At 44.6% G+C, this 57671-nt stretch carries 56 protein-coding genes (2 of these 56 running past the window's edge); 53 read left to right on the forward strand and 3 right to left on the reverse strand.

Going from position 1 to position 57671, the window contains the following annotated elements; all coding sequences use genetic code 11:
- Nucleotides 1-446, forward strand: the 3' portion of a protein-coding gene (locus BVG16_RS14065) for an AEC family transporter (protein ID WP_078499593.1). It extends 481 nt beyond the left edge of the window; the window shows 446 of its 927 coding nt (coding positions 482-927); its start codon lies off the left edge, out of view; its stop codon occupies nt 444-446.
- A 110-nt stretch (nt 447-556) separates the two neighbouring features.
- On the opposite strand, the gene BVG16_RS14070 is transcribed toward BVG16_RS14065, so the two are convergent.
- Both BVG16_RS14070 and BVG16_RS14075 read right to left on the reverse strand, forming a co-directional pair.
- A complete protein-coding gene (locus BVG16_RS14070) occupies nt 557-2341 on the reverse strand; it encodes an ABC transporter ATP-binding protein (protein ID WP_078499307.1) in 1785 nt (594 codons plus the stop codon).
- On the reverse strand, nt 2338-4083 hold the full coding sequence (locus BVG16_RS14075) for an ABC transporter ATP-binding protein (protein WP_078499308.1): 1746 nt from the start codon (nt 4081-4083) through the stop codon (nt 2338-2340). The genes BVG16_RS14070 and BVG16_RS14075 overlap by 4 nt, the downstream gene beginning before the upstream one ends.
- Nucleotides 4084-4647: 564 nt before the next feature.
- Between BVG16_RS14075 and BVG16_RS14080 the strand changes: the two genes are divergently transcribed.
- The 14 genes from BVG16_RS14080 (at nt 4648) to BVG16_RS14135 (ending at nt 18909) form a co-directional block, all read left to right on the forward strand.
- Complete coding sequence (locus BVG16_RS14080; protein ID WP_078499309.1) at nt 4648-5274, forward strand: ribonuclease HII; 627 nt, start codon at nt 4648-4650, stop codon at nt 5272-5274.
- 144 nt (nt 5275-5418) lie between these two features.
- Nucleotides 5419-7449 carry a hypothetical protein gene (locus tag BVG16_RS14085; protein WP_078499310.1) on the forward strand — a complete coding sequence of 677 codons (2031 nt, stop codon included), beginning with the start codon at nt 5419-5421 and terminating at the stop codon, nt 7447-7449.
- Nucleotides 7446-7763, forward strand: coding sequence for an EscU/YscU/HrcU family type III secretion system export apparatus switch protein (locus BVG16_RS14090; protein WP_078499311.1), 318 nt, complete (start codon nt 7446-7448; stop codon nt 7761-7763). The genes BVG16_RS14085 and BVG16_RS14090 overlap by 4 nt, the downstream gene beginning before the upstream one ends.
- Entirely contained in the window at nt 7757-8125 is a 369-nt protein-coding gene (locus BVG16_RS14095; protein WP_078499312.1) for a YraN family protein, read from the forward strand. The genes BVG16_RS14090 and BVG16_RS14095 overlap by 7 nt, the downstream gene beginning before the upstream one ends.
- A 31-nt stretch (nt 8126-8156) precedes the next feature.
- Nucleotides 8157-8819, forward strand: coding sequence for a carboxylesterase family protein (locus BVG16_RS14100; RefSeq protein WP_078499313.1), 663 nt, complete (start codon nt 8157-8159; stop codon nt 8817-8819).
- 358 nt (nt 8820-9177) lie between these two features.
- Nucleotides 9178-12201 carry a discoidin domain-containing protein gene (locus tag BVG16_RS14105; RefSeq protein ID WP_078499314.1) on the forward strand — a complete coding sequence of 1008 codons (3024 nt, stop codon included), beginning with the start codon at nt 9178-9180 and terminating at the stop codon, nt 12199-12201.
- 403 nt (nt 12202-12604) lie between these two features.
- Entirely contained in the window at nt 12605-12760 is a 156-nt protein-coding gene (locus BVG16_RS33120) for a hypothetical protein (protein WP_198957468.1), read from the forward strand.
- Between the two features lie 35 nt (nt 12761-12795).
- Nucleotides 12796-13344 carry an RNA 2'-phosphotransferase gene (locus BVG16_RS14110; protein ID WP_078499315.1) on the forward strand — a complete coding sequence of 183 codons (549 nt, stop codon included), beginning with the start codon at nt 12796-12798 and terminating at the stop codon, nt 13342-13344.
- Between the two features lie 540 nt (nt 13345-13884).
- Entirely contained in the window at nt 13885-14082 is a 198-nt protein-coding gene (locus BVG16_RS14115; protein ID WP_078499316.1) for a DUF4177 domain-containing protein, read from the forward strand.
- An 81-nt stretch (nt 14083-14163) separates the two neighbouring features.
- Entirely contained in the window at nt 14164-14325 is a 162-nt protein-coding gene (locus BVG16_RS33125) for a hypothetical protein (RefSeq protein WP_198957469.1), read from the forward strand.
- Between the two features lie 529 nt (nt 14326-14854).
- Nucleotides 14855-15214 carry a BlaI/MecI/CopY family transcriptional regulator gene (locus tag BVG16_RS14120; protein ID WP_078499317.1) on the forward strand — a complete coding sequence of 120 codons (360 nt, stop codon included), beginning with the start codon at nt 14855-14857 and terminating at the stop codon, nt 15212-15214.
- 10 nt (nt 15215-15224) lie between these two features.
- On the forward strand, nt 15225-16892 hold the full coding sequence (locus tag BVG16_RS14125; RefSeq protein ID WP_078499318.1) for a M56 family metallopeptidase: 1668 nt from the start codon (nt 15225-15227) through the stop codon (nt 16890-16892).
- A 160-nt stretch (nt 16893-17052) separates the two neighbouring features.
- A complete protein-coding gene (locus tag BVG16_RS14130; protein ID WP_078499319.1) occupies nt 17053-18465 on the forward strand; it encodes an extracellular solute-binding protein in 1413 nt (470 codons plus the stop codon).
- A 90-nt stretch (nt 18466-18555) separates the two neighbouring features.
- Nucleotides 18556-18909: a P-loop domain-containing protein gene (locus BVG16_RS14135; RefSeq protein ID WP_078499320.1), complete on the forward strand. Its 354-nt coding sequence runs from the start codon at nt 18556-18558 to the stop codon at nt 18907-18909.
- 304 nt (nt 18910-19213) lie between these two features.
- On the opposite strand, the gene BVG16_RS14140 is transcribed toward BVG16_RS14135, so the two are convergent.
- Nucleotides 19214-20779: a YifB family Mg chelatase-like AAA ATPase gene (locus BVG16_RS14140; RefSeq protein ID WP_078499321.1), complete on the reverse strand. Its 1566-nt coding sequence runs from the start codon at nt 20777-20779 to the stop codon at nt 19214-19216.
- A 338-nt stretch (nt 20780-21117) separates the two neighbouring features.
- On the opposite strand from BVG16_RS14140, the gene sucC reads away from it, so the two are divergent.
- The 38 genes from sucC to BVG16_RS14330 all read left to right on the forward strand — a co-directional run.
- The gene (gene sucC / locus BVG16_RS14145; protein ID WP_078499322.1) at nt 21118-22284 is read left to right on the forward strand and encodes an ADP-forming succinate--CoA ligase subunit beta; all 1167 of its coding nucleotides are present in this window, start codon (nt 21118-21120) and stop codon (nt 22282-22284) included.
- Nucleotides 22285-22308: 24 nt separating this feature from the next.
- Nucleotides 22309-23256, forward strand: coding sequence for a succinate--CoA ligase subunit alpha (gene sucD, locus BVG16_RS14150; RefSeq protein WP_078499323.1), 948 nt, complete (start codon nt 22309-22311; stop codon nt 23254-23256).
- A 133-nt stretch (nt 23257-23389) separates the two neighbouring features.
- Nucleotides 23390-24481, forward strand: a complete 1092-nt coding sequence (gene dprA / locus BVG16_RS14155; protein WP_078499324.1) for a DNA-processing protein DprA — start codon at nt 23390-23392, stop codon at nt 24479-24481.
- Nucleotides 24482-24534: 53 nt separating this feature from the next.
- Entirely contained in the window at nt 24535-26625 is a 2091-nt protein-coding gene (topA, locus tag BVG16_RS14160) for a type I DNA topoisomerase (protein WP_078499325.1), read from the forward strand.
- A 166-nt stretch (nt 26626-26791) separates the two neighbouring features.
- Complete coding sequence (gene trmFO, locus BVG16_RS14165) at nt 26792-28129, forward strand: FADH(2)-oxidizing methylenetetrahydrofolate--tRNA-(uracil(54)-C(5))-methyltransferase TrmFO (RefSeq protein ID WP_078499326.1); 1338 nt, start codon at nt 26792-26794, stop codon at nt 28127-28129.
- 100 nt (nt 28130-28229) lie between these two features.
- Nucleotides 28230-28772, forward strand: a complete 543-nt coding sequence (gene hslV / locus BVG16_RS14170) for an ATP-dependent protease subunit HslV (RefSeq protein ID WP_078499327.1) — start codon at nt 28230-28232, stop codon at nt 28770-28772.
- A 32-nt stretch (nt 28773-28804) separates the two neighbouring features.
- On the forward strand, nt 28805-30208 hold the full coding sequence (hslU, locus tag BVG16_RS14175) for an ATP-dependent protease ATPase subunit HslU (RefSeq protein ID WP_078499328.1): 1404 nt from the start codon (nt 28805-28807) through the stop codon (nt 30206-30208).
- 112 nt (nt 30209-30320) lie between these two features.
- A complete protein-coding gene (codY, locus tag BVG16_RS14180; protein ID WP_078499329.1) occupies nt 30321-31091 on the forward strand; it encodes a GTP-sensing pleiotropic transcriptional regulator CodY in 771 nt (256 codons plus the stop codon).
- A gap of 247 nt (nt 31092-31338) precedes the next feature.
- Entirely contained in the window at nt 31339-31749 is a 411-nt protein-coding gene (flgB, locus tag BVG16_RS14185; RefSeq protein ID WP_078499330.1) for a flagellar basal body rod protein FlgB, read from the forward strand.
- 5 nt (nt 31750-31754) lie between these two features.
- Nucleotides 31755-32207, forward strand: coding sequence for a flagellar basal body rod protein FlgC (gene flgC / locus BVG16_RS14190; protein ID WP_078499331.1), 453 nt, complete (start codon nt 31755-31757; stop codon nt 32205-32207).
- Nucleotides 32208-32254: 47 nt separating this feature from the next.
- The gene (fliE, locus tag BVG16_RS14195; protein WP_078499332.1) at nt 32255-32557 is read left to right on the forward strand and encodes a flagellar hook-basal body complex protein FliE; all 303 of its coding nucleotides are present in this window, start codon (nt 32255-32257) and stop codon (nt 32555-32557) included.
- A gap of 40 nt (nt 32558-32597) precedes the next feature.
- Nucleotides 32598-34184: a flagellar basal-body MS-ring/collar protein FliF gene (gene fliF / locus BVG16_RS14200; protein WP_078499333.1), complete on the forward strand. Its 1587-nt coding sequence runs from the start codon at nt 32598-32600 to the stop codon at nt 34182-34184.
- 5 nt (nt 34185-34189) lie between these two features.
- On the forward strand, nt 34190-35215 hold the full coding sequence (gene fliG, locus BVG16_RS14205) for a flagellar motor switch protein FliG (protein WP_078499334.1): 1026 nt from the start codon (nt 34190-34192) through the stop codon (nt 35213-35215).
- Entirely contained in the window at nt 35208-36050 is an 843-nt protein-coding gene (locus tag BVG16_RS14210; RefSeq protein ID WP_078499335.1) for a FliH/SctL family protein, read from the forward strand. Before fliG ends, BVG16_RS14210 begins: the two co-directional genes overlap by 8 nt.
- Nucleotides 36043-37356 (forward strand): flagellar protein export ATPase FliI, encoded by a 1314-nt coding sequence (gene fliI / locus BVG16_RS14215; RefSeq protein WP_078499336.1) that lies wholly within the window; start codon nt 36043-36045, stop codon nt 37354-37356. Before BVG16_RS14210 ends, fliI begins: the two co-directional genes overlap by 8 nt.
- A 41-nt stretch (nt 37357-37397) precedes the next feature.
- Nucleotides 37398-37844 carry a flagellar export protein FliJ gene (gene fliJ / locus BVG16_RS14220; protein ID WP_078499337.1) on the forward strand — a complete coding sequence of 149 codons (447 nt, stop codon included), beginning with the start codon at nt 37398-37400 and terminating at the stop codon, nt 37842-37844.
- 56 nt (nt 37845-37900) lie between these two features.
- The gene (locus BVG16_RS14225; protein ID WP_233147038.1) at nt 37901-38818 is read left to right on the forward strand and encodes a MotE family protein; all 918 of its coding nucleotides are present in this window, start codon (nt 37901-37903) and stop codon (nt 38816-38818) included.
- 36 nt (nt 38819-38854) lie between these two features.
- On the forward strand, nt 38855-40309 hold the full coding sequence (locus BVG16_RS14230) for a flagellar hook-length control protein FliK (RefSeq protein WP_158081699.1): 1455 nt from the start codon (nt 38855-38857) through the stop codon (nt 40307-40309).
- A gap of 20 nt (nt 40310-40329) precedes the next feature.
- Nucleotides 40330-40911: a flagellar hook capping FlgD N-terminal domain-containing protein gene (locus BVG16_RS14235; protein ID WP_078499339.1), complete on the forward strand. Its 582-nt coding sequence runs from the start codon at nt 40330-40332 to the stop codon at nt 40909-40911.
- Nucleotides 40908-41294 carry a TIGR02530 family flagellar biosynthesis protein gene (locus BVG16_RS14240; RefSeq protein WP_078499340.1) on the forward strand — a complete coding sequence of 129 codons (387 nt, stop codon included), beginning with the start codon at nt 40908-40910 and terminating at the stop codon, nt 41292-41294. Before BVG16_RS14235 ends, BVG16_RS14240 begins: the two co-directional genes overlap by 4 nt.
- Before the next feature lie 96 nt (nt 41295-41390).
- Nucleotides 41391-42209: a flagellar basal body rod protein FlgG gene (gene flgG / locus BVG16_RS14245; protein WP_078499341.1), complete on the forward strand. Its 819-nt coding sequence runs from the start codon at nt 41391-41393 to the stop codon at nt 42207-42209.
- Between the two features lie 70 nt (nt 42210-42279).
- Nucleotides 42280-42504 carry a flagellar FlbD family protein gene (locus tag BVG16_RS14250; protein WP_078499342.1) on the forward strand — a complete coding sequence of 75 codons (225 nt, stop codon included), beginning with the start codon at nt 42280-42282 and terminating at the stop codon, nt 42502-42504.
- Nucleotides 42501-42971: a flagellar basal body-associated FliL family protein gene (locus BVG16_RS14255; RefSeq protein WP_078499343.1), complete on the forward strand. Its 471-nt coding sequence runs from the start codon at nt 42501-42503 to the stop codon at nt 42969-42971. The genes BVG16_RS14250 and BVG16_RS14255 overlap by 4 nt, the downstream gene beginning before the upstream one ends.
- A 46-nt stretch (nt 42972-43017) precedes the next feature.
- Nucleotides 43018-44016: a flagellar motor switch protein FliM gene (gene fliM, locus BVG16_RS14260; protein WP_078499344.1), complete on the forward strand. Its 999-nt coding sequence runs from the start codon at nt 43018-43020 to the stop codon at nt 44014-44016.
- A complete protein-coding gene (gene fliY, locus BVG16_RS14265; RefSeq protein WP_078499345.1) occupies nt 44006-45334 on the forward strand; it encodes a flagellar motor switch phosphatase FliY in 1329 nt (442 codons plus the stop codon). The genes fliM and fliY overlap by 11 nt, the downstream gene beginning before the upstream one ends.
- 22 nt (nt 45335-45356) lie before the next feature.
- The gene (locus BVG16_RS14270; RefSeq protein ID WP_078499346.1) at nt 45357-45722 is read left to right on the forward strand and encodes a response regulator; all 366 of its coding nucleotides are present in this window, start codon (nt 45357-45359) and stop codon (nt 45720-45722) included.
- A gap of 3 nt (nt 45723-45725) precedes the next feature.
- Nucleotides 45726-46283 carry a flagellar biosynthetic protein FliO gene (locus tag BVG16_RS14275; protein WP_078499347.1) on the forward strand — a complete coding sequence of 186 codons (558 nt, stop codon included), beginning with the start codon at nt 45726-45728 and terminating at the stop codon, nt 46281-46283.
- The gene (gene fliP / locus BVG16_RS14280) at nt 46280-47035 is read left to right on the forward strand and encodes a flagellar type III secretion system pore protein FliP (RefSeq protein ID WP_078499348.1); all 756 of its coding nucleotides are present in this window, start codon (nt 46280-46282) and stop codon (nt 47033-47035) included. The genes BVG16_RS14275 and fliP overlap by 4 nt, the downstream gene beginning before the upstream one ends.
- 30 nt (nt 47036-47065) lie before the next feature.
- Nucleotides 47066-47335 (forward strand): flagellar biosynthesis protein FliQ, encoded by a 270-nt coding sequence (gene fliQ / locus BVG16_RS14285; protein WP_078499349.1) that lies wholly within the window; start codon nt 47066-47068, stop codon nt 47333-47335.
- A gap of 10 nt (nt 47336-47345) precedes the next feature.
- On the forward strand, nt 47346-48140 hold the full coding sequence (gene fliR / locus BVG16_RS14290) for a flagellar biosynthetic protein FliR (protein WP_078499350.1): 795 nt from the start codon (nt 47346-47348) through the stop codon (nt 48138-48140).
- A 17-nt stretch (nt 48141-48157) separates the two neighbouring features.
- Nucleotides 48158-49252, forward strand: a complete 1095-nt coding sequence (flhB, locus tag BVG16_RS14295) for a flagellar biosynthesis protein FlhB (protein ID WP_078499351.1) — start codon at nt 48158-48160, stop codon at nt 49250-49252.
- Nucleotides 49253-49270: 18 nt separating this feature from the next.
- Entirely contained in the window at nt 49271-51304 is a 2034-nt protein-coding gene (gene flhA / locus BVG16_RS14300) for a flagellar biosynthesis protein FlhA (RefSeq protein ID WP_078499352.1), read from the forward strand.
- Nucleotides 51301-52650, forward strand: coding sequence for a flagellar biosynthesis protein FlhF (flhF, locus tag BVG16_RS14305; protein WP_078499353.1), 1350 nt, complete (start codon nt 51301-51303; stop codon nt 52648-52650). The genes flhA and flhF overlap by 4 nt, the downstream gene beginning before the upstream one ends.
- Complete coding sequence (locus tag BVG16_RS14310) at nt 52643-53527, forward strand: MinD/ParA family protein (RefSeq protein ID WP_078499354.1); 885 nt, start codon at nt 52643-52645, stop codon at nt 53525-53527. The genes flhF and BVG16_RS14310 overlap by 8 nt, the downstream gene beginning before the upstream one ends.
- Nucleotides 53528-53552: 25 nt before the next feature.
- Complete coding sequence (locus BVG16_RS14315; protein WP_078499355.1) at nt 53553-54776, forward strand: protein-glutamate methylesterase/protein-glutamine glutaminase; 1224 nt, start codon at nt 53553-53555, stop codon at nt 54774-54776.
- Nucleotides 54777-54810: 34 nt separating this feature from the next.
- A complete protein-coding gene (locus BVG16_RS14320) occupies nt 54811-56901 on the forward strand; it encodes a chemotaxis protein CheA (protein WP_078499356.1) in 2091 nt (696 codons plus the stop codon).
- Nucleotides 56902-56932: 31 nt separating this feature from the next.
- Nucleotides 56933-57394, forward strand: a complete 462-nt coding sequence (locus BVG16_RS14325; protein ID WP_078499357.1) for a chemotaxis protein CheW — start codon at nt 56933-56935, stop codon at nt 57392-57394.
- 3 nt (nt 57395-57397) lie between these two features.
- Nucleotides 57398-57671, forward strand: partial view of a chemotaxis protein CheC gene (locus BVG16_RS14330; protein ID WP_078499358.1) — the beginning only. 347 nt of this gene lie beyond the right edge of the window; the window shows 274 of its 621 coding nt (coding positions 1-274); its start codon is at nt 57398-57400; its stop codon lies beyond the right edge, outside the window.

Here is a 57671-nt window from a genome sequence, read left to right on the forward strand (position 1 = left end):
CCATTGCTTCGATGCCGATTCTGTACGTGATTCCGGTTGCCTTTCTCATGAGGGGATTTCAGGTTCCGATTCCACAGTTCATCGATACGCCGATTGTGTATTTGTCGAATGCATTTATCGGAACGGCACTGACGACACTAGGGGTACAACTAGGCAACATGGAGTGGCGCGTAGATCGCATATTGATGGCGGATGTGAGTATCTCAGCCGTATTGCGTCTTGTACTTGGTCCCGTGCTAGCTGCACTAATTGTATGGGCAATGGACCTAGATGCGCTGATGGCTTCCGCGCTGATCGTATCTTCAGCAGTACCTACGTCACTAAGCAGTGCCCTACTTGCCGTGGAATTTGATAATGAACAGCAATTTGCTTCCCAATCGGTGTTCGTATCGACGATTTTAAGTATTATTACGGTGACGGTCGTTATTTTCATGTTACATTTATGAGTAAAACCTCAACTACCTCTAACCTTGGCCACTCGAAGATGAGCGTCCGCGTTAGAGGTAGTTTTCATTCACTTGAAGATCATCACTATCAGCCATGAAGAGGAAGCAAGTTAGTCCGTACAATTGGCATAGACCTTCACAGGGGATTGCTCTCCTTGCCACAGCAGTTGCATCTCTTCACTAGTCGCGAGCAGCTCAGATAAGCTGCCTTCCGCTTCGATCCGGCCGTCCTTCATCACGATGATATGATCTGCCTTTGCAAGAGCTGCCCTGCGGTGAGATACCGCAATACAAGTAACGTCACGTTCTTTGAATATTCCATCCCAAATCTGCTGCTCCGTCTCCACATCCAGCGCACTGGATAGATCGTCGAAGATGAACAAATCAGCCCCCGTTATCAACATCCGTGCAGTGGCTGCGCGCTGAATCTGTCCTCCAGACAGCATGACGCCTCTAGGTCCTACGAACGTTTCCAGCCCTTGCTCCAGATCCTCAATGTCCTTTTCCATGACGGCCAAACGAATGGCTCGTTCCAAGACTTCTTCAGCACGGTCTTTTTTCCCTTGCACGATATTCTCTCGCAAAGTATCGCTGAACAAACGAGGAACCTGCGGCGTGTATGCAGCGCGAGGAGGCATTAGGAAGGTAGCCGGATCAACCACTTCTCCGTTCCAGCGAATCGCCCCCTCTTGTTTGGGCAGCAGTCCAAGCAGTGTCCGAACAAGCGTCGATTTACCAGAACCGATACGCCCAGTGATAACAAGGAATTTGCCGCGTTCCAGCCGGAAATTGATATCCGATATGCCATTTTCTGAATTTGGATATTGATACGATAAGTTGCTGACTTCAAGCTCGCTGAGCTTCTCTTTCGGATCTCTGTTGATCGCAGTTAGCTCTGGAGGGTCCTCATTGAGATAAGTTTCCCGTGCCTCAATGATCCTGTCCTCCTCACCCGGGCGGAACAATGTCCGCATCCGATCAAAGGATACCTTCAGCCGTTTGTGCTGAAATACCATATAACCAAATAGTGAAATACTGTAGCCGATGTTTGCCAGATATGCCGTAAAGAGTGCAAAATCTCCAACTGTAAAATGCCCAGCCTGCATCTCAGCAGCACACATCAGAAGGATCAGCCCTGTACAGATACTAAGCACATGCTGGTTAAGTGATTTCATCCACTGCTTGAACAGATTATCCTTTAGCGCTGCCTGGCGGCGTTCTTCGTTCAGCTTCGTAAAACGCTCATGAACATGATCCTCAGCCTGCCCCAGCTTCAAAGCTTGAACCGCCCCAAAGGTTTCCGCGATAAAGCTGGTAATGCGTCCGGTTGCCTCACGGTTTTTCTGCCCGTAACGACGAGCTCTGTTGCCAGATAGATTGTTAAGCAGCGTTACAACCACAAATGGCAAAACAGCGACCAGCATGATCTTCCAGTTAATGCTCGCCATAATGACAACGGAAACTAGTGTAAAAACGACCTTTCCCCAGAAATCCACCCAGGATTCCACATACTCAACAACCTCATCCACATCATCGCGGAAGCGGCTCATCGCCTCGCCTGGTGAAGCCGGCAGATTCCGTCCTGGCCAGCGCATAATGCCTGCCAGCATATTCGTTCGTAGAATAGCCTGAATGTGATAGATATACGTTATCCACTGGTAAAATGCCGCAAAAAATGTCCCAACTCTTATAACCCTTACGGCAGCGATGAAGATCAACGGTACAGCCAGCCACAAATAATCAGTGGAATTCGCTGTGGCACGGTCAAAGAACCACTGCATCCCGAGTCCAATCAATAGCGGTAGGGAGTGAAATATACACCATAACAAGCCGTTAACTAAAAACAATGAAGGTCTAAAGCGGAATAAGCGCCCTATAAAACCAGTGATCGTCATGCCAATTCCTCCTCACTGCCCATCATCAGCAGTCTGGCATAATGCGAATCCGGATCTTGAGCCAGTTCTTCCCGTGCTCCAAATTCCAATATTCGGCCATCACCCAGCACCATAATCTTATCCACTTGCTCCAGCGTGGCCAGCCGGTGCGCAATAATGATCCCTGTACAACGACTCATCAGCTGATCGACCGCCACCTGCAGCATCGTTTCTGTTGCCGCATCCAGGCGTGAAGATGGCTCATCTAGAATCACCAAACTTGGCTGTGTCAAAAATACTCGAGTTAACGCAAACAGCTGTGCTTCCCCTGCGGACAAGGACGCCCCGCCTGTAGACAGATGGGTATCTAGTCCTTCCGGCTGCGCATCGATCCACTGCCGCAGTCCCAGCCGCTCCGTTGTTTCCAACACAAATTCATCGGACACACAGCTATCAAACAATGTCAGATTGTCACGTAGTGAACCATCAAACAGCTGTACATCCTGCGTAACCATGCCAACCCGGCGATAAAGCGCCGGAAGCTTCAACTTCGTGATATCCGTACCGCCCACGCGGATAACCCCACTGTCGATATTGTACAGGCGAAGCAGGGCCCGGCTAAGACTTGACTTCCCGCTGCCGGTGCGTCCGATAATGCCAAGACGTTCCCCTGGTTTAACTGTAAAATTAATGTCTTTTAACACCGGTTTATCCTCGTTGTAGCTGAAGTTGACTCCCTTGAACTCCAGATCCAGCGCTCCCGCAGGAAGATGATCCTGCTCTCCGTCCACAATCTCGCTGCGGTTCGATAGCAGCTCTCTGGAACGAAGCATGCCAGATTTCGCTTTTTGAAACTCCTGCACCTGGTCACCCAGCCTCTCAATCGGGTCATTCAGCATCTGTGTATATTGATAAATGAGGAAAAGTGTTCCAAGGCTAATCTCACCGCGCAAATAATAACGAACCCCTAATAACAGCGCGGCGGTAACCGCAAGGGCAAACAGGATAACCGTGGTGTTCCATGGAACGACCCGGAGCATCCAAGCTTTTCTTCCTTTCAGGAACACGGCGCGCATCATGCGATGAAACCGATTCATCACATAAGGCACATTACCGTTGGCCTGCACATCCTCGATCCCTGCAATACGCTCTTCAATCAATCCGAACAGGGAAGCGCTGGCTTCACGTTCTTTTTTGGATGAATTGACACCCAGATTGCGGATGAACACCATGAACATGATCGACACCAGCGTAAATACCGTCATCACGATGGCGATCGGCAAGTTTACGGTAAACATAAACCCTAAAATTCCAGCCAGCAGCACAAAACTCCCGATGACCTGCACGATAAACATCGCGAAAAAGTTCGAAATGCTTGTGACATCACCATCTACCCGCTCGATCATCTCGCCAGGCATTTTCAGATTATGAAACCGCATATCCAGCCGCAAGCAATGCTTCAGGAGATCCCCGCGAAGCCGGTTCGTTGCACGCCACGAAATGTCGTTTCCGAGATAACTGACAGCCACTGTAATCAGTTGGTTTACTACAGCAACAATCAGGAATAACCCCGCGAGCTGAATCAGACTAGCTAATACCCCGCCACCAGCTGCCGTATCAATGAAGCGTTTGACAATCTGCGGATTCAGGAGCTGTATCCCTGTCGACACGAACAGCATGATGAGCAAAATCATCAGCCGACCTTTGACCGGGCTCAAATATCGCAGCAACCATGACATGGATACTTTCTCATTTTTGGGCACTGTGCCCACCCCCATATGTAAGAAAATATATATAGAAAGAACGCCACTTTATGACCGGCGGAAAGATTATTGCTCAAATCATGTATAATTCTCTCAAATATAATGATAAATAATATGACTATTGTATAATAACTTTACACAATAATGATGGTAATAAATGATTTAGAAACAAATTTTATACAAAAATATAAAGGGGTTTCTAAGAAAGCATTTTCCCGCAGAATGAAAGAAGACCATATGCGAAATGGGCAACTTAAAATCTGGCTTCAATGTGCAAATCGCATGAGAGTAAGTAGAAGACGGAGAGAGTAATGATAAAATTTTTCTCCGACTATCGAAGTCAGAATCGCACGGATTGTCCTCGCAAAGCAGTCTGTAAAAAGGCAAAAGGAAATTGAGAAATCCGGGTAAGCTCTCTTTTTAATAAGCGCCAACATGGCTTCAATTGGAGAAATTCACCGATAAGTCGTCCGGGAGATTCAGTTCCTAGGGCGTTTTTTTGTGTTAAAATGAGAGAAATGGATTGATAGAGTTAGAGTTGATGGAAGATATGAGGTGTTCTTGATGGAAGATATGTTAGCATTCGAACGGCAATATGCAGCAGAGCAGTATCGCGCAATTGCCGGAATTGATGAGGTGGGGCGCGGGTGTATGTTTGGCGATGTTGTCGCAGCCGCGGTGATCTTACCCCAAGGACTTGAAATTGATGGGATCAATGATTCCAAGAAATTATCTGAGAAAAAACGCGATGCGTTATATGACGTCATTATCGCGCAAGCGGTAGCTTATGCTGTCGTGCGAATTGACGCAGAGATCATTGATCGGATTAATATTAAACAGGCGGCACGTCTGGCGATGAAGCAAGCGGTGGAACAACTCCAGGTTCATCCTGATTTTCTATTGGTAGACGCAGAAAAAATAGATTGCGATTTGCCGCAGCTGGCACTCATCAAAGGGGATGCGCGAAGTCAATCGATTGCAGCCGCTTCGATCTTAGCGAAGGTAACGAGAGACCGACTGTGCGTGGAAGAATGGGACGCGATGTATCCAACGTACGGCATTGCGATACATAAAGGGTACGGGACGAAGCTGCATCGAGAAAAGATTGCAGAGCTAGGCCCAACGCCTATGCATCGGAAAACATTTATTCGTAATATCATGCTAGATTTGGAACAACCGGTATTATTCTAGTACAGAACGAACTGAGCGTTATACAATAGAAGTATAGCGCTGCTGCAATGGATGATCGTTATGTTTTACGGGGATCCGACCGATAAATAGGGTAGAGATTGCTCTCGAATGCCGTCTCGCATGGAGAGACGAGGAGGGATTGTTATGAATATCGGACAAATGGTTCGTGGGCTTATGGGCGATGTAAAAGCCGGTGACGCGAAACAGTTAGAATTGAAATCAGGACAAGTGGTCCGCGGGGTCGTGAGCCAAGTATCAGATGATGGCCAGGAAGCGGTCATGAATATTAATGGTGTACAGGTCAAAGCAAAGCTAGAATCTCCTTTGGCGCCGGGACAGACCACGATGCTGCAGGTACAGCCCGAGACATCGAATGGGATGGTCGTTCTGAAGCCGCTGCAAGCTTCGCCGAATGTTCCGATTCCAGAGCAGTCGATGGGGGATGTGTTAAAATCTGTTGGACTGCCGGATCAGAAATGGTCGCGCGAGTTGGTGCAGCTTATGCAGCAGAATGGTGTGCCATTAACGAAGGAAAATGCGGAGACCCTGCGAAATCTCATGGGGAATTTACCGCAGGGAGTATCGCAGGAGCAGTGGATGCAAGCTTCTGCACTTGCCTTTAAGCGGGGTCTCCCGTTGACGCAGGAGACGGTGAAGGCGTTACATCAAGTGCTGTTCGGCAAATCTTTGCCGCAGCTTTTAGTGACGTTGCAGGGTCAGCTGGCGGATGCGCTGGACCTGGTAGATCGCGCGAGCTCTGCGACGCGCGAGGGTAGTGCGGCCCCGCAGCAAGCTGCAGGCGGGGCGGGCTCGGCGCAAGCGCCGGCCGCAGCCGGCGGCGCGCGCGCGGGCAGCACACCGCTGCTGCTGACGCAGGCAGCAGCGGTGCTGCGCGAACTGGCCGCGGCGGCACAGCCCGCGGCCCCAGCGCCAAGCGGCACGGCCGGCACAGCCGCCGGGCCGCAGGCGGGCGCGCAAGCTGCGCCAGGGGCGAACGCCCCGAGCGCAGCAGCGCCTATGGGTGCGCCGGCTCCGCAAGGCGCACCGGCGGCATCCGCAGCCAGCACAGCTGCTGCGGCAACGGCCCAGGCAGCAGCGACGACCGCAGCGCAAGGTGCTGCTCCCGCTGCCTCTTCGGCGCCCGTACCTGCGGCGCGCCCGGCAGCATCAGGCCCGATGACAATGCCTATGAATGGCATGACGGCTGAACAACCAAGCACGAGAACAATAGCGGCGTCGGTTCAATCATCAAGTGGCACTGCGCAATCTTCGGCACCAGCGACGGCTGCAAGCATTCCGTTAGCACAGGCATCGGCGGAGATGCTTGCATCGGATGCGCAAGCACCTAAGCCGACTTCAGAGCCATGGATCGGCCGTGTCTTGAAGCTCCTCGGCGTGGAGCATGAACAATTGACGTGGAAGTCGTTAGACGGGGCCCCGAAAGGAAGCCCAGCAACAGCTACCACCTCGCTTGATCCTGCACCACCGAATGCTGCAATACTTGCTTCTGGTCAAGAAGGTATCAAATCCGGTAAATTCATGGCTGATGCCCTTATACGGCAAGATATCCAATTGGGGAATGGAACACCCCCTCATCCTTCCGCAGCGGGAACAACGTCAGCCCCAGAGAATCTCAAGAGTGTACTCATGCAATTACTTCAAGCGGATGATATCCCGTCTGCCATGAAGGATACCGCTCAGCAGTTAGTGCAGCAGATTACGGGGCAACAGTTGATGCTCTCGAATGATCGTTCGTCTACATTTGCGCATGTGAGTCTGTTTATCCCGTTGACGACCAAGGACGGCAAGGAAACCGCAACCGTACATATTCAGACCCGCAAAGGTAAACGCGGGGAGCTTGACGCAGGAAACTGCCATTTGTGGTTCGATTTGCAATTGCAAGCGCTGGGTCGCACGATCGCAGATGTGCAGGTGGTCGACAATATCGTTTCTTTGAAATTTCATAATGATCAAGCATGGCTTGGAGAGTGGATGCAAGAACGTCGTTCGGATATGGAGCAGGCTTTAGATCGTATTGGATACCAATTAATCTCTTTGCAGACGGCTCCGCTACCGGAGAAACCGGATGTTTCGGTTCCAATCGATATGCCAAGCGACAATCCGGCGCGTCCTTTTACGCCATCTTCATATAAAGGGGTAGATCTGCGCGTATGAGTACGTCCCATTCGAAGCAAGAAACGCCCCCAGAAGGGTTTCGTCTGAAGAAAGCCGTTGCGCTCAAATATGAGCCAGGCTCATTGGAAGCACCTACCTTGATTGCCAAGGGAAGAGGTCAGCTCGCGCAGGCGATTCTGGATAAAGCCATAGAAAACGGCGTCCCGGTTCAGGAAGATCCTTCTCTTGTAGAAGTACTGTCGAAGTTGGACTTGGATCAACAGATTCCTGCGGAGCTGTATCAGCTCGTAGCAGAAGTTCTTAGCTTTGTGTACCGCTCCGACCAACAAGCAAGAGGCGTGGACAAATGGTGAATCGAAGAGCCATTGGGTCGGAAGCGGAGAAGCAGGCCGAAATCTATCTCTTGGCCAAGGGATATACCATCGTGGCTAGGAATTGGCGATGTCGCAGCGGGGAAATCGATCTCATCATGCGCGACAAGGATGTGCTCGTGTTCGTTGAGGTACGTAGTCGAACGGGCACGACTCGGTACGGTATGGCCGTGGAATCCGTCAACTATCGCAAGCAGAGACAAGTTCGTGCGACTGCGGAAGTATATCTGTACCAACAAGGGAATGCGCCAACACAGGTTCGTTTTGATGTGGTTACCGTGCTGTTCCAACCCGATGTCAGCGGCAAGCAGATGGAGATATCCCATTGGATGAATGCATTTTAGGCAGAACCATGGAATGTGAAGGAGGATAACGATGCAACAAATGGTATCACGATTGCAACAAACCGTAACCAAGACGCTTGAATTGAACTATGTTGTTTATTTGCCATCAGGCTATGATCCGTCAGCGGATGTGAAATGGCCGATGATTTATTTTTTACATGGAATGAATCAACGGGGCGATGATATCGAATTAATTAAAAAATATGGTATCCCTCAGAATTTGGATGCTGGCGAAGAACTTCCATTCATTGTCGTCTGCCCACAATGTGCAACCAACTCATTCTGGCCGTTCGAGAACGAGTCGCTCATTACATTACTAGATAACATTGTGAATGACTATCATGTAGACGAGAATCGGATTTATTTAACGGGTCTAAGCATGGGCGGCTTTGGGACATGGGATCTCGCAATGATGCATCCCGAACGTTTCGCTGCGATCGCTCCGATCTGTGGCGGATCTATTCCTGGTCGTGATTTATCTCCTTTGCGAGAGATGCCAATCTGGACGTTCCATGGGGATCAAGATCCAGTGGTGCCGATCCAATTCACACAAATGATCGTATCCGGTTTAGAAGCTATGGATGCCAAAGTGAAATTTACGGTATATCCAGGCGTAGAACATGATTCTTGGACAGAGACATACCGGAACCCTGCATTATATGACTGGTTCTTGGAACATACAAGAGAACAATGAACGGTATAATACGAAAGATCCTGACTTGAATTCAAGCAGGATCTTTTTTTTATATTCTTGATAAATATGCTTATTGTAGAAAATAGTTTCGATGCGATTATGATCATTTATTCGCGATATATATTATTTTCAAGCTGGGCGATAATTGTTGCAGCATAGAATTTTGTTTATTGCATTAACGCGTTCATTTACTTAAGATGAGACCCGAAAGCTGGCTAACCCTGGAATAGATGCTTTCGTAATTTCAACATCGAGATGAAAGGAGGATCGTCGAAGAACGTTGAGGTGTTATTTAATTGTTCACTCCAATGGATCTACTTACAACTGTAATAATACATGTCTGAGAGGTGGGAAATAAATGATTAAGGAAATCGTCCGTCAGAGAAGAACAATAAAGACCGCTGCATGCATCGCATTGCTATCTTTTACTTGGATGTCTTCTTCACCTGCTGTCATGAGTGCAAATGAATCCGGCAAAACGGTTAAACCATGGGTCAACACAGAAGAACTCGGAAATTTGGTCTATGATAAACCTGCTACGGTTAGCAATTTCTTCACAGATGGGGATATGGCATACCAGAAGCCTGTAACCGCAAGCAATTATTATGGGAATAGCGCTTCTTTCGACGGATCCAAGGCGGTAGACGGGGATCCAAGCACGCGTTGGGCAACGGACGATGGCGGTCTTACATCGGTTACGATGGATATCGATTTCGGAACGGAAGTTACTTTTAATAAAATTGATTTTATGCAGTTCGCCAAAAGGATCGGAAGCTATAAAATCCAAGCGTGGAATGGTTCTGAATGGGTTGACGCCTATACAGGTGGCGAAGCAAAAGCAGGTTATACCAATGTGAACGATAAGGACAAATTTGCGCCGGAGAGCGTGACCTTCTCGCCGGTGACGGGGAGCAAGGTTCGATTTCACATTACATCTATCTTAGGAACAGCTGGACCGAGTATTTGGGATTTTAAGGTATTTAATACAAATGAGCCGCCACAAAAGTACGGAAATACGGCCTATGACGGGAACAAAGCGGTCGATGCCAATCCGGAATCACGTTGGGCAACGACCGATGATGTGACTTCGGCAACGCTTGAGGTGAGTTTAGGCGCGAATATGACGTTTAATCAAGTGGAATTCTCGCAGCTGCAGCAAAGAATCGGAAGCTACAAGATTCAATATTGGAATGGAGGCGAATGGCGAGATGCCTTTGTTGGAGGAAAAGCATCCACCAAGGAAAAGGCTGTTTTTAAACCTGTAACCGGCAGTAAAGTCAGATTGAATATTACGGAAAAAGTACCAGGTGCGCTTGGACCGAGCATTTCGGAGTTTGAAGTCTATAACACGGAAGCGAACCGTGGTCTATCCCGAGGAAGCAAAGCTTTGATCGACAAAGGTCTTCAAATTCAAGCATGGGTGCCGACTGACGTAAGCACTGGCGTGTTGAACGGGACCTTAGATGAGGTTAAAGTGTTTAACCGTGCATTGAGCAGCGAAGAGATTGGGCAGCTCGCAGGAAAGGGTACAGGCGATCCCTCGCAAATCACGGAGGGTGGCGTAGCGTATTGGAATTTTGATATAGATGACGGTCTTGTTCACGATTCATGGGGAGAGTATGAAGGAACTTTGAAAGGCGAAGTGAAAGCAGTCTCAGGGAAAATAGGCGGCGCCCTTGAATTTAACGGCAAGAATACTTCCGTTAAAATAGGTAAACCGGATATTTCGAACAACTGGACAGCTTCCATGTGGGTCAAACGGCTTCAAAGTCCTACGACGAGCGCAGCATTGATGAGTTCGAAGAACGCAGCGCTGAAATTGGAACAAGAAACCAGAACGAAAAAAGTGGGGTTCACGAAATACGGCGTTGCGGATGTAACCTTCAATTATGAGGCTCCGATCGATGAATGGGTGCACTTAACATTTGTCGGTACCTCCTTGGGTACTTCATTGTATGTGAACGGCGAATTCAAAGACAAAAGCAATATCATGATGAATGCTCCGATGGATACGATAGGCGCAAGCGTTATGGATAGCGACCGAGAATATCCGACGGCCAAAGAATGGAGCGATATTCACTTTACGGCTCCGACATACTATGATCCGCCACTATATAACGAGAGCATGCACAAAGTCCTTCCCGACATGCAGTGGGCAATTGCCAAAGCGCCTTACGCCGATCAGATGAAAGAGGCGCCAACGACGGAAGAACATTTCCTCAATGACACCCAAAGAGCAAATTTGGACCATCTCGTAAGCATGCAATTTGGCGATGAGGAAGGTTATAGTCCGGATTTGATCAAGAAAATGAAAGGTTGGTATGATCTAAGCCATAAATTGTATCCGGATGTCATCGTTCACAACAATCAATGGGGTGAACAGTGGACTCAGGATCAAATGAGATCCTATGTCAGGGCAGCTAAGCCGGATATGATTACTTTCGACGCCTATTACTTTGGAATGCGGGATAAGCCTCTTGCAGGTAGCGTTAAACAATTATATGAACAAGTGAATCATGTTCGAACGGTAGCACAAGAGGGTTACGATGGTACAGGACAGTCTCCGATTCCATGGGGGCAATATCTTCTAGGTTATAAAACGGGGAATAATGCTGCACAAACGGGGCCTTACGTTGCAACCGAATCACAAATTAATATCGTATCCTTTGCGAGTTGGACCATGGGAGCGAAATGGACGAGTCTGTTCCGATGGGAAAAGAATAATCCAGAAGTCTTCCTTTTCTACGATAAGAATGGCAATGTAACGGATCATTATCATTGGTATGCCGAGTTAGCGAAGCAAGGAAGAAACCTAGGATCGTATCTTGTCAGGTTAAACAGTACGGATGTACGATTTGTTCAAGGTCAACATCAAGAAAACGGCAAGAACGTACCCAATGCGAAACCGAAAAATGTAGCGTTATTCGATTCAACGGTAGATCCATACATGAGAAGCGTTACAGCAACGAACATGGGCACGGAAAATAACGGTTTACCGGGTGATGTGCTCATCGGGTATTTTGAACCGATTGACGGATTGAAGGATATTCATGATAAATTTTTACCTAAGGCAGAAAATTACTTCATGATCATGAACGGTCTTACAAGCGGCGAAGGCTTATTGCCGGGACAGCAGCACGGGTCTGCCGAAGAAACGAAACAGAAAATCGAAGTGATCTTTGATTTAGGAGATCGGAAGCCAGACACGCTTAGAAAAGTAAGCCGTGATACGGGGAAAGTAGAGCCGGTGCAGCTTACACATGTTTCGGGATCACAGTACCGATTCGAGCTTACATTAGGCGGGGGATTGGCGGATCTCTTCTTTTGGACGGGTAAAGAAGGCAAGGAGAATGCTAGCACTGTATTGAACGGACCGGAGTAAGTGAAGAACGGGTAATAATTACCATTGACCTTGGGGTTGCGAATATAACAAAGGCTACATATGCCCAGGACATGACGGTTCAATATCCTATGGAACTCTTTGATTTTGTCAATGCGGATTCTGATGAAGATGGATTAGAAATTCTAACGACGGTTAGCGCACCTTATTTTGCAGTAATACGGTCTTCATTATTAACTCCTGATTATTAATTCTCTGTATGGAACAAGTCGATTTTCCTTGCGCTAAGGAATGAATCGGCTTTTTCCATTGGTTGATGTTAAATAATGAATCCCATGCGATTGAGTTTCGTAACATATATTATACCTTCCTATTTTCCAAAATAATTGTTGCGCAGAAGAATGAATAGTGAAGTACATGAGAACATGATAGGAGGGAGTAAAACATGGATAGCGGATATTTTGTAGGCTGGGGAACTCTTGCCTTAATTAATGCAGGACTTGCGCAAGGGAAGAACAGAAGCGGGTTGAATTGGTTTATGCTCTCTTTGATATTAGGACCGATAGCAACGTTTATTCTAGTCATATCGGCAAAATTATAATTGAACCGTCATGCAAGGGCTTAAGGAGGAGGACCATGTTAACGAAGGCGCAAGAGCAAAGTTTAAGTAAATTTATGAGTAAAATGCTTCGCCATACACCAGCAGAGTTCGGACTTGTGCTGGATGCGTACGGCTATTGTCAACTTGAAGATCTGCTCCATGCAATCCGTAAGGAACATAAGTGGGCGCATATTACAGAGGATGATATTGAGACCGTAGTGTCGAATTGCGAGAAGCAGAGATACGAAATTAAGGGCAAGGGTATACGTGCGAGATATGGTCACAGTGCAGAGAAATTGACGTATCAAGCGATGCAGCCGCCTGCCATTCTCTATCACGGTACGAACGCCAAAGTTGTACATCAGATTTTAGCCGAGGGACTTAAGCCTATGGGAAGACAGTACGTGCATTTATCTGAAAATATAGAGTTTGCTACGCTAGCGGGAAAAAGACGAGGAGAGCTTGTTATTCTTGAAGTGGATACAGCGCATGCGGCTCAAAACGGGGGTACGTTTTATTTTGCAGAAAGTGGTGTATGGTTGGCGGATAAGATACCTGCAGGGTGTATGAGGATACATGGATGATACATAGTACATGGTTTCCGAATTCAATGATATAAAAGTAATCAAAAAACTCCTGATGATGTGTTGAGACCACAGAAAGAGTACCTTCACCCTAACCAAGTGAGCCTTCCTCGATTTTTTTCCATCCAGATGGGCCTTGTTATTATCTATAATGGAGTAATACAAGATAGGACGTAGGAATGAGCTTTGTTTATGATCTATATTGGATTTTATGCAGGATAGGAGCCACGAATTGAGGATTATTAATGTTTTTCATCCATTTTTATTGGAAATATACAATATAGACGCTTTAATATAGGCAAATCCGTTAAAGTTATTGGATTTATCCAACATAGCCAACTTCGTCATGATCTTTATCATCGATATAGTTAAAATACTAAAATTATCAGTGCCTTATGATGTTTTGCAGGGGTTTCTTTATTGTTCTAAAAGGGGAACGATGATAAATGTCGAATACAAGAATGTGGAGTAAAAAAGACGATGAATTATTCATAGAGGATAACGGCTCCATTTCACAACAATAAGAAGGATGGTAATCAGATGGAACAGTGGGAATATCGAACGCTCAAATTTCTTACAAAAGGTTTCTTTACGGGAGGAAAGTTAGATTTAGATGAATTCGATAACGAACTTAACGCGATGGGATCTCAGGGCTGGGAACTCATTTCTTGTTTTGATACAAGCCAATATCAGGGATCTTCGAAGGAAGTTATTTGCGTATTTAAACGAAAGAAATAAATAGATACTTATGATATTAGCTGAATGCAAGCAGAGAATGGGTACGATTATTCAATTTTTACGTAGTATGGAGGAATAACGATGCGTTCAGAAGATCAAATTAAACGTATGATTATTCAGTTAGAGCAGACGAAGCAGCGGCTCGAATCCGTTCATGAAAGTAATGAATTACGCGAGATTGTTGCTAGAATAGAAATGTTGGAATGGGTGCTAAATGCACCTACGGGAAAATATCACGTCTGAGGTATTTAATGAATGAACCGCGTAAAACGCGGTTTTTTTGTTGTCATAAATACAGGGTGTTGTCGAAAAGGATCGTCCAAGTAAACGATAAATCCATTTTATTTTCTGTTTTTGTTTTGATTCTTCTCATCACGATGATCTTTCTGACCTGTTTCAGTCTGCTCTGGTTTGTTTACCACGAATCACCCCCTCACCCGGTAGCCCATAACGGTCTATTAGATCTTCGATCATATGATTTGGATGATGCTCCACCGATTACCCTTGATGGGGAGTGGAGGTATTAGGGATTTGCTGCTATGGCTTGAGTCCGCCTTTGCTCCCGGATTTCTATGACAGCATAGACGATCGTCGCGAGGCATTCATTGATTACAACCGCCGGAATGAACAACAGGATATGAACATGGACAAATTATGAAATTGGTTCAAAATAAATCATAAGACTACTATTATAGTCTAGACACATATAGACTATTGCGGTAGTATATAACTACGCAAGACTATTACAATAGTCCGAAAAGGAGGTGTACATATGGAGATAAAGCTTTTCGATTCCGAGCTCAAAATAATGGATGTCTTGTGGAAAGAGGGAGATTTAACGGCAAAAGAGCTTACCGGCATTCTAAAGGAACAGGTCGGATGGAACAAGAATACGACCTATACAGTGATTAAAAAGTGCATTGACAAGGGTGCAATTGAACGGCTAGAACCAAATTTTGTATGCCGAGCGGTCCTCCCCAAAGAACAAGTGCAGGAACAGGAAGCTACGGAACTTATCAACAAAGTATTTGATGGATCAGCAGATTTACTTTTTGCTTCCCTTCTGAACAGGAAAAACCTGTCTCAGGAAGAAATAGATCGGTTAAAGCAATTTGTCAATAATTTGAAGTGAGGTGACAGATTTGAGTCTTTTTGATATGAGCCTCTCTGCGGCAGTTTTGATTATCGCGATTGTCATAATTCGTGCGCTTGCTCTGCACAAGCTGCCGAAAAAGACTTTTCTTGTCCTGTGGGGCGTTGTGATTTGTCGCCTGTTGATTCCGTTTTCGATTCCGTCAGGTATTAGCGTTTATACGGTAATTGACTTACTGAAACAGGCTGTTATGAAGTCGGAGGACTTAGCTGCCCCTGTAAAATCGATGGGAATTCCTTATATAGGCATTACCCCTAATCCGGAACAATTCATTGGAGTCGATAGGCCAGTTATACCCGTTTCTCTTTTTACAAGTATTTGGCTGGTGGGGATGTGTGTTTGCGCATTGTTTTTCATTGTGACTTATATCAAGTACACTAGAGAGTTTAATACCTCTCTACCTGTGGAGAAGGATTTTGTCGTTCACTGGCTAGGGGAACATCCTATGCGGCGACCAGTCCAAATCAGGCAATCCGATAAAATAACAGCGCCCCTAACCTATGGAGTATTCCGGCCTGTGGTACTCCTGCCCAAAACAACGGACTGGACAGATGAAACAAGCCTACGTTATGTCCTTGCCCATGAATTTGTACATATCCGGCGCTTTGACACGTTAACAAAGCTGCTTTTGGTATCGGTATTATCTATACATTGGTTTAATCCCATTGTATGGGTGATGTATGTGCTGGCCAACCGTGATCTTGAACTTTCTTGCGATGAAACTGTGGTGAGGACCTACGGGGAAACGATAAAATCTGCATACGCTATGACACTCATCGGCATGGAAGAGAAGAAAAGCAGGCTGACCCCTTTTTGCATCAATTTTAGTAAAAACGTGATAGAAGAAAGGATTGTGTCTATCATGAAAATGAAGAAAACTTCCAGTATCGGAATGATATTGGCTCTAGCTTTGACTCTTGGTATACCTGCTGTATTTGCGACTAACGCTGTCGGAGCAACAGATAATGACCAAGCTAGCATCTCTCTTATATCTACCAAAGATGCAAATGGATCAAAAAAGATCAGTTTTGATGGCGGTAAAACTTGGATGGATGAGGTGGAATACCAAAAGATAAATCCGTTGTCTGACATCGATTGGTGGACGTATGATGAATATAAAGAATGGCTAGCAGAAGAAAAGAAAACCTTGCCAAATTTGATCGGCGAAAAGAGTGGTTATTATGATAAAGATGGTGTTTTGCACACTGAGGTATGGACACAGGAAAAGGTAGATGAAACTATAGCCCTGTATGAACAAACACTTGAGGACATCAAAAATGGTGCAAAGGTTTCTAAATCTGTAAATGGTGACATAAGTGTAGGTTTTACAATTAAACCATCCGCTTCAATTATAGTAACAAAAGCGGATAGTACTACCGTGGAAGGTACTGGCGTAAATGAAAATCCTAATTCATTCGATTCTACTGTTACATATTCTATTGCATTCCACTTTGAAAACGGTGATACGAAAGAATTTATTTCATATCATTCAAAGAAAGAACTCATTGCCGCGGTAAAAGCATTTTGCGCCGAGCAAGTGAAGGCAGAAAAAATGACTCAGCAAGAAGCAGATGAGATTTTAAGCAAGTACAAATTAGAGTTATTGATAGCGCTAATGTCGCATGATGGAATAATAAACATTACTTCGCGGCAGTAAGGCAATATGTAAGGTTTGGCTAAGAATCGGCGGTCTTGAATGCAAACATCAAAACAGTCGCTTGTGAAAAAAATAGGTGAATTGTTTTTTGGACTATGTGAAAGGTATCACATGTAATATTCCAAGATATTTTATATATAGAGTAGAAAGGAAGTTGGAGATGCGAAAGTTTTATAGCTTGCTTTTGGTAAGTGTGCTCGCGTTGTCGCTGTTCTTATCAGCCTGCTCTAAAGACAAGAATGCTTTGAAGCTATTAGGCGAGGATGAACAGGTGAAGCTCAAGGTCGTGTGCTTTGATGAAAACTACTTCTATCAGCAATATGCCAATTATTTCTCTATGAAATATCCGAATGTTGAATTCGAAGTCATTTCCACGAACAAAATGCAGCAGGAGCTCGAGGAGTCGAAGAATCCAGATTCCAATGAGGCCTACACCAAGTTCATTGAGAAAAATCAACCAGATGTTTTAATGCTGTATGCAAATCAATTTGAGAAATTTGCATCCGCAGGCAAGCTCTATGAGTTGGATACGATGATCAAACAAGAAAAATTCGATATGGACAGTATAATCCCTAACGTGATTCAGCTGTTGAAAGACAAGGGCGGCGGTAAAATTTACGGCCTTGCTCCTACATTCAGCGCCCAAGCGATCTACTATAATATCGATATGTTCCAGAAGTATGGCGTTGATCTGCCTAAGAATCAGATGACTTGGGAAGAGGTACTCCAGTTAGCCAAGCGGTTCCCAACGGGAGGATCGGAGAAGGATCGGGAATATGGGCTATATATGGATTATGGGATGACGCCTTCGAATTTCATTATGATGGTCGCCAACACCGAAAATTTGCGTCTCGTGGATAAAGAAGAAGAAAAAGTACAATTTGACGCGGAGCAATGGAGAAAGGTCTATCAGCTTGTCGTGGATGGCTTCCAGTCGAAAACGCTCGTGAATAGAGATATGAATATGCAAGGGGGGACGATGGAGAGTTATTATCAGGGCAAAACGTTCCTCATGGGGAAAACTGCAATGGCGATTGGCGGAACTTGGTTAACGAATGAGATGCAGCGAGTCAAAGATGATTTGAAAGATTATAAGCCATTCCAATGGGGAGTCGTAACCGCCCCTGTCAGCGCGATGGACCCGAATACGGCGGATAGTATGTATCTCGATGAAATAATAGCGATCAATGCGCAGTCGCCGAATACGCGTGCTGCATGGGAATTCGTGAAGTTTGTCAATGGCCCTGAGATGGCGAAGATGCAGTCGCGCCAATTGAGTGGTAGTTTGCCAACGCGGAAGGAATTTATCAAAGACAAGGAGAACCATGACTTGTCCGCATTCTATATGTTGACTCCCCGGGCTAAAAACGTAACCTATCGTTTTGAGAAGACACCTGAAAGCTTCTTCCAGACCATATTGCAGGTAATGGATGAGCAAACAAAACAAGTGCTGGACAACACGCAGTCGGCCGACCAAGCGATAACGAATATCCAGAAGCAGCTGCAGGAGGGTCTAATCAAAGCCAAGCAGGAGGAAAAGGCAGCTAAAGAGAAGGAACAAGCCAAGAAGTAAGGCTGAATGAGCATCAGGTCTTATAAAATAAGCTATTCATCATTTCATCACTCGGATTTTGAAAGATTTTGAGATACGTATGATAAACAAATGCAGATTCGTGAATATTTAAATCATTATCATTATGTTGCCTTCATCGCAGATGGAAGTACACTCCCTAGAGAAAATGGTACCATTTCCCCCATGACGAGTCCCAGTCCATTTATTACACCAGAGAGTTTAAAAAAAGTCATTCGTTTTTCAGATAGCAAAAGTATATGTGGGATGGCTATACCAAAAGGAATAACGGTTATTACTGGTGGTGGCTTTTCCGGGAAAAGTACAATGCTTGCGATTGAAATGGGCATTAATAATCACATTCCGGGTGATGGACGAGAGTTTGTTATTTCGGTGGATTCTGCTCAAAAAATTTATATAGATAATGATCCGTATCAATCTACCTGATCATTTCTGATATATTTAGCAATGTGCTTTTGCCGGTACCCGAGCCACCGATGATTTGGATTTTCAATTAAATGCACCTCCAATTTGTGATGTCAACGGGTTTCACGACCGTGCCCTTATCGTATTTCTTTTCGCTTGACGAAGCTGTTCGCATGGAACGATTACGGAGCAGAGAAATGGAACGAAAAGGGCTGAATGACATGTGGCTTTAATGAAAATGGCGAATATACGAATGACTTTTTAGAGTATTTAAGCTCTAGTTAAATGGATGCTAATAGACCTTTCTCTTTTTAAAAAAAGGGTATTACATTGTACTCCCACCCACATTCCGATCCAAATTCCGATACTGAATCGCCTCGGCAATATGCTCCACCTCGATATGCTCCTTTTCCGCTAAATCTGCAATCGTTCGAGATAGCTTTAATATCCGGTCATTTGCGCGTAAACTCAAGCCCAATGCCTCATACGTCTGCTGAAGCAGTAGATCAGCTTCAGGTGTCAGCTGCGTGTATCTTCGGAGTGCTGATCCAGACAGTTCGCTGTTCCAAGCAATGGGAAGCCTACGATAACGCTCGATTTGTATCGCTTGCGCGGTCAATACCTGTGTCCGCATCTCTTCTGAAGACATGGTAGGTCCGATTTGTTTATGATTCGATATCCGCGGGACTTCGACCTGTAAATCAATTCGATCGAGGAGCGGGCCCGAAATCCGCGAGCGATAGGCGGCAATCTTGGGCATGCTGCAGCTGCAGCGATGTTGAGGCGTCTCCGCTCCCCAATAGCCACAGGGACAAGGGTTCATCGAAGCCGCCAATAACACATGGGCCGGATAATGGAACACAGCCCGTGTACGACTGATCGTAACCGATCGTTCTTCGAGCGGTTGGCGCAGTACTTCTAATACAGCACGCGTAAATTCCGGCAGCTCATCCAGAAAAAGGACGCCTTTATGTGCGAGACTCACTTCACCAGGTTTGGGAATGGATCCTCCGCCGATGAGTCCTCCCGCAGAAATTGTATGATGAGGGGAACGGAAGGGACGTGTTTTGAGGAGTCCTTCCTGTTGTCCGGTTAATTTCCCCACAACGCTGTAGATTTTCGTTACTTCTAAAGCTTCGTCTTCCTGTAAGGGTGGTAGAATGGATGGGAGACGGCGAATTAGCATGGTTTTCCCTGTACCAGGCGGACCAACTAACAGGATGTTATGCATACCCGCAGCAGCGACGATCAAGGCGCGTTTGACCTGCTGATTTCCTAGGACATCTGCGTAATCTTCTTGAGTCACATCTATGTTAGAGTGACCATGCTCATTGAACTCCACATTCGGAATAAACCTCAGTTTTCCTACGTTGAGTGCTCTATTTGAATCATCCTCAGGCACGAGTTGATTCATATGTTGTATCGCATAAATGTCCATATCTTCAATTAATGCTGCTTCAGGCGCATTCCCAGCGGATAGGAGAACTTTACGAATGCCGTGACGTTTGGCGTGGTCGATCATCGCCAAGACACCGGGAATGGGGCGAACCTCTCCATTTAAGGATAATTCGCCAATCATTAAGATTTGTTCAGCATCCTCTATTAGGATTTGATCGCTTGTTAGCAGTATCCCGACAGCAATGGCAAGATCAAAGGCAGAACCTTCTTTTCGAATATCCGCAGGCGCTAGATTGACCGTAATTCGAGCGAGGGGGAAGGTGAACCCGCAATTTTTAATCGCGGCTCGAACCCGATCTATAGACTCGCGTATCGCGGAATCTGGAAGACCCACGATGCTCATTTGAGGGAGTCCGTTACTGATATCGACCTCGACTTGGATCATTCGTCCTTCGACCCCATAGACGCATGCGCTATTGATTTGTCCGTACATAATAAAAACACCCTTTCCACAACAAAATAGCGGAAAAAGGTGCTTCCTTATATCCAGAGGATTTTAATATATTGTAAAATTTCCCTTTTAGTCTAAAGTGAAAGGGCTATGATGTCAAGTGAAGCCGCACGGTTAACCCATATTTATCCAACTGATCTCAAAAAGTGATAAGTATCATATCAAAAAGATTTATATTCTTCCTCTGAAAACTAAGGAAAGCGTTTTAAAAAAGTGTTACAATAGTCTCGCTTGTATATTCTGCCATTTCATAGATTGCAAGACGGGAATGGCACCGTGAAATGCAGTTTAGTTCGCAAAAGTTTAAGGAGGATTCTAGAATGAATATCCATGAGTATCAAGGAAAAGAAGTCCTGAGACAGTATGGAGTTGCCGTTCCTCAAGGGAAGGTTGCATTTTCTGTAGATGAAGCTGTTGAAGCTGCGGAGTCGCTCGGAACCCCAGTGGTTGTCGTAAAAGCTCAAATTCATGCTGGTGGCCGCGGTAAAGCTGGTGGTGTTAAAGTTGCGAAGAGCTTAGAAGAAGTGCGAACTTATGCGGAGCAAATTCTCGGTAAAGTTCTCGTAACACATCAGACAGGACCTGAAGGCAAAGAAGTAAAGCGCTTGCTTATTGAGCAAGGTTGCGATATCAAGAAGGAATATTATGTTGGCGTTGTCGTCGATCGCAGCACAGGCCGTGTCGTTATGATGGCATCGGAAGAAGGCGGCATGGAGATTGAAGAAGTTGCTGCGCATTCTCCTGAGAAAATTATTAAAGAAGTGATTGATCCTGCCATTGGTCTGCAAGCGTTCCAAGCTCGTAAACTAGCGTATGCGATCAACATTCCATCTACACTTGTGAACAAAACTGTCCACTTTATGCAAGCGCTGTATACAGCATTTGTTGAAAAGGATTGTTCAATTGCAGAGATTAATCCACTTGTTGTAACAGGCGATGGTAACGTGATGGCGTTGGATGCGAAGTTGAACTTTGATTCCAATGCATTATATCGTCATAAAGATATTCTCGCGTTACGTGATTTGGATGAAGAAGATCAAAAAGAAATCGAAGCTTCGAAATTCGACCTCAGCTATATCGCGCTCGATGGCAACATCGGATGTATGGTGAACGGTGCAGGACTTGCGATGGCAACGATGGATATTATTAAATATTATGGCGGCGACCCTGCGAACTTCCTAGATGTAGGGGGCGGTGCTACGACCGAGAAAGTTACCGAAGCGTTCAAAATTATTCTGTCCGATGAGAAAGTCAAAGGGATTTTCGTCAATATCTTCGGTGGAATCATGCGTTGTGACGTTATTGCTGACGGTGTCGTTGCAGCAGCCAAACAAATCGGACTGGATCGTCCGCTTGTCGTGCGGCTTGAAGGAACGAACGTGGAAATCGGCAAACGCATCTTGAATGAATCCGGTTTGAATATTGTTTCCGCAGATTCCATGGCGGATGGTGCACAGAAAATCGTGAAGCTCGTTGAGGCTGTTTAATATAATAGAGGATGTGAGTAACCCATGAGTATTTTGATTAACAAAAATACAAAAGTCATCACACAAAACATGACTGGTAAAACCGGGATGTTCCACACCAAAGGCGGCTTGGAATACGGTACACAAATGGTTGGCGGAGTATCGCCAGGCAAAGGTGGAACAAATGTTGATTTCGAACTAGAGAACGGCTCTGTTGTAACACTGCCTGTATTCGACACGGTTGTCGAAGCGGTTGCAGTAACAGGCGCAACGGCTAGCGTTATCTATGTACCACCTGCATTTGCGGCGGATGCGATTATGGAAGCGGTAGATGCTGATCTAGAATTGGTTATCTGTATTACGGAAGGGATTCCAGTCCTCGATATGGTGAAAGTTTCTCGTTACATGGAAGGCAAAAAAACCGTGTTGATCGGGCCAAACTGCCCAGGCGTTATTACGCCGGATGAATGTAAAATTGGGATTATGCCAGGATACATCCATACCAAAGGTCATGTAGGCGTAGTTTCCCGTAGTGGTACGTTAACCTATGAAGCCGTTCATCAATTGACGACGCGCGGAATTGGCCAATCCTCTGCGGTAGGTATTGGTGGTGACCCTGTAAAAGGTTCCGAATTTATTGATATTCTTAAACTATTCAATGAAGATCCAGAGACCTTCGCGGTGATTATGATTGGTGAGATTGGCGGGACAGCGGAAGAAGAAGCAGCTGAATGGATTCAAGCGAATATGACGAAACCTGTCGTTGGATTCATCGGCGGTGCTACAGCTCCTGAAGGTAAACGGATGGGTCATGCGGGTGCCATTATTTCTGGCGGCAAAGGGACAGCGGCTGAGAAGATTGCTAAGTTGCAGTCTTGCGGCATTCAAGTGGCTCCAACGCCATCTGAAATGGGTTCCACGTTGGTCAAAGTTCTTGAAGAACGCGGAATGCTCGAACAATGCGTTACAAGAAGCGAACTAAATACGATTTAATCGATAGAAAAAGGTAAGCAACCTTTCTGCAGCCGTTCCGACGGTGTGGGAAGGTTGCTTTTTTTGTATAGAAATGTCGAAAACTTGCAAATAGGTTCCATTTTATCGCACAATAGAAGGGAGTTTTTTTAACATGGAAGAAAATATGATCTTGTTCGGGTTGCATCAACTAGAGGGAATCGGTGCAAGAACCATCCATGTATTAATGAAGAAGTTGCATTCCTTACATGAATTGTTTACTTTAGATAAGCAGGATCTCGTTGATTTGGGTTTAACGCAGGACAAGGCCTCCTACATTGCGCAGCAGCTCACACCTGACAACATTGATGCGTGGTTAGAAGGCTATAAACAGCGTCAAATCGGGATCATTACGATTTTGGACCCTGAATACCCCGAACTGCTCAAAGAAACGCCAGCACCCCCGTGGGTTCTTTATACGATAGGAAATACATCATTGCTGCAGGAGCCGTCGATTGGTATGGTAGGAACTCGAGTGCCGACGGCTTATGGCAAGAAAGTATCCGAGTTCCTATCTCGAGACTTGTGCGGAGCGGGTTTCACAATTGTGAGCGGACTAGCGAGAGGGATAGATAGCTGCTGCCATGCAGCGGCTTTGCAAGTTCAGGGACGAACGATAGCCGTATTAGGGACAGGAATACATGCCATCTATCCCCCAGAGAATCGGTCTTTACATGAAGAAATCGCTGCGAAGGGGTTAGTGATCTCCGAGTATCCGATCGGGACAAAATCGCATCCAGGGTTATTCCCCCAGCGGAACCGTATCATTGCTGGTTTAAGTCTAGGGACTGTAGTTGTTGAAGCAGATATCAAGAGCGGATCATTGATCACGGCAGATGCAGCATTGGAGGCATCCCGCGAGGTCTTTGCTGTTCCAGGTCCAATTACATCGCCTAAAAGTCTAGGGGCGTTAAATTTGATTCGCCAAGGCGCTAAATTGGTCATGACGGCAAATGATATTATAGAAGAGTTTCAAACATGGAATAGAGTTTCTCTTCAACCCATCATGGCAGAGCCATATTCGTCGCCCGAGTTGACAAGCGATGAGTTGAACGTTTATCGTTTAATCGAACCGGCTCCGATTGGTTTTGATGAGCTTCTGGAAAAATGTGAAAGTAATTTTGGACATTTGCATTCAGTTCTGTTATCTTTACTAATAAAAAAGGTAATCAGTCAACTTCCGGGTTCCGTGTATATAGCAAATTAACGCATGAAATACAAAGAATGAAGAGTTTGGATGATGGAGAGGAGGATGAGCCTATGGCGGATTCACTAGTCATTGTGGAGTCACCTGCAAAAGCGAAAACAATTGGCAAGTATTTGGGCAGTAAGTATATTGTGAAAGCGTCAATGGGTCATGTCCGGGATTTGCCGAAAAGTCAGATCGGTGTCGAAGTCGAAAATGACTTCAATCCAAAATATATAACGATTCGTGGTAAAGGTTCGATCATGAAAGAACTGAAAGACGCGAGGAAAAAAGTGAAAAAAGTCTATCTCGCAGCTGACCCGGATCGCGAAGGAGAAGCAATTGCCTGGCATTTGGCGCATGTCCTCGATTTGGAAGAGGGCGAAAGCTGCCGCGTTGTTTTTAATGAAATTACGAAGCAAGCGGTGAAGGATGCTTTCAAAACCCCACGTCAAATCAATATGGATTTGGTCAACGCACAACAAGCACGACGAATTCTTGATCGTCTTGTTGGTTACAAGATCAGCCCATTATTATGGAAGAAAGTCAAAAAGGGCTTATCTGCCGGTCGAGTACAATCCGTAGCGGTGAAAATTATCATTGATCGTGAAAATGAAATTAATGATTTTGTCCCTGAGGAATATTGGTCTATTCTTGCGAAGCTTGGGATCGGAAAAAATGAATTCGAAGCAAAATTCCATTCCATTGATGGAACCAAACGTGAGTTGCATAATGAAGATGAAGTAAAAGAAATTCTAGAGGCGATCGCCAAACAGAAATTCACGGTTACCGAAGTGAAGGAGCGGGAAAGACAACGTCACCCTTCGCCGCCGTTCATTACGAGCTCTCTGCAGCAAGAAGCAGCCCGTAAATTGAATTTCCGTGCAGCCAAGACCATGTCTGTTGCGCAACAGCTGTATGAAGGTGTTGATTTAGGGAAAGAGGGTACTGTCGGTTTAATTACATATATGCGTACGGATTCCACGCGTATTTCGACAGTGGCTCAAGATGAAGCTAAAGAATTTATCGTGGGAAAATACGGAAGCGATTTCTCGCCGGAAACGCCACGACAATATACCAAAAAAACTTCTGCGAATGCACAAGATGCGCATGAGGCGATACGTCCTACATCGGTATTAAGAGAACCGGATGAGATCAAATCATTTATGAGCCGTGATCAGTACCGTCTCTACAAGTTAATTTGGGAACGCTTTGTAGCGAGTCAAATGACCTCTGCGATCCTTGATACGTTAACGGTAGATATTGCGGCAGGGAGAGCAACATTCCGTGCTGTGGGTTCCAAAGTTCGTTTCAAAGGGTTTATGCAGGTCTATGTGGAAGGTAACGATGACGGTTCAACGGATGAGGATAAATTGTTGCCCGCCCTGAAACAAGGGGATGTGCTGACGAACAAGGATATCGAACCGAAGCAGCATTTTACACAACCTCCTCCGCGTTATACAGAGGCAAGACTTGTCAAAACGCTTGAAGAGCTTGGGATTGGAAGACCGAGTACGTATGCTCCTACATTGGAGACCATTCAGAAACGCGGTTATGTCGCGGTGGAAGAGAAGAAATTCGTTCCAACGGAATTGGGCGAACTCGTCATCGAGCAAATGGAACAATTTTTCCCTGAGATTCTAGATGTTGAATTTACCGCTCATATGGAAGAGGATCTCGACCATGTGGAAGAAGGTGAAGGCGAATGGGTGAAGGTCCTCGCTGACTTTTACAAATCATTCGAGAAGCGTTTAGAAGTAGCTGAGGAAGAAATGAAGGAAATCGAAATTGAAGATGAGGTTTCCGACGAGATTTGCGAGAAATGTGGACGTCATTTCGTCTATAAGATGGGCCGGTTCGGTAAATTCCTAGCATGTTCCGGATTCCCGGATTGTCGAAACACCAAGCCGATCGTCAAGGAAACGGGCGTAAACTGTCCAACTTGTCATGAAGGTCAGGTCGTAGAACGCCGCAGTAAAAAAGGTCGTATTTTCTATGGCTGTACGCGATATCCTGAATGTGATTTCGTATCGTGGGATAAACCGATTTCTAAGCCATGCCCGCAATGCGGCAAGTTACTGGTTGAGAAGCGTACGAAGCAGGGGATTAAGCATAATTGTACTTCGTGTGATTTTAGCGAAGAAGTTCAAGATCAAGAGGATTAAGCCTAGATGTATAGCGATGCCTATACTCTTACAACATAAAACGTAGAGCGTCCGCACAGTCCCTAATTCTTAGGGACTGTTTCGGCGAATGCGCTCATAAATAAGTGATAAGCAAATATTTATAATTGTAGAGAGCTCGCTCTCAGACCTTCGAGGGGGATACAACATGTCAGATCATCAAAGAGTTACCGTGATTGGAGCAGGATTAGCAGGAAGTGAAGCGGCTTGGCAAATCGCTAGCCAAGGTGTGCCTGTTACATTATATGAGATGCGCCCTGTGCAGAAAACGCCAGCGCATCATACCGATAAATTTGCTGAACTTGTATGCAGTAACTCACTTCGTGCGAATGGATTAGCCAATGCTGTGGGTGTCGTGAAGGAAGAGATGCGTATGCTGAATTCACTGATCTTAGGTGCGGCAGACCGTAATGCGGTGCCGGCAGGAGGTGCGCTTGCGGTAGACCGTGACGGCTTCGGGAATGAAATCACGAATACGCTTCGCAATCATCCATTGATTGAAGTACGGAACGAAGAAGTGACTGAAATCCCGCAAGAAGGAATCACCGTTATTGCTACAGGCCCATTGACATCACCAAGTCTTTCTGCACAAATTAAAAATTTGTTGGGCGAAGAATACTTCTATTTTTATGATGCGGCAGCTCCGATTATTGAGAAAGACTCCATAGATATGAATCAGGTTTATCTTGCTTCTCGTTACGACAAAGGGGAAGCAGCATATCTGAATTGTCCGATGACAGAAGAGCAGTTTAATGTGTTCTATGATGCGCTGGTCTCCGCAGAAACAGCGGCGTTGAAGGAGTTCGAGAAAGAAATTTATTTTGAAGGTTGTATGCCCATTGAAATTATGATGAAGCGTGGCAAACAAACCGCTTTATTCGGACCCATGAAACCTGTAGGGCTCATAAATCCGCACACAGGTCAGCTTCCTTATGCTGTTGTCCAATTGCGCCAAGATAACGCAGCTGGTACGTTATATAACATGGTTGGTTTCCAGACGCATTTGAAATGGGGCGAGCAAAAACGGGTATTTTCATTGATTCCAGGTCTTGAAAACGCGGAATTCGTTCGTTACGGCGTCATGCACCGCAATACATTTGTGAACTCGCCAAGATTGTTGAATGCAACCTATCAATTCAAGGGTCGGGAGAACCTGTTTTTTGCAGGTCAAATGACAGGGGTTGAAGGATACGTGGAATCAGCAGCATCTGGGCTTATTGCTGGGATTAATGCGGCACGTTATGCGAAAGGGTTGCCTTGTCTCGAGTTTCCAGAGCAATCCACGCTAGGCAGTATGGCGCATTATATCACGAATGCGGATCCTGAGCACTTCCAGCCGATGAACGCAAACTTCGGTTTATTGCCTCAGCTTGAGAAACGGATTCGCAACAAAAAAGAGAAAAATGAAATGTTAGCGAACCGAGCGCTCGAAACCATTCGTTTTTTTGCAGAAGAGCATCAACTGATTTATACTAAAACTATGTAGATTTTCAAGACGACGAGAAGCAGCTGCTATGAGCTGTTTCTTTGTTTAAATGGTTAGGAAAGTATGAAGACGAGAAATTTGCCTTAGGAGGGAACTGATCATGGAAATGTCATTTCATGCGACAACGATATGTGCGATACGTCATCAAGGAAAAGGTGCTATTGCAGGAGACGGACAGGTAACCTTCGGAAATTCTATGGTGATGAAGCAGCACGCCAAAAAAGTGCGCCGATTGTATCGTGGCCAAGTGGTTGCCGGATTTGCGGGTTCTGTAGCAGACGCCATCACCTTATTTGAGAAGTTTGAAGGTAAGCTGGAAGAACATCATGGAAACTTGCAGCGCTCAGCCGTAGAATTAGCAAAAGACTGGCGTTCGGATCGAGTTCTTCGTAAGTTAGAAGCGATGTTGATTGTGATGGATCAGACAGGATTGTTGTTGATTTCAGGGAATGGTGAAGTCATTGAACCGGACGACGGTATTCTTGCCATCGGTTCAGGTGGATCCTTCGCGCTGTCAGCAGCACGTGCCTTACAACGTCATGCACCACAGATGGAAGCCAAAGAAATCGCCAAAGCTTCCCTTCAAGTGGCATCGGAAATTTGTGTGTTTACAAATGGAAATATTATCGTAGAAGAAGTATGAGAAAAAAGGACTATGGATTTGGAGGGATGTAAATGAGTAACCAATCTTTAACACCGCGACAAATTGTGGCGGAACTGGATAAGTACATCGTTGGACAAAAGAATGCTAAAAAATCCGTTGCTGTAGCACTGCGTAATCGTTATCGTCGCAGTTTACTTGATGAATCCATCCGAGATGAAATTGTTCCCAAAAACATATTAATGATCGGTCCTACTGGGGTCGGGAAAACAGAGATCGCACGCCGTCTGGCTAAATTGGTTCATGCACCGTTCGTGAAAGTGGAAGCGACGAAATTTACCGAGGTCGGTTATGTGGGTCGCGATGTTGAATCCATGGTTCGTGATTTGATCGAGACATCGATTCGTATGGTGAAGACCGAACGTATGGAGAGTGTGAAAGATAAAGCAGAAGAGATGGCGAATGAACGGATTGTACAAATTCTCGTTCCTTCGAGCACGAAATCTAAAAATCAGAAGAACCCATTTGAAATGTTATTCGGCAATAATAATGCGAATCAAGCGCAGCAAGAAGAGACGGAACCGCAAGATACTAATTTGTCAGAACGTCGCCGTCAAGTCCGGTTTAATTTACTTGCAGGTAAATTAGAGGACGATGTGATTGAGATTGATGTTGAGGATATGGCGCCAAGCATGTTAGACATGTTCGCAGGTCAAGGCAACGAGCAGATGGGGATGAACATGCAAGAGATGTTCGGTAACCTCATGCCGAAGAAAACTAAACGTCGCAAACTTGCGATTAAAGAAGCGCGCAAAGTCTTAATTCAAGAAGAAGCCAGCAAGCTCGTGGATATGGATGATGTGACACAAGAGTCGATTCGACGTGCAGAACAATCCGGCATTATCTTCATTGATGAAATTGATAAAGTGGCAAGTTCAGGTCGAGGTTCAGGTCCTGATGTGTCTCGAGAAGGGGTTCAACGCGATATTCTCCCAATCGTCGAAGGTTCAACCATTATGACCAAATATGGCCCTGTGAAGACGGATTACATTCTATTTATGGCGGCGGGCGCGTTTCATATTGCGAAGCCTTCGGATCTGATTCCAGAGTTACAAGGCCGATTCCCGATTCGTGTCGAATTGAACAGTCTGAGCTTAGAGGATTTCGTGTCTATTCTGACAGAGCCGAAGAACGCCCTAACGAAACAATACACCGACCTCTTGAAGACAGAACAGATCGAAATCGAATTCTCGGCGGAAGCCATTCGTGAAATTGCGAATATTGCAGCAACGGTGAATCAGAATACGGAGAACATCGGCGCACGCAGACTTCATACGATTCTTGAGAAATTACTTGAAGATCTATCGTATGAAGCCCCTGAACTTACGCTCCAGCATATGGTCATTACGCCGGAATATGTTCGTGAGAAGCTCGGGGATATTGCACAAAATCGAGATTTGAGTCAATATATTCTATAAGAACATGCGGAATGGGTATAGCCGTCCTTTAACGGGACGGTTATCGTTCTGCATGAAATATAAAGAGGACAGCTTTACAGCTACCATCCTTCACATGGGAGGAATTTCGAAAGTGACACTACTCGCCAAAACACGTACTTTAAATAAATTGTTGCAGCGTGCGGCTGGCAAGGCTGTCAATTTCCGCGAGATGTCTGAGGTACTGCGCGATACGATTGAAGCGAATGTGTATGTCGTCAATCGAAATGGCAAAGTGCTGGGATATGCGGTTACAGATGAAATAGGCCTAAGGGCACTTCAGCAAGAAACGGCGGATGAGATTCGATTTACGGCAGAGCTGACTCATTTGCTTCTTAAGATTGAGGAAACCGCATCAAATATAGAGCAAGAACATCTGAATAATCCGTTTATACAGGAGATCTCATCGATATTTTCGCATTCGATTATTACGATCATACCGATTAATGGTGGCGGAGATCGACTTGGTACGATTGTCCTAACTCGAGGCGTCAAACCGTTCATTGATGACGATCTGATTTTAGCGGAATACGGCTCGACAATTGTTGCAATGGAATTGTTAAGAGTTCGTTCAGAGGAAAGAGAGTACGAGGTTCGGAGTAAGACCGCAGTACTAGCTGCTGTAAATTCACTGTCGTATAGTGAAATGGAAGCGGTCGAGCATATCATCCCGGAATTGAAAGATAATGAAGGACTATTGGTCGCTTCGAAAATTGCGGATCGAGCAGGCATTACGCGCTCTGTTATCGTAAATGCCCTTCGAAAGCTTGAAGGGGCAGGGGTTATCGAGACCAGGTCTTTAGGTATGAAGGGGACCTATATAAAGATTTTGAATGATCAGTTGGTCAATCATATCCGACGTTAATGTTTTGTAAAGTTTTATAGGCAACAATGGCAAGAGTCCTATCTTTCAAAAAAAGATAGGGCTTTTTGCTTATTGTGAAAAAACGGAAACTCACAGAATATTAAGCTTAGATTAGTAATATACATTTTTCTGCATAAGGTGAGACAATCTAAGAATTGTCACTAATTTTTTGTCGAAATAAGGAGGATTTAGAGAGGTTTTGTTGAATTTTAATTATTGACGAATTAAACGAAAGTGGGGAGAGATAGTGAAATTGCTTAGTGGCGCCAGCTTTGATCGCTTACAAGGCGCAATCGACACCTCGAATCTGCGACAAAAGGTCATATCCAACAACATTGCGAATGCAGAGACACCTAATTTTAAAAGGTCAGAAGTAGCATTTGAAACGATTCTTGAGCAAGAAATGTCTGGGGATTCTGGCTCACTCGTGGGGAATCGAACAGATCCAAGACATTTTTACATTGGTCCTAATTCAGCATCCACGAGTACGCCTCAAGTAAATACAGACCAAAATACGACTTACAATAATAATCTTAACAATGTCGACATTGATAGAGAAATGTCACAGCTTGCTCAAAATCAATTGAAGTATAATGCCTTAATCCAGCAATTAAATCATGACATTAAAATGAAACGTCTTGTGGTTGAAGGGAGATAATTTCGTTGAACATTAGCAATAGCTTTAATATCAGTGCTTCAGCTTTAACAGCCCAACGTCTTCGAATGGATGTGATCAGTTCGAACATTGCGAATGCCGAAGTAACGCGCGGACGTTATGTAAACGGTCAATTTGAGCCTTATCGTCGTAAGATGGTCGTACTGCAGCCTTATGAGCAGAACAGCTTTTCAAAGATGCTGCAATCTCAGCTGGGCGAACCGAATGTCGGGAATGGTGTGAAGGTTACGCAGATTAAAGAAGATCAAGAGCCTTTCAAGCAGGTCTATAATCCTACGCATCCGGATGCTGATCAGAACGGATATGTAAGTATGCCAAATGTCGACATCTTGAAGGAAAATGTCGATATGATCGCTGCATCTCGTGCATATGAGTCGAATGTCACGGCTCTTAACGCTTCAAAAGCGATGTTTATGAAAGCATTGGAGATTGGTAAATAAAATTTTATGAGAAATACATAATCCAAATACCGTCAGGGGGGTAAATAATGATTCAGAACACGATGCTTACAGGAATTCAGCCCAAGCTGACTCCTACTGTCGTGAACACACAGCCTACACCGGCTCAAGCGACTAAGCAGTTCAGTGAGTTTTTAGGAGATGCGTTAGATCAGATTGACGCACAAGAGAAAAATGTTCATCAAATGAGTGATAAATTTATTCTGGGCCAAGTGAATGTGGATCAACTCATGATCGCATCCGAACAGGCGACGCTTAGTCTACAGCTTACGACACAGATACGCAATAAAGTAATCGAAGCTTATCAAGAGATTATGCGTACCCAAATCTAATCATAGGAATGTATAGCAAAGTTTCGGATGGGGTGACGTTGTGAACGAAAGGTTCGTCCAGTACCGAGATAAGGTGACCCAATTCTGGGGCCAATTCGGGAAAAAACAAAAAATATTATTTATATCAGTAATCGGAATACTTATCATCGTGATCATCCTGCTCTCCATTCAATTCTCTAAAGTTCAATATGAAACGGCATTTAAAGATTTGAATCAAGTCGATGCAGCAGCGGTGATGCAACAATTAGATGCAAGCGGGATTAGTTATAAATTAAGTGCGGATGGCAAGTCCATCTCCGTTCCAAGCGCACTTGCGGCGAAAGCTCAAGTTGATATCGGTTCACAAGGCATTGTTCAGAACGGTTCCCTTGGTTTTGGCGCATTTACGGATAGTTCTTCAACCTTCGGTTCAACAGACCGCGAGTTTGATGTGAAGTACAAGAGTGCATTGAATGGCGAAATTCAACAACTCTTAAATCGTATGCAAGGCGTTAGTGATTCGAAAGTGGTGGTAAATTTACCGCGTGAAAGCGTCTTTGCTGGCATGGAGGCACAAGAAGCCGCATCCGCATCCGTTAGCTTGAAATTTAAGCCGGGTTATCGTCCAAGCCAAGAAGCGGTGGATTCCTATTTTAATCTCGTGAAAACAGCTGTACCGAATCTAGCAATTGATAATATTACGATTACTAGTGACGAAGGAGAGTTAATGTCCTCCGTAAATGGTGGGAATGGAACGATGTCCAGCGCCGTTGAGGAACAAATGAAACTTCGGAAAAAATTCGAGAATGATGTTAAAGCGAGCATTCAACAGTTCTTAGGACGTTGGTATTCTTCAGATAAGATCGAAGTTCTTGTAGCCGCATCGATGAATTTTGACCAAAAGACTTCGGAAGAAAAACTGGTTAGTCCCGTAAACAAGGACGAGAATAAAGGGATTGAGATCAGTGTTCAAGAGTCTCAAAAATCTTATTCCGGTAAAGATGGACAAGCAGGCGGTGTTGCTGGAACAGGCAGTACTGAAATTCCTGGTTATCCGGCGAATGGCTCAAATGGTACTTCGACATCGGAAGAAAGTTCGAAAACAACGAACTACGATGTTAACCGGGTTACCAGCCAAATTCAATCCAGTCCGTTCTCCGTGAAAGATTTAAGTGTCAACGTTGCCGTTGAACCTTCGAATGGAGATATTGCTGCATTTAATGCATCGAAGAAGCAGGAAATCGAGACAATTCTAGTTAATTTTGTCAGCGCAAAACTTGCTGATTCTGGTATTAAATATTCAGACGCTGAATTAGCCAAAAAGGTTTCAGTCGTTGCACAAAATTTTGGAGAAAATTCTTCTGCGGTCAAAAATACAACTTTGTCGAATTCGTTATGGATCGGCGGAGGCATAGTCGCACTAGCGTTGCTCGCAGGTATTGGATTTATGATATTTAGAAGAAGACGGAATAAAGAAGAAGTATACGATGATGAACCTCTTCAACCAGCGTTGGAGTTCCCGTCGATTGATTTAGAGAATGTTACCAATGAAAATCAAGTTCGTAAACAACTGGAGACTCTTGCGAAGAAAAAACCGGATGAGTTTGTTAATTTGTTGCGTTCTTGGTTAGCAGATGAATCGAGGTGAGTTCAATGGCAAGATCTCAGAATCACGGCTCACAAGGTTTGAGCGGACGTCAGAAGGCGGCCATTCTGCTCATTTCTCTCGGGCCGGAGGTTTCCGCCCAAATATTTAAACATTTAAGAGAAGAAGAAATCGAACAACTCACGTTAGAAATCGCAAACATGCGTAAAGTTGACAGTGTTGAAAAGGAAACGATTCTAGCGGAGTTTCATCAGATTTGTCTTGCTCAGGAATATATTTCACAGGGTGGTATTACATACGCAAAAGAAATTCTAGAAAAAGCATTAGGCTCGACTAAAGCGATTGAAGTGATTAATCGTCTGACAGCCACGCTTCAAGTACGTCCTTTTGATTTTGCGCGTAAAGCAGATCCTGCGCAAATTCTTAACTTCTTGCAGAATGAAAATGCACAGACTATTGCGCTTGTTCTTTCTTATTTGCAGTTTGAACAAGCGGCAGTGATTTTGTCATCGCTGCCTCAGGAGAAACAAGCCGAAGTTGCACGTCGTGTGGCGATCATGGATAGTACGTCTCCAGAAGTGATTAGTCAGGTTGAACGAGTTCTGGAACAGAAATTATCCTCAACCGTAACGCAGGATTACACGAATGCTGGCGGTATTGAGTCGATCGTACAAATCTTGAATGGTGTTGACCGGGGTACAGAGCGTACAATTCTCGATTCCTTGGAAATTCAAGATCCGGAGCTTGCGGAAGAAATCAAGAAACGGATGTTTGTCTTCGAAGATATTGTTAATGTGGATAATCGCTCGATTCAACGCATTATTCGTGATATCGAAAATGCCGACTTACAACTTGCGCTCAAAGTGGCGAGTGAAGAAGTACGGGATGTTATTTTCCGGAATATGTCGAAGCGTATGGCGGATACATTCAAAGAAGAAATGGAATTTATGGGACCTGTTCGATTGCGTGATGTTGAAGAGGCTCAGACTCGCATAGTCGCGACAATTCGTCGTCTGGAAGAAGCCGGAGAGATCATTATTGCTCGCGGCGGAGGAGATGATATCATTGTCTAATTTGATTAAATCGACTCATTATATATCGGCACAGGATTTGAAATATGTTGAGAGTACGAGGTTCTACGGGAATCCGAATAACGAAGATTCTGTGATTGTAGACGATTCGGAAATCGCCAAGCGCCGAGAAGATGAATATGAGAAGATGCGAAGGCAGATCATGGATGAAGCGGCAGTCGTTGCCGAGGAAGAAGTACGCCATGCAACGGAAGAAGCAGCACGTATTCTTGAAGCTGCGAAAGCGGAGGCTGAAGCATGGTGGGAACAACGTCGGCAGGACGACGAACAGCTCATCGAAATGTCTAAATTAGATGGTTTTGAACGTGGGTATCAAGAAGGTGTTGAACAAGCTCAAGAAGCGACTCGGCAACAAGTCGAGCAAATGCTTCATGAAGCGAAGGTAATTCTTGAACAAGCTTATACGGCAAAAGAACAAATCGTTCAAGAGGCCGAGCCTTTTCTCGTTGACTTAAGCTGCGCGATCGCAGAAAAAATAGTAGATAAACAGTTATCGGTGGAACAAGATTATGCCATTGAATTGGTGAGAAGACAATTATCTCGGAAGAGAGAGCAAGGAACGATAACGCTTTGCGTAGCTCCAGAGCATTTTGCTTTTGTTCAGGCGGTTCGTGAGGAACTTGCGCTTTCCATTGATTCTCAAGCTGAATTGCAAATTCTGCCGGATTCTACGATATCGGATTGGGGTTGCGTCATTCGTTCCTCTTATGGAAGTATTGATGCGCGGATTGATACGCAATTGACTGAAATTAAGAAGCACTTGCTGCAAATCGCCATGTATCAGGAGGATCAGAACGTGGAGGGTGAACATGCGTAGTGCTGAACGATACATAGAACACCTGAAACATATTGATGCGATTCGAGTCAATGGAAAAGTTACGCAAGTCATTGGACTAACCGTAGAATCGGAAGGTCCTGATGCTAGTATCGGTGATGTTTGTTACATATACCCTACGAAAGCCGCGCAACCGCTCAAAGCGGAAGTCGTCGGATTTCGAGACAACAAAGTTATTCTGATGCCCTTGGGAGATCTTCAATCCATTGGACCTGGCTGCGATGTTGTAGGGACGGGGAAGCCACTAACGGTCCAGGTTGGCTCAGAATTGTTAGGTAAAGTGTTAGATGGGTTAGGGCAACCTCTTGATCTGTCGCATTTACCTAGTCGGATGACACATTATTCAACACATAATGTTCCTTCCAATCCGTTGAAAAGACCACGCGTCGCAGAACCTATTGGTACAGGAGTTCGGGCAATTGACGGATTACTTACGATGGGGAAAGGCCAACGCGTGGGGATTTTTGCGGGATCAGGGGTTGGTAAAAGTACGCTGATGGGCATGATTGCACGAAATACATCCGCTGATGTGAATGTAATTGCCTTAATCGGCGAACGTGGGAGAGAGGTTCTCGATTTTATCGAACGGGACTTAGGCCCGGAGGGGTTGGCTCGTTCGGTCGTTATCGTGGCAACTTCAGATCAACCCGCCTTGATTCGGATCAAAGGGGCATTAATCGCCACAACGATTGCCGAGTTTTTCCGCGATCGTGGATTAAATGTCATGCTGATGATGGACTCGGTAACACGGTATGCGATGGCAATGCGGGAAGTAGGCCTTGCGATTGGTGAACCTCCAGCGACGCGTGGGTATACACCGTCTGTATTTGCAAGTCTCCCTAAACTACTAGAACGTGCGGGTACGGGACCTACGGGTTCGATAACCGCCTTTTATACGGTCCTAGTAGATGGGGATGACATGAATGAGCCTATTGCCGATGCCGTACGGGGGATTCTAGATGGACATATTGTTCTCAATCGATCCATTGCTCACAAAGGTCACTACCCAGCGATCGATGTATTGGCGAGTGTCAGTAGGGTGATGAAAGATATCGTCGACGCTGATCATACGGCTGCAGCTGAGAATTTGAAGAGACTTCTTGCTGTATACAAGGATTCTGAAGATCTGATCAACATTGGTGCGTATCAGCGGGGTTCGAATGCCCAGATTGACCTCTCACTAGACTATATCCAATCCATTTGGGATTTTACCAAACAGAAAGTCGATGAGAAAGTAACTTATACCGATACCATACAACAATTAAAAGATCAGTTCGGTTGGTCTTGATTATAGTAAGATGCGACGAATTCGAAATGAGGAGTGCTGAAATGGCATTACGATTTCATTACCCGTTTCAAAAAGTTGTTGATTTAAAAGGAAGCGAAAAGACGCAGGCCGAATGGCTGCTCTCTGCATCGCTAGGGAAGTTACAGCAAGAAACGATGATGCTTCAGCAGTTATATGCAGAAAAGGAGCAGACATTAGAATCCATATTGGATGCCACAGCCGCATGTTGTGTATCTAGTCTACAGCATATGCAGTCGTATCTAAGCCGACTGGAGCACAGCATTCAGAAGCAAGTGAAAGACGTCCAGCGTGCAAAAACGGATGTAGAGCGTAGTCAGTTGCATTTGACAGACAAAATGAAAGATGAGCAAGTGTGGCAGCAAGCGAGAGATAGAGCTAAAGAACGGTTTCGTTATGAAATGCAGCTTCGGGAACAGAATGAGTTGGATGAAATGGCGACCGTCCGCTTTTCCTTATCGGCTCGTTAACGCTTGAACGATTTCAAAATCGTTGTGGGATCGTGAATCGAGAAGGAGAGATCGCAGTGAACGACGCTGATGTAGAGAAAAGTTCTTATAGTGGGTTTGAACGGTTTTTGTTTTTCGTCACCCCGATCATATTCACGGTTGTATTGTTAATAGTGTTGCTAGCGTTATTTAACTATCCTGTGCGCAATAGTTTGCTAGAAATGGCTCAGAGTATTCCGATCGTTAAGAATTGGGTGCCAGAACCAACATCTTCGAATGGTTCTACCAAGGGGAATGATGGTTCCGCGAAAAAGAATGCAAATCAAGAAAAAAAGATTAACGAATTAAATGACCTGCTGGCATCGAAAGATGCTGAATTAAAAAAAGCTACAGCGATGATCGAGCAAAAAGACGCCGAGATCTCAACGCTGAAGCAGAATGTACAGCAGTCGGAACAAAAACTTGTAGACAAGGGCCAGACGGATGAGCAGTATCAAGCTCAGATCACGAGTCTTGCCAATATGTATGCGCAAATGCAACCGTCAAAGTCTGCACCGATCATTGAGAATCTGACATTAGAAGAGCAGGTGCTCGTGTTAAACGCGATGAAGCCAAGCGATCGTGTCAAGATTCTTGAGAAGATGACGCCAAAGGTTGCGGCGGATGCAACGATACGTCTAAAAGATGTGCAAAGCTCTGAAAATCTAGCTATTGCTGCTTTGCAATCTCGAATTGCTAAAGTCGATGCGAATGCGAAAAAGGACTCGACGTCCCTTGATAATCAGCAATTAAGCCAAACTTTTATGACGATGACGCCGAAAAATGCGGCTAAAATTGTTCTGGATACCACAAAAATTAGCGAAGATAAAGCTCTACGTATTCTACGTTCTGTTGATGATGCAACGAGATCACAAATCCTGGCTGCGATGCAAGACACAGATGCCAACGCCAAGGTTGCTGCGAAATTATTATCGAAGATCATGCCTGCGAAGTAATCGAAAGCCCATGCTGAGATGAAAGGAGGTGAAACAATGAACATGTTGATTCCAACTGCAGTAGCAACACCTAGCAACTCGAAAAATATGGGGACGACCAATGCCAAAGGCAGTATGAATGCAACAAAAACAGGGGACTCCTTCGGGCAAGTACTCGGTCAATCGTTGAATGGTCAAGCTGTAACAGAAAGCTCAGCGCAAACTCCGGCGTTAACGTTACAAGGCACATTAAACAATGCCCTTGGCAATGAAACATCAGGAGAGAATACGCTGGATCAACTCATTGCACAGCTGATTGCTTCCTTGCAGGAAGTCGACGATAAATTGGCTGGAAGCGACGACTTGCTTCAACAATTGCAAGCTTGGTTAGCACAAGCGAATGCATTGCTCCAGACGTTGCAATCGAATCAAGGTGAGGCTTCGCATACTGCTACTTTGGTGCCGACAGATACGGATCTTACATTACACCCTGCGACGATCCGTTTTACGGTGCAAGATAAGTTAATGCAACTTCTAGCACTTGTGAAAGACGATAATGAGGGTGTAACGATGGATATGCGTCCATTGGTTAGCGGACAAGCTAAAGTTCAATCCGATTTTATCCAAACTCTGCAAGCTGCATTGAATCAAGCGTCGGTTGAAACATCTGTTCCATCAACAGGGGCAGCATCTACAACGCAAATCGCGCAAGTCAGTCAAATGATTCAAGCGTTGCAGCATATTTTGAATCAAGCGAACCCGTCTAAGCTGGGCGATCAGGTACAGACGCTTGAGGGGGACGTGGATGCAGCGTTTGGAGCTCAGGTAACGGATGGTTTGAAACAAGCCGTAAGCGATCGCTCTTCTTTGCTGCAGCAACAGATGTCCAACCAAACACAATCGGAATCGGATGAAACGGATGCAGCTTCGAACCCAGGAAATGCAAAAGTCACGGATGATGTACCTGATGTATTTACGGCTGGACAAATGGCTTTGCGCACCCAGGATGCACCTTTGGTGAAGACAACACCGCAAGTGGTTGTAGCACAGAATTTTGCTCCGGAGATGAGCAATTTCATCAAACAATTGGATATTACGAAGTTGAATGGGATATCTGAAGCGAAAATCATTCTTTTCCCAGAACATCTCGGTCAAGTCGACATTCGAATTTCCATTCAGAACGGTCAAATTATGGCGCAATTCATGACGGAGCATGCGCAAGCCAAGGATATGCTGGACAACCAAATGGTGCAGCTTCGTGCAGCCCTTCAATCACAAGGATTGCAGGTTGATAAACTAGAGGTTACGCAAAACCAAAATTTGCACTCGCAGATGTATCACGAACAGCGCCAGCCTAATGGCGGTCAGCGTCAAGGCGAGCAACAAAATAAAAATCGGATCACGGGCAAAGAAGATCAGACAAATAGCGGCATGATCTCTGAATTAGGTCAAGAACCTACGATCCGTGTGAATGGGCTAGGATACGGGAGCTCATTTACTGCATCGGTTTAAGAGGAGAGAAGGTGAATCGAATGGCGAATGATAATGTGTCTACGTCGAATATTTGGCCGAACTACAGTCCAGGAAACGTAGCAGCAGCGGCCAAGAAACCGCAGAGTTCTTTAGGCAAGGATGATTTCTTCAAAATATTAATCACACAGATGACGAACCAAGATCCAACGCAGCCGTTGAATGACCGTGAAATGATTGCCCAAATGGCGCAGTTCTCCTCGGTCGAACAGTTGATGAATATTTCCAACGTGTTAACGTCTATGCAGCAGTCTTTGGGAGGATCATCTGGATTAATTGGCAAGCAAATTTCTTGGACGACAACAGGCGCAACGCCTGAGAAAAAAACGGGTGTGGTGGAATCCATTATTGTGCGTGATGGCGTTCAATATGCCAAGGTTGGTGAGGATGAAGTTCTGTTAAGCAAGGTGGAGAAGATTGAAAATCCTGTCGCTACAGAGAAGCCTGAGCAACCACAGCCTGAACAGCCTGAACAACCTGGACAACCTGGACAACCTGGACAGGAAACGGATAAACCAGCAGAAAGCACGACGCCGGATCCTACTGAGCCTACACCTGAGTCACCAGAGGTAAGCGGGTCATGACAAATCCAATAACGGTTGGACAGCTGTATCCCGGTAAACTATCTCCGGTTGGCGTTCGACAGAAAACGGATGCAACACCTGCAACGAACGCAAATGGATCAACATTTGAAGATTTGCTGCAAAGTAATCTCTTACGGTTCAGTCATCATGCTGAAATGAGGCTGCAGCAACGCGGTATACATCTTCAGCCAGAGCAGTTGTCCAAGTTAGAATCAGCGATTGATAAAGCTGCGGCAAAGGGTGCCAAAGAGTCACTAGTTGTGATGTCTGACATGGCGCTTATCGTGAATATACAGAATCGGACCGTCGTTACAGCTATGGATAATGCATCTATGAAGGATAATATTTTCACACAAATTGATAGTGCCATCGTTCTTTCATGATATAAGGCTGGACCGAATCGGAGGCCTACGATTGCGGACCGAATGAAGCAATCGGGATGGAACACATACTTTACTAACATTGGGGGAGTAAGATACATGTTAAGATCTATGTACTCAGGCGTATCAGGTATGCGTGGATTCCAGACAAAACTGGACGTCATTGGTAACAATATCGCGAACGTGAATACGGTCGGTTTCAAAGCAGGCCGTGTCATGTTCAAAGATATTATGAGTCAAACCGTCGGCGGCGCTACAGCACCAGCGGACGGCAAGGGCGGTGTGAACCCGAAACAGATCGGTTTAGGGGTTACCGTGGGATCCGTCGATACGATTCACTTGGGCGGAAGTGCGATGACAACAAATCAACCGCTTGACTTACGTATTGATGGGGATGGATTCTTTGCCGTGAAATTAACAGAAGATCAAGAACAGTCGTTCTTGACACGCGCTGGAGATTTCCACATTGATGCAGAGCGCAACATCGTTACAAGTGACGGGATGCGTGTTGTAGGTGAGGGCGGGGGTGTATTAGAACCCTTAGAAGATACAGTTGTCGGATTAACCATCGCACAAGACGGAACATTGATGTTCTCAAATGCAGATGGCAGCGTCTCTGCTGGACCTAAGATTGGTGTCGTGAAAGTAGTCAACCCTGAAGGACTTGAGAAACTCGGAGGCAATCTATACCGTGTAACGGCTAATGCCACTTTGGATGGAGAGTTTGAAGTTGTTGGCGCAAATGACGCTGCTTTAGGTACAGGCGCGATTGTTGCGGGCCAGCTAGAAATGTCTAATGTCGAGCTTACGGGCGAGTTCACGGAAATGATCGTTGCTCAACGTGGTTTCCAAGCGAACTCTCGGATTATCACGACATCTGATGAAGTGCTTCAAGAAGTAGTCAACTTAAAACGATAGAATAATGAAGCTGTAATGCAACATGTCACGGAGGGGTAACTCCCCTCCGGATCTTATAAGGAGGGCAGCCATGATCTCAGTCACACGATTAAACGGTTCCCCAATTTGGTTAAATGCTTTGCTTATAGAGAGTGTCGAAGAATCACCCGATACATACATAACGCTCGTGACAGGTAAAAAAATCATCGTCCTAGAGAAATCTTCTGAAGTGATTCGTTTGATGAAAGATTACCTAAGCAGTATTGGCGTGCAAGGCGCGACCATCAAGTTTCAACAAACGGAGGGATCCTCATGAAACGAATGTTGCCATGGCTAATCACCGTATTACTTGCGATTACATTAATCATTGTCGCAGCATTTTTATTGTTTAATTACTGGCAGAATGACACGAAAGGTTCTAAAGTGGACTCGGCGATCAGTAAGGTCGAAGCCAAAAGATTATCAGCGGATGACATTGTTGCCGTAACATCGGAAATCACAGATATCAAAACAAATCTAGCAGATTCGGAATATATCGTGATGATGGGCTTTGCGTTCCAATTGGATAGCAAAAAGACCAAAGCAGAGTTTGATAAGATCAAAGACATTAACATTAAACCGATTATTATCAAAACGCTTGCGGATGTCCAACATAATGATTTGAATGGTGCAAAAGGCAAGGATCAAGTAACAGCGAAATTAACCAATTTAATCAATGCTGCGCTACCTAGCGGCAAGTTGATCAAAATTGATATTACTGACTTTATCATGACGTCCATTTAAGAGATTGTAATGGCGATAGAATGATTCCTTTAAGGGGGTGAAACGAGTGGTTGATGTATTGTCACAAAATGAGATTGATGCCTTGTTAGCGGCTCTATCTTCTGGCGAGATGGATGCAGAAGAACTGAGGAAGGAAGAATCGCAGAAGAAAATCAGATCTTACGATTTTAAGAGAGCAGTTCGTTTCTCCAAGGATCACATTCGAAGTTTGACTCGAATTCACGAAAATTTTGCACGCTATTTGACCACCTATTTTTCTGCGCAATTACGTACATTTGTGCAAATAAATGTTGTTCAAGTCGAGCAATTGCCATATGACGAATTCATTCGCTCCATTCCTAAAATGACGATTTTGAACATTTTTGAAGCGGAGCCGTTAGAAGGAAGAATGGTCCTGGAAGTTCACCCGAACGTTGCCTATGCGATGGTAGATCGCTTGCTAGGCGGTACAGGAATAGCTCCTTCGAAAATTAGTGCGTTGACAGAGATCGAGACCATGGTGATGGAACGGATCTTTAGTCGAGCTTTTGATAGTCTTCAGGAAGCCTGGAAAACAATTATTGATATTTCGCCTAGATTAGAAGCGTTGGAGACGAATCCGCAATTTATGCAAATTGTTTCTCCGAATGAGACAATCGCGTTAATTTCACTTAGCACCAAAATTGGTGACACGACAGGGATGATCAATTTATGTATTCCTCACGTCGTAATCGAGCCGATCATGTCAAGACTCTCTGTGCATCATTGGTTTGTATCTCAGAAAAAATCAAGAGCACCTGAAGAGATCGAGACGCTCCGCCAACGTGTGAACAAAGCGAAGTTACCGTTAATTGCAGAGTTGGGTAATTCACAAATAACCATACGTGAATTTTTAGGTTTATCGGTGGGTGATGTAATTACATTAGACAAAAAAGTTGAAGAGGGCCTATCGATTCGTGTGGGTGATAAGCTCAAATTCATGGGCAGTCCTGGTGCAGTGAAAGATCGATTGGCCATTCAAATTGATGAAATTGTGAGCGAAGGGGTTGAAGAATTTGACGAGTAAAGACTATTTATCTCAAGAGGAAATTGATGCCTTGTTAAATCAATCATCTGTATCTGATCCCGTTGAGAGTGCTAAGTCTGATCTTTCTATACATGATTGCTTAACAGCATTGGAACAAGATGCTTTAGGGGAAATTGGTAACATTACATTTGGTAGTGCAGCTACCGCCCTTTCGACACTTCTAGGCAAAAAAGTGGATATTACGACACCGCAGCTGTCCTTGATATCGCGAGAGAATTTTATCAACGAGTTCCCAAAACCACATGTTGCTGTACATGTTACGTATGTGGATGGCTTTGAAGGAATCAATTCGCTCGTCATTCATACGAGAGATGCACAGATCATCGCGAATTTGATGCTTGGCGGAGATGGTCAAATCCTTGAAGATGAAGAGCTGAATGAGATTCATATCAGTGCTGTTCAAGAAGCGATGAATCAAATGATGGGTTCTTCCGCGACATCGATGTCAACGATCTTCAATCGATTTGTAAATATTTCTCCACCAGGAATCGACATTCTGAATATTGAGAGTGGAAGAGGGTTAACAAAGCTTCCTTCGGAAGATTACTTGGTCAAAGTCTCATTCCGTCTCATTATTGGAGATCTGATCGATTCCACGATCATGCAATTGCTCTCTGTGTCTTTTGCAAAAGAATTAGTAGCTTCATTATTAGGAGACACGTTAGGGGACGCAGAACCGGCAGTCGTTGAACCAGCGGTGGCCGCGGAGACGGCTCCAGTGTCTGAGACACACATCAATCCGAATCTTGGATTTAGCGCTGTGGATCCAACCTATGAGCAACCGTCATACCAGTCAACGACGCAGCAGCAAGCCATGCCACAACAACCTATGTATCAATCTATGCAGCAACCTGTACAACCCGTATATGAGCAGCCTATGAACCAACAACCGATGTATCAACAGCCTATGTATCAGCAGCAGCCCATGTATCAACAACCGATGTATCAGCAGCCGTTACAAGAAAATGCAGCTAACCGAAATGTGCAGCAAGTGCAATTTGCTAGCTTTCAAAATACTCCATTTTCACAGGCAGAGGAAACAAATCTAAATTTATTATTAGACATTCCACTGAAGGTGACTGTAGAATTAGGTAGAACCCAGAAGCAAATTAAGGAAATTTTGGAGTTGTCTCAAGGCTCGATTATCGAATTGGACAAACTGGCGGGGGAACCTGTCGATATTCTTGTTAACAATAAGCTAATCGCGAAGGGCGAGGTTGTCGTTATTGATGAGAACTTTGGGGTTCGTGTTACCGACATTGTAAGTCAATGGGATCGTATTCAAAAACTACAATAAGTTCTAGGGAGGATTTTTTAACATGTCAAACCGTATTTTAGTCGTAGATGATGCAGCTTTTATGAGAATGATGATTCGGGACATTCTTACGAAGAATGGGTACGAAGTCGTAGGTGAAGCACAAGACGGTGCTCAAGCAATCGAGAAATTCAAAGAATTTAGACCGGATTTGGTCACGATGGATATTACGATGCCAGAGATGGATGGAATTACAGCTTTGAAAGAAATCAAGAAATTAGATGGAGCGGCAAAAGTTATTATGTGCTCTGCGATGGGACAACAAGCGATGGTTATCGATGCCATTCAAGCTGGCGCAAAAGATTTTATTGTCAAACCATTCCAAGCTGACCGCGTTATTGAAGCGATTAAGAAAACTCTAGGATCCTAAGTAATGGTCTCATTTCTAGCAGACAATTTAGATTTGGACACAGGTAAAAGTATGAGCTACTCAGATGCCGTCATTAACATCATCTGGGTGCTCGTCGTGCTTGTTATCATTATCTTTCTGATCGTGTTTGTGATTAAGTTTCTCGGTCAAAAAAACCGTAACTGGACTCGAAATCAAGCGATTCGAACGCTTGGCGCGATCGGTCTTGCACAGAATAAATCGATGCAGGTTATTGAACTCGGGGATTCGATCTATATCATCGGCGTTGGTGAAGATATTCGACTCGTGGATAAAATATCGGACCCTGACGAGGTAGCTGCACTGCTTGCTCATTTCGAGCAAAACCAATCGAAGCAAGGTCAAGACCTCGTACCCTATGTGTCTAATCTCATGAAGAAATTTCGAAAATCCGAGGATTCATCTTCGATGTCACAGGAGGATCTGAATGCCTCCTTTCATGAAGTGTTTCAAAGTAAGTTAAACCGAGTATCCAACCGAAAACAGAAGGTAGAGGAATTGTTGCACGATGAAAATAATTCAGATCGGTTGATGGATAAATGAAGAAAAAAGTAATCGTCAGTCTCATTCTAGTCTTAATTATTGCTTCATTAAGCATCGTACAAGCTGCTTTCGCAGATCCGATTCCGAATATTAATTTTCAGATCGGAGACGGGGGAACCAAACCTGGCACCAGCTCATTATCATTATTACTCATTATTACGGTATTAAGTGTGGCGCCAGCCATATTGCTGCTTATGACGAGTTTTACGAGAATCGTAATCGTCCTTGGATTTGTACGTACTTCACTAGGAACACAACAAATGCCGCCCAATCAAGTGTTGATAGGTTTAGCTTTGTTCATGACGCTGTTCGTGATGTCGCCAACGATTTCTGAGATTAATTCGACAGCATTACAACCTTATATGAACTCACAGATTACGCAAACCCAAGCACTAGAAAAGGCATCTGTTCCGTTAAAGAAGTTTATGTTCAAACAGACGCGGGAGAAAGACCTTCTCCTATTTATGAAATACACCAAAACCGAAAAGCCTAAAGGTTACGAAGATATTCCAATTACGGTCCTGGTTCCGGCATTTGCGATTAGTGAATTAAAGACAGCAATGCAGATGGGCTTCATGATCTTTATACCTTTTCTCGTCATTGATATGGTTGTCGCCAGTACGCTGATGGCCATGGGGATGATGATGCTTCCGCCGGTGATGATTTCGTTGCCTTTTAAAATATTATTATTCATTCTGGTTGATGGTTGGTATCTCGTAGTGAAGTCACTACTTACTAGTTTTGGTACATAACGGATCAGGTCAAACAAGGGGAGGACAGCAATGACCACGGATTTTATTATCGGGTTAGCCGGGCAAGCGGTATATACCGTGCTTAAAGTAAGTGCGCCGATGCTCGTGTTGGGCTTGACTGTCGGTCTCATCATTAGTATCTTCCAAGCGACAACACAGATTCAAGAGCAGACATTGGCCTTTGTTCCAAAGATCGTTGCAGTTATGCTAGGATTGCTCCTGTTTGGACCTTGGCTTTTAACTACGATGATTGATTTTACGACGAACATTCTTGACAATTTAAATCAATTCATTGGGTAGGCGTTAGCGTATGGATCTAATATTACAAGCACTACCTGTTTTTTTGCTTACATTTTGTCGGATTAGCGCATTTTTTGTTGTCGCACCTGTCTTTTCTTCGCGAAATGTGCCTAATTCATTCAAAATCGGCTTATCTTTTTTTATCGCGGTAATCGTGTATTTAAGTTATGGTGTGAGTCAGACTGTTCCTTTTGATATGCAGTATATTCTTTTTGTCATTCGGGAAGTATTGGTAGGTCTTGTGCTCGGTTATACAGCGACATTGTTCTTTGCTGTTGTAAATACCGCGGCTGGTTTCATCGATATGCAAATCGGGTTCGGGATTGCGAATGTTATCGATCCGCTGTCAGGACAATCCGCTCCAATTATGGGGGGATTCAAATACGCAGTGGCCGTGCTTCTGTTCCTCACGATGAATGGACATCATCATATGCTGAACGCGATATTTACGAGCTATGAATGGGTGCCTTTATCGAATTCGTTATTTAACCATATCTATGAAGGAAGCATATCGACCTTTTTGCTAACCACCTTTACGAACACATTTGTGCTCGCATTTCAGCTTGCGGCTCCCATTGTTGTGGCGCTGTTCCTGACCGATGTTGGGCTAGGGTTTCTAGCACGGACGGCACCGCAGTTCAATGTATTCGTTATTGGTATTCCGCTGAAGATTATTGTAGGTCTAGCAATTCTACTGATCGTCATTCCAGGGTTAGCATATTTATTTCAACAATTATTCGCAACCATGTTTAGTTCCATGGATGAATTGCTCAAGATCATTCAACGGTCTGGTGCTGCTACGTGAGAAAGGGAGGGAACTCGGTGGAACTGCGTTATCAACTGGACCTTCAACTTTTTTCACAAGAAAAGACCGAAAAAGCTACGCCTAAAAAGCGACAAGAATCTCGTAAGAAAGGTCAAGTCGCAAAAAGCAGTGATATATCGGGCGCTTCGGTTTTGTTAGGCGCTTTTATGTGTTTACTCATGTTGGGAGGATTCTTCAAAACAAGACTACTAAGTCTATTTACAGATCCCCTTCTGCATCGTATGAATATGACATTTACCCAAGATAACATCATGCAATTTTTTGGGCAAATGGCGCTGCAAATTTTTATATTTCTTGCACCGATATTTATTATGGCGGTCCTCCTAGGGCTGTTAGCGAATTATCTTCAAGTAGGATTTCTGTTTACAGGCGATCCCATCAAGATGAAGTTGAGTAAGTTAGACCCGATCAAAGGTTTCAAAAATATTTTCTCCACTCGATCTCTTGTAGAATTCACAAAATCAATCATTAAATTAACGGTCATTGGATTGCTTGTGTATACAACCATTATCGGTCAGAAGAGTGAAATATTACAGCTTTCTCACGCGACAATACCGCAAATATTCTCATTTGCTGCCAGCGTCACTTTAGGATTAGGCATCAAAATCGCTTCCGTTTTATTGGTGATTGCAGGGCTTGATTATTTGTATCAACGATACGAGCATGAGAAGAGCTTACGGATGTCCAAGCAAGATATCAAAGACGAATATAAAAAAATGGAAGGGGATCCGTTGATAAAAGGGAAGATTCGTGAGCGTCAACGCCGAATGGCGGTATCGCGCATGATGCAGGAAGTGCCTAAGGCAGATGTTATTATTACGAACCCGACGCACTTTGCAGTTGCGATTCGATACGATGCATCGATCATGCATGCACCAGAAATTATTGCAAAGGGGCAAGATTACGTCGCGTTAAAAATTAAAGAGTTAGCGAAAGAACATGGGATTATTACCATGGAGAATAAACCGTTGGCTCGAGCGCTATACGCCCAAGCAGAAATCGGGGATACGATTCCACCAGATTTGTTCCAAGCGGTAGCCGAAGTACTAGCTTATGTCTATAAATTAAAAGGTAGAGTCAAATCTCGTTAGGAGGGGAGGTCGCTAATCATGAAAGTCAGAGATATTACGGTTCTTGTCGGCATCATTGGAATTGTGCTCATGATGGTACTGCCGATCCCTTCGTGGTTGCTAGATGTCTTATTAATCATTAACATTTCTACAGCACTCATGATTCTACTCATTGCGATGAACTCGACGGAAGCATTGCAGTTCTCGATTTTCCCAGCACTACTATTGATTACAACGCTATTTCGACTCGCGCTCAACATTTCAACAACAAAGCTCATTCTTACGGATGGAGAAGCAGGTCATGTTGTTGCGACATTTGGTCAATGGGTTGCCCAAGGGGAAATTGCAGTCGGCTTTGTCGTCTTCCTCATTCTCGTTGTCGTACAATTTATCGTCATTACAAAAGGTTCTGAGCGGGTCGCTGAGGTTGCGGCTCGATTCACACTCGATGCGATGCCAGGGAAGCAAATGAGTATTGATGCAGATTTGAATGCAGGACTCATTAATGAGCAGCAAGCAAAAGAACGTCGTTCCAAAATCGAAAAAGAAGCAGATTTCTACGGTGCTATGGACGGTGCGAGTAAATTCGTTAAAGGGGATGCGATCGCATCGATTATCATTTTGATCATCAACTTGGTCGGCGGATTTATTATCGGGATGGCGGTTCATGGGATGAGTTTTGGGGAAGCGATTTCCCGTTACACGATTCTATCCATCGGGGATGGCTTGGTCAGTCAGATTCCAGCTTTGCTGATTTCGACGGCTGCAGGTCTAATCGTGACACGTGCTGCATCGGATGGCAACTTGGCATCGGATTTAAGTGCTCAAGTTTTTGCTTACCCTAAACTTATTTATATCGTCGTAGGTACGATCGTTGTTTTAGGATTATTTACGCCAATCGGTCCATGGGCTACGCTTCCATTTGCTCTTCTTCTATTATATGCGGCACGTAAAATGCAGAAAACGATGGAGAAGCAGCAGGCTGATGATGAATTGCAAGTCGAAGAGCAGCAAATTGAAGAAGTCCGCAGTCCGGAGAGTGTCATCAATCTGTTGCAAGTGGATCCGATTGAATTCGAGTTTGGTTATGGATTGATCCCATTGGCGGATACTCAACAAGGCGGGGATTTACTCGACAGAATTATCATGATTCGACGGCAATGTGCATTGGAACTAGGACTTGTGGTCCCTGTTATCCGAATTCGCGACAATATTCAACTAAAACCGAACGAATATATCATCAAAATAAAAGGAAATACCGTAGCTGGCGGTGAATTATTAATTAACCACTATTTGGCGATGAGTCCTGGTTTTGATGATGATTCGATTACGGGGATTGAGACTACAGAACCAGCCTTTGGTCTTCCAGCACTATGGATCGATGAACAAACCAAAGAAAGAGCCGAGTTAGCAGGCTATACGGTCGTAGATCCGCCATCTGTTGTGGCAACACACTTGACAGAGATTATTAAGAAACACGCACATGAGTTAATTGGCCGACAAGAGACAAAAGCGTTGGTCGACAATGTCAAAGATACGTATCCTGTGCTTGTCGATGAATTAATTCCAAATGTGTTGACCGTTGGTGATATTCAGAAGGTATTAGCGAAGTTATTGCGCGAGAAAATCTCGATCCGTGACTTAGTGACTATATTTGAGACACTTGCTGACTATGGTACCTATTCGAAAGATCCAGAAGTACTAACGGAATATGTAAGGCAGTCTTTGTCTCGACAAATTACGCAGCAATTCACATCACAGGGCGAGACTTTACGTGTCATTACAGTCGGTCCTGCACTCGAGAAGAAAATTGCGGAAAGCGTGCAATCTTCAGATCAGGGAAGTTACTTGGCTCTTGATCCAAATTCAACGCAGCTCGTGTTTCAGAAATTAACTGAACAAGTACAACGTCTTATTCAATCAGGACATCAGCCGGTGGTTCTAACTTCGCCGACGATTCGGATGTACTTGCGTCAAGTCATTGAGCGCATGATGCAAGACATTCCTGTCCTATCATACAGTGAACTTGAACCAAATGTAGAAATTCAAAGTGTAGGGGTGGTGAACTTATGAAGATCAAACGTTATATTGTGGAAACGATGCCTTCAGCCATGCAGCAGATTCGTGCAGATCTAGGCAATGATGCCGTAATTCTAAGCACAAAGGATCTCTATGTTGGAGGGTTTCTAGGCATGTTCCGCAAGAAACGAATTGAAGTCGTCGCTGCAGTGGACAAAACGTCTACGCCGACGAAATCTTCTGAGTCACGCCCTGTTCGGGCGGTACCTCCATCACAACCACGTACGGCGGAAGCTCAGGAAGCTGCTGTTGCCTCTTTAATCGCAGCTGCATCTTCAACTCCGCGGATGTCGACGGCAGCGACCGCATATCGGACAGCGCAGAATCAGCATGATCCTGTTGACGCTCAACAGCAATCACAGCCAGAGAGTCAGATGAGAAGACCATCAGAGCCTATTGTGACGGATTCCACCTCACCTCGAGAACCGATTCCTTCATTAATGAAGAACCAAACAACATCACGAGAAGACCAAATATTCGATGAGCTTCGCCAAGTTCGTGAGACCTTGGCGAAGTTGTCACAGCGATCAGGGAATAACGACGAAGATGAGTTCGCTCAACCGATTCTAGCTTTGTTAGATGAACAAGATATCAATGCTGATATTTTTACACAATGGCTGGAGCAATATAAAGAATTAACAGATTTGAATGACGAAGAACGTTCTGCAGATCACTTTGGATCATTTGTCAAAGACCAGATGAGAACGTTGATCCAAGAGATGGCCCCAGAAGGGATACGAAGTACAACGCATGTCGTATACGTTGCTGGCCCTACGGGAGTGGGCAAGACCACGACGATCGCGAAATTAGCTGCGGAGCAACTGTTCCGACATCAGCGCAAGGTTGGATTTATTACTTCGGACACCTATCGGATTGCAGCTGTGGAACAACTTCGAACGTATGCGACGATCTTAAATATTCCGCTTGAGGTTGTGAATTCACCAGCAGATTTCATGCGTGCCATGAAATCATTAGAGCATTGCGATCTCATATTCATGGACACGGCGGGTCGCAATTTCCGCAATGAATTATTGGTGTCGGAGCTGAACAGTCTGTTGAAACCTATGGATTCAAGCGAAACCTATGTCGTCCTTAGTCTTACTTCGAAGTATAGGGATATGGCGAAAATCGTAGGGCATTTTCAGAAGTATCAGTTGGATAAAGTGATTTTTACGAAGATGGATGAGACAGCAAGCATGGGAGCCATCATCAATGTGATTCATGACTATCATCTGAAGCTTTCTTACATAACGAATGGGCAAAATGTTCCAGAGGACATCGCCATCATTGATCCAGAACAGCTTGTTCAACGAATACTAGGAGAACATACGAATGGTTGATCAGGCTCAAGCATTAAGAAACCTAGTTAGAAATTATAAACAAGTGCAAACACCAGTTGATCATTCAACTCGGATTCTAACCGTGACCAGTGGCAAGGGGGGGGTGGGAAAATCAAATTTCACGCTGAACTTTGCTCTTGCTCTGCAATCGCTTGGGAAAAAAGTATTAGTATTTGATGCAGATTTGGGAATGGCGAATATCGACGTTCTAATGGGTGTGAATGCTCGTGTGAATCTGTATCATTTGTTAAAGCGTGAGAAAAACATCCATGATATCATTTTAACGGGACCCAAAGATTTACATTTCATAGCTGGAGGATCAGGATTTCAAGAGCTTCTAACGCTATCTGAAGAAGAACTGATTTATTTTACGGAACAAGTCAATATGATCTCTGAACAGTATGATTTCATTATATTTGATACAGGGGCAGGGTTATCAAAAGAAACATTAAATTTCATTCTATCAGCCGAAGAGACGATCGTTGTTACAACGCCTGAACCAACATCCATAACGGACGCATACGCATTAATCAAAATCGTTCATCGAATGAACGCGAAAGTAGATTTTCGGCTTGTTGTAAACCGTGTATCGGATGAGCAGGAAGGCAATCAAACGGCCAAGAAAATAAATTTGGTCGCAGAACAATTTTTAGATCTGTCAATTCCCACGTTAGGCTATGTTATGGATGACCCATCCGTATCTAGCGCGGTGAAAAAACAGGTACCGTTCTCGATTGCATTTCCGAATTGTATCTCCACGAGAAATATCGAACAGCTTGCGAAGGCGTACTTAAATAATTCAAGCCAACCTCCAGGCTTGATCGCAGAAGGCGGAGTAAAAGGATTTCTTACCAGGATGATGAAATTTATGAAATAGTCCTTTTCAAAGGAGTTGAGCCTAATTGCAAAAGATTAAAGTACTAGTAGTTGATGATTCCGCATTTATGCGTAAATATATTTCGGACATGATCACTTCAGATCCGCAGTTTGAAATCATTGATACGGCTAGAAATGGCCAGGAGGCGATCGAGAAGGTCAAGTCATTGAATCCAGATGTCATTACCATGGATATTGAAATGCCCGTGATGAATGGTCTCGATGCGCTAAAGATCATGATGGATAAACATCCCGTACCGGTGATTATGTTATCTAGCTTTACAGAGAAAGGTGCAAGAGAAACGATCCTAGCACTTGAGTTAGGGGCCTTTGATTTTATTCAAAAGCCTTCAGGAACGATCTCTTTTGATATTCATAAAGTAGGCGAATATTTAGTAGAACGGCTTAGAGCCGCTATAGGCTCCAAAGCGGGGAGACGACAAATCACTCCTCCTCCAGTGCCTAAAGCACCTGTAACAAAACAGATCATTCAAGAGAAACCGACGTTTACTAATCGAGCGACAACGACATCACCGATTCCCAAATATGAGCCCAAAACGTTGAATCTTAAAAATGTGAAGACTGAGGTGATTCGAGAGACAGCTGCAACCGTGGTACCTACATTCAAAGCCACACCAAAGATGGAAAGCATTCATCCAATGAAGAAAACCTCGTTCGATCAGATTGTTGCAATCGGGTCATCGACGGGCGGGCCAAGGGCTTTGAAAGAGGTGCTAACAGGACTTCCGGAAGATTTTCCAGCACCAATCGTTATCGTGCAGCATATGCCGGCTAATTTCACGAAATCGCTGGCCCAACGCTTAGACACGTTTTGCCAGATCCATGTCGTAGAAGCTGGTGATGGTGAACAATTGCAACCGGGAACGGCTTACATCGCTCCGGGTGGTTGGCACATGACGATACGCAAGGAAGCCAAAGGGAAGTATGTTACTCATTTAGAGAAGACAGAGCTTCGTAACGGTCATCGACCTTCCGTAGACATATTATATGAATCTTTGCTCGACATGAAAGAGTTAGAGAGACATATCGTGTTGTTGACTGGGATGGGAAGTGATGGAGCCAAAGGGATGAAAGCATTGTTTGATCATGGTGTGAAATCAACGTTTGCTGAGAATGAGGAGTCTTGTGTTGTATTTGGAATGCCTCGATCCGCCATTGAATTAAAATGTGTACAACATATTTTACCGGTACAAGAAATTGCACCAAAATTGGTAGACGTAGTGAAGTAACTTGGGTTTTGATTTTACTGAGGGGGTGCAAGGGATGGAAATGAATCAATATTTATCGATGTTTATTGACGAATCGAATGATCATTTACAGTCGTTAAACGACAATATGATGCAACTTGAGAGCAATCCAGAGGACATCAGTATTGTACAAGTCATTTTTCGTTCTGCTCACACACTGAAAGGTATGTCAGCAACAATGGGATTTAATGATCTCGCATCTTTGACACACCAAATGGAGAATGTACTAGATTTGGTGCGGAACAATGAGTTGAAAATGAATGAGTTCATTTTTGACACGCTGTTTAAGAGCTTAGATGCACTAGAGAACATGGTTCAAGATATTACACAAGGCGGGGAAGGTCATGCGGACGTAACCAGCATTGTCGAAGCATTACAATCGATCGTTCGCGGTGATTACGGCCAAGCAGCTGCAGCAAGTGTAGAACCGGCTGCGGCTAGCAATCAGAACACGACGAACGGATTCCGCCTGGATCAGTACCAATATTCCGTACTAGAACAGTCGATTCAGACGGGTCTGACTGTATTTTATCTAGATGTTGTCATTCGTGAGGATTGTGTCTTAAAGGGTGTTCGGGCCTACATGGTATTCGATGCCTTGGAACAGAACGGTGAAGTCGTGAAAACAAACCCGTCTGTTCAAGACATTGAGCAAGAGAAGTTCGACCGCAGCTTCTCGATTTATTATATTTCCAAAATAGACCAAGCGTCGTTACATCAATTAATTTCAAGCATCTCAGAAATTGAGAGCGTACATATTCTACCGGTCGACAACGAGACCTTGATTCACATTAGTCAAGAAGATGATGAAGTGAATGAAGCAACTACTCAAATGCAACAAGCTGTTCAAGAAACAGCGGTTACGGTTGACATACCTATGACACAACCAGCCGCGCCAGCATCAACACCTACACCTGCTAGAACTCCAAGTGCCGGAGGAAATTCTTCTGCACAGGCTGCGTCTCGTACCATTCGTGTAGATATTGATCGGTTAGATGTATTAATGAATTTATTCAGCGAGCTATTAATCGATCGCGTTCGTCTTGAGCAATTAGCGAGTGATTTGAAGAGCCAAGATCTAACCGAAACCGTCGAACATATGGCTCGCGTCAGCGGTGATTTGCAGAATATCGTGTTGAAATTGCGAATGGTGCCTATTGATACGGTATTCAACCGCTTCCCGCGGATGATTCGTGACTTAGCGAAATCACTGGATAAGAAGGTTGATTTCGTGATTACGGGTGCAGATACCGAATTGGATCGTACCGTGATTGAAGAGATAGGCGATCCGCTCGTTCACTTATTGCGCAACGCAGTTGATCATGGATTAGAGTCTATAGCTGATCGCGTATCTGCTGGCAAATCGGATACGGGGATGCTGCAGCTTCGTGCATTCCATAGTGGAAACCATGTTTTCATCGAAATCGAAGATGATGGACAAGGTATTAACCGCGAAAAAGTATTGAAGATAGCGATTAAAAACGGTGTAATCAGCTCGGATGAAGCCAAGTCGATGACCGATGAGCAAGTGTATCAATTGTTATTCGCCGCAGGTTTTAGTACGGCAGATAAGGTATCAGACATTTCCGGCCGTGGCGTTGGGCTGGACGTTGTGAAGTCGAAGATCTTATCTTTGGGCGGGAACGTATCCGTAGATTCCAATTGGGGAAAAGGCTCCAAGTTCTCGGTTCAACTGCCGTTAACGCTCTCCATTATCTCAGCGATGCTTGTGCGTGTCGGGGATGAGAAATATGCGCTTCCGTTATCTTCTATCGTTGAGACAGTCATCATTGAACGCAAGCAAATTCGACATGTGCATGGTACCAAGATGATTGATTACCGTCAGTCGGTTATTCCTATCGTTTCCCTTGCTGAAATCTTTGATTGCCCTACGGCGGATGAAGAGAAGGAATCGACGGAAGTTGTTGTTATTCGCAAAGGCGATCGACTTGCTGCTTTCATGGTAGATGATTTTATCGGGCAGAGTGAGATTGTCCTTAAGTCTTTAGGCAAGTATTTAACGAACATCCATGGAATTTCAGGTGCTACGATTCTGGGAGATGGACAAGTCGCTCTGATTATTGATCCAAATGCACTAGTGAAGTAAATGATAGATAACATTCAAGGAGGGTTTCGTTATGGCAGAAGAAATTAAAGTCATCGTATTTACATTAGGTACTGAGGAATATGGCGTAGAAGTGGATAGCGTGAAGACGATCGAACGCTTAGTCCCGATTACGCGTGTTCCTAAAACATTTGATTTCGTAAAAGGTGTCATTAATTTGCGTGGTGTCGTTGTTCCTGTGATTGATTTGCGTGGACGGTTCGGACTGCCTGAAGCGGCGCATACCGAGCACACGCGCATTATTATTGTCAATGTAGCGGATATGGAAGTCGGATTTATTGTAGATACGGCGAACGATGTTATCGATTTGAATACAGATTTGATTGAATCACCACCGGAAGTTGTTGGCGGGGTTAAGGCAAAATATTTGCGCGGCGTTGCGAAGATCAGCAATGAACGTCTCTTGATTATGTTGAACTTGCCTGAAGTTTTAAATAAAAGTGAGATTATTCAATTAGAGGAAATAGGGGAGTAAGCGGTGGACATTTTTCGAAATTTAGCAGAAATCAATCTTGATGTTCTGAAAGAAGTCGGAAATATTGGGGCGGGTCACGCTGCAACTGCATTATCACGATTGGTGGATAAACCAATTGATATGGGAGTTCCTGCTGTTCGAATGCTAGCCTTTGATGAGATCGCAGATCAAGTCGGGGGCTCTGAACAAGTCGTTATTGCTACATTTCTGCGTGTTGAGGGGGATGCACCGGGGAATTTATTCTTCATTATGAAGCCTCATGCTGCGAAGAGATTAC

Source organism: Paenibacillus selenitireducens, assembly GCF_002021565.1.
Taxonomy (GTDB): domain Bacteria; phylum Bacillota; class Bacilli; order Paenibacillales; family Paenibacillaceae; genus Paenibacillus_K; species Paenibacillus_K selenitireducens.

Bases quoted from the DNA above. Each gene is read 5' to 3' on its own strand.
- BVG16_RS14070 (WP_078499307.1), bottom strand. From the start codon at position 2,341: ATGACGATCACTGGTTTTATAGGGCGCTTATTCCGCTTTAGACCTTCA.
- BVG16_RS14080 (WP_078499309.1), top strand. From the start codon at position 4,648: ATGGAAGATATGTTAGCATTCGAACGGCAATATGCAGCAGAGCAGTAT.
- BVG16_RS14085 (WP_078499310.1), top strand. From the start codon at position 5,419: ATGAATATCGGACAAATGGTTCGTGGGCTTATGGGCGATGTAAAAGCC.
- BVG16_RS14090 (WP_078499311.1), top strand. From the start codon at position 7,446: ATGAGTACGTCCCATTCGAAGCAAGAAACGCCCCCAGAAGGGTTTCGT.
- BVG16_RS14095 (WP_078499312.1), top strand. From the start codon at position 7,757: ATGGTGAATCGAAGAGCCATTGGGTCGGAAGCGGAGAAGCAGGCCGAA.
- BVG16_RS14100 (WP_078499313.1), top strand. From the start codon at position 8,157: ATGCAACAAATGGTATCACGATTGCAACAAACCGTAACCAAGACGCTT.
- BVG16_RS14105 (WP_078499314.1), top strand. From the start codon at position 9,178: ATGATTAAGGAAATCGTCCGTCAGAGAAGAACAATAAAGACCGCTGCA.
- BVG16_RS33120 (WP_198957468.1), top strand. From the start codon at position 12,605: ATGGATAGCGGATATTTTGTAGGCTGGGGAACTCTTGCCTTAATTAAT.
- BVG16_RS14110 (WP_078499315.1), top strand. From the start codon at position 12,796: ATGTTAACGAAGGCGCAAGAGCAAAGTTTAAGTAAATTTATGAGTAAA.
- BVG16_RS14115 (WP_078499316.1), top strand. From the start codon at position 13,885: ATGGAACAGTGGGAATATCGAACGCTCAAATTTCTTACAAAAGGTTTC.
- BVG16_RS33125 (WP_198957469.1), top strand. From the start codon at position 14,164: ATGCGTTCAGAAGATCAAATTAAACGTATGATTATTCAGTTAGAGCAG.
- BVG16_RS14120 (WP_078499317.1), top strand. From the start codon at position 14,855: ATGGAGATAAAGCTTTTCGATTCCGAGCTCAAAATAATGGATGTCTTG.
- BVG16_RS14130 (WP_078499319.1), top strand. From the start codon at position 17,053: ATGCGAAAGTTTTATAGCTTGCTTTTGGTAAGTGTGCTCGCGTTGTCG.
- BVG16_RS14135 (WP_078499320.1), top strand. From the start codon at position 18,556: ATGCAGATTCGTGAATATTTAAATCATTATCATTATGTTGCCTTCATC.
- BVG16_RS14140 (WP_078499321.1), bottom strand. From the start codon at position 20,779: ATGTACGGACAAATCAATAGCGCATGCGTCTATGGGGTCGAAGGACGA.
- sucC (WP_078499322.1), top strand. From the start codon at position 21,118: ATGAATATCCATGAGTATCAAGGAAAAGAAGTCCTGAGACAGTATGGA.
- sucD (WP_078499323.1), top strand. From the start codon at position 22,309: ATGAGTATTTTGATTAACAAAAATACAAAAGTCATCACACAAAACATG.
- dprA (WP_078499324.1), top strand. From the start codon at position 23,390: ATGGAAGAAAATATGATCTTGTTCGGGTTGCATCAACTAGAGGGAATC.
- topA (WP_078499325.1), top strand. From the start codon at position 24,535: ATGGCGGATTCACTAGTCATTGTGGAGTCACCTGCAAAAGCGAAAACA.
- trmFO (WP_078499326.1), top strand. From the start codon at position 26,792: ATGTCAGATCATCAAAGAGTTACCGTGATTGGAGCAGGATTAGCAGGA.
- hslV (WP_078499327.1), top strand. From the start codon at position 28,230: ATGGAAATGTCATTTCATGCGACAACGATATGTGCGATACGTCATCAA.
- hslU (WP_078499328.1), top strand. From the start codon at position 28,805: ATGAGTAACCAATCTTTAACACCGCGACAAATTGTGGCGGAACTGGAT.
- fliE (WP_078499332.1), top strand. From the start codon at position 32,255: ATGATTCAGAACACGATGCTTACAGGAATTCAGCCCAAGCTGACTCCT.
- fliG (WP_078499334.1), top strand. From the start codon at position 34,190: ATGGCAAGATCTCAGAATCACGGCTCACAAGGTTTGAGCGGACGTCAG.
- fliI (WP_078499336.1), top strand. From the start codon at position 36,043: ATGCGTAGTGCTGAACGATACATAGAACACCTGAAACATATTGATGCG.
- fliJ (WP_078499337.1), top strand. From the start codon at position 37,398: ATGGCATTACGATTTCATTACCCGTTTCAAAAAGTTGTTGATTTAAAA.
- BVG16_RS14230 (WP_158081699.1), top strand. From the start codon at position 38,855: ATGAACATGTTGATTCCAACTGCAGTAGCAACACCTAGCAACTCGAAA.
- BVG16_RS14235 (WP_078499339.1), top strand. From the start codon at position 40,330: ATGGCGAATGATAATGTGTCTACGTCGAATATTTGGCCGAACTACAGT.
- BVG16_RS14240 (WP_078499340.1), top strand. From the start codon at position 40,908: ATGACAAATCCAATAACGGTTGGACAGCTGTATCCCGGTAAACTATCT.
- flgG (WP_078499341.1), top strand. From the start codon at position 41,391: ATGTTAAGATCTATGTACTCAGGCGTATCAGGTATGCGTGGATTCCAG.
- BVG16_RS14250 (WP_078499342.1), top strand. From the start codon at position 42,280: ATGATCTCAGTCACACGATTAAACGGTTCCCCAATTTGGTTAAATGCT.
- BVG16_RS14255 (WP_078499343.1), top strand. From the start codon at position 42,501: ATGAAACGAATGTTGCCATGGCTAATCACCGTATTACTTGCGATTACA.
- BVG16_RS14270 (WP_078499346.1), top strand. From the start codon at position 45,357: ATGTCAAACCGTATTTTAGTCGTAGATGATGCAGCTTTTATGAGAATG.
- BVG16_RS14275 (WP_078499347.1), top strand. From the start codon at position 45,726: ATGGTCTCATTTCTAGCAGACAATTTAGATTTGGACACAGGTAAAAGT.
- fliP (WP_078499348.1), top strand. From the start codon at position 46,280: ATGAAGAAAAAAGTAATCGTCAGTCTCATTCTAGTCTTAATTATTGCT.
- fliQ (WP_078499349.1), top strand. From the start codon at position 47,066: ATGACCACGGATTTTATTATCGGGTTAGCCGGGCAAGCGGTATATACC.
- fliR (WP_078499350.1), top strand. From the start codon at position 47,346: ATGGATCTAATATTACAAGCACTACCTGTTTTTTTGCTTACATTTTGT.
- flhA (WP_078499352.1), top strand. From the start codon at position 49,271: ATGAAAGTCAGAGATATTACGGTTCTTGTCGGCATCATTGGAATTGTG.
- flhF (WP_078499353.1), top strand. From the start codon at position 51,301: ATGAAGATCAAACGTTATATTGTGGAAACGATGCCTTCAGCCATGCAG.
- BVG16_RS14310 (WP_078499354.1), top strand. From the start codon at position 52,643: ATGGTTGATCAGGCTCAAGCATTAAGAAACCTAGTTAGAAATTATAAA.
- BVG16_RS14320 (WP_078499356.1), top strand. From the start codon at position 54,811: ATGGAAATGAATCAATATTTATCGATGTTTATTGACGAATCGAATGAT.
- BVG16_RS14325 (WP_078499357.1), top strand. From the start codon at position 56,933: ATGGCAGAAGAAATTAAAGTCATCGTATTTACATTAGGTACTGAGGAA.